The 54,826-nt window shown below is 70.0% G+C and carries 59 protein-coding genes and 8 pseudogenes (1 of these 67 cut by a window edge); 30 read left to right on the forward strand and 37 right to left on the reverse strand.

Annotated elements, in window-relative coordinates; genetic code table 11:
* Positions 1-396: 396 nt before the first annotated feature.
* From K7854_RS25620 to K7854_RS25630, 3 genes are all read left to right on the forward strand, one after another.
* On the forward strand, positions 397-579 hold the full coding sequence (locus tag K7854_RS25620; RefSeq protein WP_226028901.1) for a hypothetical protein: 183 nt from the start codon (positions 397-399) through the stop codon (positions 577-579).
* Positions 580-581: 2 nt separating this feature from the next.
* Complete coding sequence (locus K7854_RS25625) at positions 582-881, forward strand: hypothetical protein (RefSeq protein WP_226028902.1); 300 nt, start codon at positions 582-584, stop codon at positions 879-881.
* 416 nt (positions 882-1,297) lie between these two features.
* On the forward strand, positions 1,298-2,149 hold the full coding sequence (locus K7854_RS25630) for a patatin-like phospholipase family protein (RefSeq protein ID WP_226028903.1): 852 nt from the start codon (positions 1,298-1,300) through the stop codon (positions 2,147-2,149).
* Between the two features lie 28 nt (positions 2,150-2,177).
* Here the strand turns inward: K7854_RS25630 and K7854_RS37840 are convergent.
* Positions 2,178-3,164: pseudogene (locus K7854_RS37840) on the reverse strand (IS5 family transposase).
* A gap of 42 nt (positions 3,165-3,206) precedes the next feature.
* Positions 3,207-4,310, reverse strand: a complete 1,104-nt coding sequence (locus K7854_RS25645) for a hypothetical protein (protein ID WP_226028904.1) — start codon at positions 4,308-4,310, stop codon at positions 3,207-3,209.
* A gap of 448 nt (positions 4,311-4,758) precedes the next feature.
* Between K7854_RS25645 and K7854_RS25650 the strand changes: the two are divergent.
* Positions 4,759-4,848: pseudogene (locus K7854_RS25650) on the forward strand (IS5 family transposase); the annotation flags it as partial.
* An 82-nt stretch (positions 4,849-4,930) separates the two neighbouring features.
* Here K7854_RS25650 and K7854_RS25655 read toward each other — a convergent pair.
* Entirely contained in the window at positions 4,931-5,419 is a 489-nt protein-coding gene (locus K7854_RS25655) for a MarR family winged helix-turn-helix transcriptional regulator (protein WP_226028905.1), read from the reverse strand.
* Positions 5,420-5,483: 64 nt separating this feature from the next.
* On the opposite strand from K7854_RS25655, the gene K7854_RS25660 reads away from it, so the two are divergent.
* From K7854_RS25660 to K7854_RS25680, 5 genes are all read left to right on the forward strand, one after another.
* Entirely contained in the window at positions 5,484-5,864 is a 381-nt protein-coding gene (locus K7854_RS25660; protein ID WP_226028906.1) for a tautomerase family protein, read from the forward strand.
* A gap of 1,336 nt (positions 5,865-7,200) precedes the next feature.
* Positions 7,201-7,524 (forward strand): lysine transporter LysE, encoded by a 324-nt coding sequence (locus tag K7854_RS25665; RefSeq protein ID WP_226028907.1) that lies wholly within the window; start codon positions 7,201-7,203, stop codon positions 7,522-7,524.
* Positions 7,525-7,687: 163 nt separating this feature from the next.
* On the forward strand, positions 7,688-8,107 hold the full coding sequence (locus K7854_RS25670; RefSeq protein WP_226028908.1) for a MarR family winged helix-turn-helix transcriptional regulator: 420 nt from the start codon (positions 7,688-7,690) through the stop codon (positions 8,105-8,107).
* Between the two features lie 9 nt (positions 8,108-8,116).
* A complete protein-coding gene (locus K7854_RS25675) occupies positions 8,117-8,725 on the forward strand; it encodes an isochorismatase family protein (protein WP_226028909.1) in 609 nt (202 codons plus the stop codon).
* Between the two features lie 51 nt (positions 8,726-8,776).
* The gene (locus K7854_RS25680; RefSeq protein WP_226028910.1) at positions 8,777-10,195 is read left to right on the forward strand and encodes an MFS transporter; all 1,419 of its coding nucleotides are present in this window, start codon (positions 8,777-8,779) and stop codon (positions 10,193-10,195) included.
* Positions 10,196-10,286: 91 nt separating this feature from the next.
* On the opposite strand, the gene K7854_RS25685 is transcribed toward K7854_RS25680, so the two are convergent.
* Complete coding sequence (locus K7854_RS25685; RefSeq protein WP_226028911.1) at positions 10,287-10,619, reverse strand: DUF6300 family protein; 333 nt, start codon at positions 10,617-10,619, stop codon at positions 10,287-10,289.
* Entirely contained in the window at positions 10,616-11,077 is a 462-nt protein-coding gene (locus tag K7854_RS25690) for a hypothetical protein (protein WP_226028912.1), read from the reverse strand. The genes K7854_RS25685 and K7854_RS25690 overlap by 4 nt, the downstream gene beginning before the upstream one ends.
* Positions 11,078-12,066: 989 nt before the next feature.
* Between K7854_RS25690 and K7854_RS25695 the strand changes: the two genes are divergently transcribed.
* A complete protein-coding gene (locus K7854_RS25695) occupies positions 12,067-12,840 on the forward strand; it encodes a class I SAM-dependent methyltransferase (protein WP_226028913.1) in 774 nt (257 codons plus the stop codon).
* Between the two features lie 40 nt (positions 12,841-12,880).
* Positions 12,881-13,066, forward strand: a pseudogene (locus K7854_RS37845) (barstar family protein); the annotation flags it as partial.
* A gap of 95 nt (positions 13,067-13,161) precedes the next feature.
* Here the strand turns inward: K7854_RS37845 and K7854_RS25705 are convergent.
* The 6 genes and pseudogenes from K7854_RS25705 to K7854_RS25725 all read right to left on the reverse strand — a co-directional run.
* A pseudogene (locus K7854_RS25705) lies at positions 13,162-13,888 on the reverse strand (site-specific integrase); the annotation flags it as partial.
* On the reverse strand, positions 13,888-14,109 hold the full coding sequence (locus K7854_RS25710; protein ID WP_226028914.1) for a helix-turn-helix domain-containing protein: 222 nt from the start codon (positions 14,107-14,109) through the stop codon (positions 13,888-13,890). The gene K7854_RS25710 and the pseudogene K7854_RS25705, both read right to left, overlap by 1 nt.
* A complete protein-coding gene (locus K7854_RS37850; RefSeq protein ID WP_372481068.1) occupies positions 14,109-14,546 on the reverse strand; it encodes a replication initiator in 438 nt (145 codons plus the stop codon). Before K7854_RS37850 ends, K7854_RS25710 begins: the two co-directional genes overlap by 1 nt.
* Before the next feature lie 212 nt (positions 14,547-14,758).
* A pseudogene (locus K7854_RS37855) lies at positions 14,759-15,139 on the reverse strand (replication initiator); the annotation flags it as partial.
* A gap of 125 nt (positions 15,140-15,264) precedes the next feature.
* On the reverse strand, positions 15,265-15,510 hold the full coding sequence (locus tag K7854_RS25720) for a DUF7848 domain-containing protein (RefSeq protein ID WP_308112560.1): 246 nt from the start codon (positions 15,508-15,510) through the stop codon (positions 15,265-15,267).
* On the reverse strand, positions 15,498-15,749 hold the full coding sequence (locus tag K7854_RS25725; RefSeq protein WP_226028916.1) for a hypothetical protein: 252 nt from the start codon (positions 15,747-15,749) through the stop codon (positions 15,498-15,500). Before K7854_RS25725 ends, K7854_RS25720 begins: the two co-directional genes overlap by 13 nt.
* A 273-nt stretch (positions 15,750-16,022) precedes the next feature.
* Between K7854_RS25725 and K7854_RS25730 the strand changes: the two are divergent.
* The 4 genes and pseudogenes from K7854_RS25730 to K7854_RS25745 all read left to right on the forward strand — a co-directional run bounded on the left by K7854_RS25730 (position 16,023) and on the right by K7854_RS25745 (position 17,902).
* A pseudogene (locus K7854_RS25730) lies at positions 16,023-16,743 on the forward strand (XRE family transcriptional regulator).
* Between the two features lie 2 nt (positions 16,744-16,745).
* The gene (locus K7854_RS25735) at positions 16,746-17,216 is read left to right on the forward strand and encodes an NUDIX domain-containing protein (RefSeq protein ID WP_226028917.1); all 471 of its coding nucleotides are present in this window, start codon (positions 16,746-16,748) and stop codon (positions 17,214-17,216) included.
* 287 nt (positions 17,217-17,503) lie between these two features.
* A complete protein-coding gene (locus K7854_RS37860) occupies positions 17,504-17,671 on the forward strand; it encodes an HNH/ENDO VII family nuclease (protein WP_226028918.1) in 168 nt (55 codons plus the stop codon).
* Positions 17,672-17,674: 3 nt separating this feature from the next.
* The gene (locus tag K7854_RS25745) at positions 17,675-17,902 is read left to right on the forward strand and encodes an SMI1/KNR4 family protein (RefSeq protein ID WP_226028919.1); all 228 of its coding nucleotides are present in this window, start codon (positions 17,675-17,677) and stop codon (positions 17,900-17,902) included.
* 404 nt (positions 17,903-18,306) lie between these two features.
* Here K7854_RS25745 and K7854_RS25750 read toward each other — a convergent pair whose 3' ends face one another.
* Complete coding sequence (locus K7854_RS25750; RefSeq protein WP_226028970.1) at positions 18,307-18,744, reverse strand: winged helix-turn-helix transcriptional regulator; 438 nt, start codon at positions 18,742-18,744, stop codon at positions 18,307-18,309.
* A gap of 140 nt (positions 18,745-18,884) precedes the next feature.
* Between K7854_RS25750 and K7854_RS25755 the strand changes: the two genes are divergently transcribed.
* The gene (locus tag K7854_RS25755) at positions 18,885-19,757 is read left to right on the forward strand and encodes an aldo/keto reductase family oxidoreductase (RefSeq protein WP_226028920.1); all 873 of its coding nucleotides are present in this window, start codon (positions 18,885-18,887) and stop codon (positions 19,755-19,757) included.
* 62 nt (positions 19,758-19,819) lie between these two features.
* Here K7854_RS25755 and K7854_RS25760 read toward each other — a convergent pair whose 3' ends face one another.
* The 9 genes from K7854_RS25760 to K7854_RS25800 all read right to left on the reverse strand — a co-directional run bounded on the left by K7854_RS25760 (position 19,820) and on the right by K7854_RS25800 (position 28,834).
* The gene (locus K7854_RS25760; protein WP_226028921.1) at positions 19,820-21,052 is read right to left on the reverse strand and encodes a multidrug effflux MFS transporter; all 1,233 of its coding nucleotides are present in this window, start codon (positions 21,050-21,052) and stop codon (positions 19,820-19,822) included.
* A complete protein-coding gene (locus K7854_RS25765; protein WP_226028922.1) occupies positions 21,049-21,576 on the reverse strand; it encodes a MarR family winged helix-turn-helix transcriptional regulator in 528 nt (175 codons plus the stop codon). Before K7854_RS25765 ends, K7854_RS25760 begins: the two co-directional genes overlap by 4 nt.
* 610 nt (positions 21,577-22,186) lie before the next feature.
* Complete coding sequence (locus tag K7854_RS25770; protein ID WP_226028923.1) at positions 22,187-23,437, reverse strand: RNA polymerase sigma factor; 1,251 nt, start codon at positions 23,435-23,437, stop codon at positions 22,187-22,189.
* Positions 23,434-23,781, reverse strand: coding sequence for a YciI family protein (locus K7854_RS25775; RefSeq protein WP_226028924.1), 348 nt, complete (start codon positions 23,779-23,781; stop codon positions 23,434-23,436). The genes K7854_RS25770 and K7854_RS25775 overlap by 4 nt, the downstream gene beginning before the upstream one ends.
* A 100-nt stretch (positions 23,782-23,881) precedes the next feature.
* Positions 23,882-24,373 (reverse strand): DinB family protein, encoded by a 492-nt coding sequence (locus K7854_RS25780; protein ID WP_226028925.1) that lies wholly within the window; start codon positions 24,371-24,373, stop codon positions 23,882-23,884.
* Between the two features lie 110 nt (positions 24,374-24,483).
* Entirely contained in the window at positions 24,484-24,780 is a 297-nt protein-coding gene (locus tag K7854_RS25785) for a hypothetical protein (protein WP_226028926.1), read from the reverse strand.
* A 184-nt stretch (positions 24,781-24,964) separates the two neighbouring features.
* Positions 24,965-25,381 (reverse strand): Tn3 family transposase, encoded by a 417-nt coding sequence (locus K7854_RS25790; protein ID WP_308112561.1) that lies wholly within the window; start codon positions 25,379-25,381, stop codon positions 24,965-24,967.
* A gap of 55 nt (positions 25,382-25,436) precedes the next feature.
* Entirely contained in the window at positions 25,437-26,846 is a 1,410-nt protein-coding gene (locus K7854_RS25795; protein ID WP_226028928.1) for a CoA transferase, read from the reverse strand.
* An 887-nt stretch (positions 26,847-27,733) separates the two neighbouring features.
* Positions 27,734-28,834: an alpha/beta hydrolase family protein gene (locus K7854_RS25800; RefSeq protein WP_226028929.1), complete on the reverse strand. Its 1,101-nt coding sequence runs from the start codon at positions 28,832-28,834 to the stop codon at positions 27,734-27,736.
* An 81-nt stretch (positions 28,835-28,915) separates the two neighbouring features.
* Between K7854_RS25800 and K7854_RS25805 the strand changes: the two genes are divergently transcribed.
* On the forward strand, positions 28,916-29,500 hold the full coding sequence (locus K7854_RS25805) for a TetR/AcrR family transcriptional regulator (protein WP_226028930.1): 585 nt from the start codon (positions 28,916-28,918) through the stop codon (positions 29,498-29,500).
* A 188-nt stretch (positions 29,501-29,688) separates the two neighbouring features.
* Here the strand turns inward: K7854_RS25805 and K7854_RS25810 are convergent, their stop codons facing one another.
* Entirely contained in the window at positions 29,689-30,735 is a 1,047-nt protein-coding gene (locus tag K7854_RS25810) for an NADPH:quinone reductase (protein WP_226028931.1), read from the reverse strand.
* A gap of 82 nt (positions 30,736-30,817) precedes the next feature.
* Positions 30,818-31,207, reverse strand: a complete 390-nt coding sequence (locus K7854_RS25815; RefSeq protein WP_226028932.1) for a Dabb family protein — start codon at positions 31,205-31,207, stop codon at positions 30,818-30,820.
* Positions 31,208-31,301: 94 nt separating this feature from the next.
* On the opposite strand from K7854_RS25815, the gene K7854_RS25820 reads away from it, so the two are divergent.
* Both K7854_RS25820 and K7854_RS25825 read left to right on the forward strand, forming a co-directional pair.
* Entirely contained in the window at positions 31,302-31,706 is a 405-nt protein-coding gene (locus tag K7854_RS25820; RefSeq protein ID WP_226028933.1) for a Dabb family protein, read from the forward strand.
* 84 nt (positions 31,707-31,790) lie between these two features.
* Complete coding sequence (locus K7854_RS25825) at positions 31,791-32,732, forward strand: SDR family oxidoreductase (protein WP_226028934.1); 942 nt, start codon at positions 31,791-31,793, stop codon at positions 32,730-32,732.
* Here the strand turns inward: K7854_RS25825 and K7854_RS25830 are convergent.
* Positions 32,707-33,279 (reverse strand): TetR/AcrR family transcriptional regulator, encoded by a 573-nt coding sequence (locus K7854_RS25830; protein WP_226028935.1) that lies wholly within the window; start codon positions 33,277-33,279, stop codon positions 32,707-32,709. The two genes, K7854_RS25825 and K7854_RS25830, sit on opposite strands and share 26 nt — an antisense overlap.
* A 235-nt stretch (positions 33,280-33,514) precedes the next feature.
* On the opposite strand from K7854_RS25830, the gene K7854_RS25835 reads away from it, so the two are divergent.
* Positions 33,515-34,150 (forward strand): TetR/AcrR family transcriptional regulator, encoded by a 636-nt coding sequence (locus K7854_RS25835; protein ID WP_226028936.1) that lies wholly within the window; start codon positions 33,515-33,517, stop codon positions 34,148-34,150.
* Positions 34,151-34,287: 137 nt separating this feature from the next.
* Here K7854_RS25835 and K7854_RS25840 read toward each other — a convergent pair whose 3' ends face one another.
* Together K7854_RS25840 and K7854_RS25845 are read right to left on the reverse strand one after the other, a co-directional pair.
* Positions 34,288-35,517, reverse strand: a complete 1,230-nt coding sequence (locus K7854_RS25840) for an alpha/beta hydrolase family protein (RefSeq protein ID WP_226028937.1) — start codon at positions 35,515-35,517, stop codon at positions 34,288-34,290.
* A 421-nt stretch (positions 35,518-35,938) separates the two neighbouring features.
* Positions 35,939-36,865: a LysR family transcriptional regulator gene (locus tag K7854_RS25845; protein ID WP_226028938.1), complete on the reverse strand. Its 927-nt coding sequence runs from the start codon at positions 36,863-36,865 to the stop codon at positions 35,939-35,941.
* Between the two features lie 134 nt (positions 36,866-36,999).
* On the opposite strand from K7854_RS25845, the gene K7854_RS25850 reads away from it, so the two are divergent.
* From K7854_RS25850 to K7854_RS25865, 4 genes are all read left to right on the forward strand, one after another.
* Positions 37,000-37,761, forward strand: coding sequence for an SDR family oxidoreductase (locus tag K7854_RS25850; RefSeq protein WP_226028939.1), 762 nt, complete (start codon positions 37,000-37,002; stop codon positions 37,759-37,761).
* 74 nt (positions 37,762-37,835) lie between these two features.
* On the forward strand, positions 37,836-38,729 hold the full coding sequence (locus K7854_RS25855; RefSeq protein ID WP_226028940.1) for an SDR family NAD(P)-dependent oxidoreductase: 894 nt from the start codon (positions 37,836-37,838) through the stop codon (positions 38,727-38,729).
* A 58-nt stretch (positions 38,730-38,787) separates the two neighbouring features.
* Entirely contained in the window at positions 38,788-39,696 is a 909-nt protein-coding gene (locus tag K7854_RS25860) for an alpha/beta hydrolase (RefSeq protein WP_226028941.1), read from the forward strand.
* A complete protein-coding gene (locus K7854_RS25865; protein ID WP_226028942.1) occupies positions 39,693-40,655 on the forward strand; it encodes an NADP-dependent oxidoreductase in 963 nt (320 codons plus the stop codon). Before K7854_RS25860 ends, K7854_RS25865 begins: the two co-directional genes overlap by 4 nt.
* A gap of 100 nt (positions 40,656-40,755) precedes the next feature.
* On the opposite strand, the pseudogene K7854_RS25870 reads toward K7854_RS25865, so the two are convergent.
* The 7 genes and pseudogenes from K7854_RS25870 to K7854_RS25895 form a co-directional block, all read right to left on the reverse strand.
* Positions 40,756-41,300, reverse strand: a pseudogene (locus K7854_RS25870) (SDR family NAD(P)-dependent oxidoreductase); the annotation flags it as partial.
* A 939-nt stretch (positions 41,301-42,239) separates the two neighbouring features.
* Entirely contained in the window at positions 42,240-43,079 is an 840-nt protein-coding gene (locus K7854_RS25875; RefSeq protein WP_226028943.1) for an ABC transporter permease, read from the reverse strand.
* Positions 43,076-44,077, reverse strand: a complete 1,002-nt coding sequence (locus tag K7854_RS25880) for an ABC transporter ATP-binding protein (RefSeq protein ID WP_226028944.1) — start codon at positions 44,075-44,077, stop codon at positions 43,076-43,078. The genes K7854_RS25875 and K7854_RS25880 overlap by 4 nt, the downstream gene beginning before the upstream one ends.
* A gap of 18 nt (positions 44,078-44,095) precedes the next feature.
* On the reverse strand, positions 44,096-44,554 hold the full coding sequence (locus K7854_RS25885) for a MarR family winged helix-turn-helix transcriptional regulator (RefSeq protein WP_226028945.1): 459 nt from the start codon (positions 44,552-44,554) through the stop codon (positions 44,096-44,098).
* Positions 44,555-44,792: 238 nt separating this feature from the next.
* A pseudogene (locus K7854_RS37925) lies at positions 44,793-44,897 on the reverse strand (DUF6204 family protein); the annotation flags it as partial.
* 57 nt (positions 44,898-44,954) lie between these two features.
* Positions 44,955-45,326 carry a VOC family protein gene (locus K7854_RS25890; protein WP_226028946.1) on the reverse strand — a complete coding sequence of 124 codons (372 nt, stop codon included), beginning with the start codon at positions 45,324-45,326 and terminating at the stop codon, positions 44,955-44,957.
* Positions 45,327-45,357: 31 nt separating this feature from the next.
* Positions 45,358-46,131 carry an oxidoreductase gene (locus tag K7854_RS25895; protein WP_226028947.1) on the reverse strand — a complete coding sequence of 258 codons (774 nt, stop codon included), beginning with the start codon at positions 46,129-46,131 and terminating at the stop codon, positions 45,358-45,360.
* Between the two features lie 81 nt (positions 46,132-46,212).
* Here K7854_RS25895 and K7854_RS25900 point away from each other — a divergent pair, with 81 nt between their 5' ends.
* On the forward strand, positions 46,213-46,791 hold the full coding sequence (locus tag K7854_RS25900; RefSeq protein WP_226028948.1) for a TetR/AcrR family transcriptional regulator: 579 nt from the start codon (positions 46,213-46,215) through the stop codon (positions 46,789-46,791).
* 320 nt (positions 46,792-47,111) lie between these two features.
* Positions 47,112-47,714 carry a hypothetical protein gene (locus K7854_RS25905; protein ID WP_226028949.1) on the forward strand — a complete coding sequence of 201 codons (603 nt, stop codon included), beginning with the start codon at positions 47,112-47,114 and terminating at the stop codon, positions 47,712-47,714.
* A gap of 108 nt (positions 47,715-47,822) precedes the next feature.
* Here the strand turns inward: K7854_RS25905 and K7854_RS25910 are convergent, their stop codons facing one another.
* Positions 47,823-48,074 (reverse strand): hypothetical protein, encoded by a 252-nt coding sequence (locus tag K7854_RS25910; protein ID WP_308112562.1) that lies wholly within the window; start codon positions 48,072-48,074, stop codon positions 47,823-47,825.
* A 192-nt stretch (positions 48,075-48,266) separates the two neighbouring features.
* On the opposite strand from K7854_RS25910, the gene K7854_RS25915 reads away from it, so the two are divergent.
* The gene (locus K7854_RS25915; RefSeq protein WP_226028971.1) at positions 48,267-49,034 is read left to right on the forward strand and encodes a phosphotransferase; all 768 of its coding nucleotides are present in this window, start codon (positions 48,267-48,269) and stop codon (positions 49,032-49,034) included.
* Positions 49,035-49,120: 86 nt separating this feature from the next.
* On the opposite strand, the gene K7854_RS25920 is transcribed toward K7854_RS25915, so the two are convergent.
* Positions 49,121-49,816 carry an SDR family oxidoreductase gene (locus tag K7854_RS25920; RefSeq protein WP_226028951.1) on the reverse strand — a complete coding sequence of 232 codons (696 nt, stop codon included), beginning with the start codon at positions 49,814-49,816 and terminating at the stop codon, positions 49,121-49,123.
* A gap of 137 nt (positions 49,817-49,953) precedes the next feature.
* On the opposite strand from K7854_RS25920, the gene K7854_RS25925 reads away from it, so the two are divergent.
* Positions 49,954-50,811 (forward strand): helix-turn-helix transcriptional regulator, encoded by an 858-nt coding sequence (locus K7854_RS25925; RefSeq protein ID WP_226028972.1) that lies wholly within the window; start codon positions 49,954-49,956, stop codon positions 50,809-50,811.
* A gap of 119 nt (positions 50,812-50,930) precedes the next feature.
* Here K7854_RS25925 and K7854_RS25930 read toward each other — a convergent pair whose 3' ends face one another.
* Positions 50,931-51,788 carry an NmrA family NAD(P)-binding protein gene (locus K7854_RS25930; protein WP_226028952.1) on the reverse strand — a complete coding sequence of 286 codons (858 nt, stop codon included), beginning with the start codon at positions 51,786-51,788 and terminating at the stop codon, positions 50,931-50,933.
* Between the two features lie 49 nt (positions 51,789-51,837).
* The gene (locus tag K7854_RS25935; protein WP_226028953.1) at positions 51,838-52,461 is read right to left on the reverse strand and encodes a TetR/AcrR family transcriptional regulator; all 624 of its coding nucleotides are present in this window, start codon (positions 52,459-52,461) and stop codon (positions 51,838-51,840) included.
* Positions 52,462-52,734: 273 nt separating this feature from the next.
* On the opposite strand from K7854_RS25935, the gene K7854_RS25940 reads away from it, so the two are divergent.
* The gene (locus K7854_RS25940; protein ID WP_226028954.1) at positions 52,735-53,097 is read left to right on the forward strand and encodes an ArsR/SmtB family transcription factor; all 363 of its coding nucleotides are present in this window, start codon (positions 52,735-52,737) and stop codon (positions 53,095-53,097) included.
* A protein-coding gene (gene mgtA / locus K7854_RS25945) for a magnesium-translocating P-type ATPase (RefSeq protein WP_372481072.1) crosses the window boundary here: on the forward strand, positions 53,090-54,826 show its 5' portion. It continues 984 nt past the right edge of the window; the window shows 1,737 of its 2,721 coding nt (coding positions 1-1,737); its start codon is at positions 53,090-53,092; its stop codon lies beyond the right edge, outside the window. The genes K7854_RS25940 and mgtA overlap by 8 nt, the downstream gene beginning before the upstream one ends.

Consider the following 54,826-nt stretch of genomic DNA (forward strand, 5'->3'; position numbering starts at 1 on the left):
TCGATGATCAACACCCCGGGCTGACGGGCGACCGACCGCCTGGCCGGCCCGCCCCTCCACCGCCACGACCAGGGAGATCTACGGACTGGAGCCAGAGATGACCGACCACCGCATCATCGCTGTAGAGGAACATTTCACCACCCCCGAATTCCTCAGGTGCGGGTTCGTTCCGTTGAACGGAGAGTGCGCAGCCGCCGCAGGGCTTTGACCTGCGGAAACGCATGCTCAATTGGTGCCTGAGGATGTCTAAATAGGCATCCTAGGATGCCGATACATGGCGCCAGTGGTCATGTCGTCAGTGGTTGTCGTCAGTGGTCATCGAAGGAACCAGCCGGTTCTCTCGACGACCCGTGGCGACATGACGCAGTAGGTCAGCGACATGATGGTGCGAGGAGGATGGCGAAGAAGCTCGCCGAGCACAAGATGCTGCTGGTGGCCGACGTGATCGGCCGGACCGTCAAGTACCGGGTGACTCCGCACATCGTCTCCAGCCTCTCTGGACGGGAACAGTCCGAAGAGGCAGCCGCCTACCACCTGCCGACCCTGCCGGGCCGTCCGGCGCAGCGACGAGGGGCCTGACCATGGCACGCAACAGTTCATATTCAGAGCTCGAAGCCCTGCAGGCGCGTATAAGCGATCTCTCGCATCTCCAGCAGAACGTGCTGATGACCTATGCGATCCTGGGCGGCCTGGACAACAGCGTCGAGCGTATCGCGGCCGAGCTGGCTGAGCTGATCGGCGTGCCCGCACCGCACTTCTCCCGGGCACGCCGCGAACTCGAGGCAGCGGGCTACCCGGAGTGCACGCACACGATGGGTCAGGTGAAGTTCTTCAGCTTGGGCGAGGCGGCGACCGCGCGTCAGGTCGTGGTCCCCTGCTGAACCGACCGACCGGCTGAGCAAGCACCGCAGTCGCGAGAGGTGCGAGAGACCCAAGGGTCTCTCGCACCTCTCTCGACATTGGGACTGTGCTGCGTCTTGAGCACAGCAGCCCAAGCAGCCTCACCAGCGGGCAAAGGCGTGAAACGATCCGATTCTGGAGTCGGGTCGCTTCTCCGCAAGCCAATCAGTAGGAGCATCACTGGTCTGCCGCGGCAGGCAAGTGTCACGGCGTGATAATCCCGGCCAGCTGCCGAGGGCCGCCGAGGCCCGGCGGCGGAGCGGGAGACCGCTAGACCATGTGAGGGAAGTAGCTCGTCGTATGCGGAGCGCGCCGTCGCCCTCATCGTGCGATGGACTCCTCAAGAGAGGGATCATGGATGGGTTCTGAGTAGCTCGATCAAGCGAGGAGCCGTCCCATGGCACATCCCACCCAGCCCCTTTCGCGAGCCCTCGTACTCGGCGGGGGAGGTGTGACAGGCATCGCCTGGGAAGTCGGCGTCCTTGCAGGACTCAGTTCCCGGGGCATCGACTGGAGCAGGGCCGCCTCGGTGATCGGAACCTCGGCGGGCTCGTTCGTCGGAACCGCCGTCGCCAGCGGCTACGACCTGGAGCGCCTCTTCGCCTCCCAGCTGGTCCCGGACGAGAACGAGGTCGACGCCAAGGCGTCAGAGGCCACCATGAACGCCTGGTGGGCGGCCCTCGCCGAAGGCGGCGACGATCCGCGCAAGGTCGGCGCGGCGATGGGACGCATCTCCAAGGCGAACCCCGAGCCCGTGCCCGCAGCCACCCGACGCCAAGTCGTCGCCTCACGCCTGGTCACCACCGACTGGCCCGCCAGCTTGAGGGTCACCGCGATCGACGCCGATACGGGTGAGCTGCATCTGTTCGACGAGCACGCGGGCGTCTCGCTGACCGACGCTGTCTCCGCGAGCGGTGCGGTCCCCGGCGTCTGGCCTCTCGAACACTTCCTGGGCCGTTCCTGGGTGGACGGCGGCATGGTCTCCACCACCAACGCACGCCTGGCCGCCGGCCACGACAGGATCGTCATCCTGGCACCGATGCCGGACGGCTACGGACAGATTCCCGGTGCGGCCGCGGATGCCGAAGCCTTGGCGGAGCAGGCCGAGGTATGTCTCATCGCGCCGGACGAACAGAGCGTCGAGGCCATCGGCCCCAACCCCTACGATCCCCAGCGCCGTAAGGCCGCAGCACAAGCTGGCCGAGCCCAGGGCGAGGCCCTGGCCAACAAGGTCGCGCTGCTGTGGTGAAAAGCCGCGCCACCCGCGGAGGGAACGGCTATAGCCACTCGCCGATCGCGGCGATCAGGACGGTGGCTTCGAAGCGGACCGCGAGTTGTCCAACCGGGTGGCGACCGCCCGGTTGCGCTTGAGCCGGTTGATCCTGCCCTCGACCCCGGGCCGGGCTTTGTAGTCCTCGTGGTCGAAGGCAGGAGGCCGCCCGCCGGCCTTCCCGTGCCGTTTGCGGTTGGCGGCCTGGTCGGCAGGCTCCGGGATCGTGCAGCCGATTCTGCGCTTTCGAAGGTAGGCCCGGTTGGCGCGGGACGGATGGGCCTTGTCGCCCCGCACCCGCAGCGGACGGACACGGGGACGGCCCGGTCCGGTGCGGGGCACCCGGACGGCATCCAGGACGGTGGCGAACTGAGAACTGTCACCATGCTGACCAGCGGTGACCAGCAAGGACAGCGGCCTTTGCCCTTGCTCGCAGGCCAGGTGGATCTTCGTGGTGAAGCTTCCCCCGGACCGGCCCAGGCCATGGTTCTCGGGTTCGGCGCTGGCCCCGACCGGTGGCTCGTTCGGGGCATCGCCGTCACGGCGGGCGCCCGCAGCGTGCTGATGTGCCCGACAGATCGTGGAATCGACGTTGACCTCCCACGTGATCAACCCGGCCGCGGCCGCCCGGACCTGCAGTCCGGTCAGCAGCTCGTGCCAGGTGCCATCCCGCTGCCAGTGGCGGAAGAGTCCGTAGACCGTCGCAGCCGGCGGCGGCCGGCCTGCTTGCGATGTCCGCGGGACTCGGCACCAGCGTCCTCGTCGGTCAGCGCAGTCCCGAGTCCGCCGCCGCAATCCTGGACGACCAGCTCAACCGCGTCTTCCGCGCGGTCGATGCGGCCGGTTGACGCAACCGTTCGAGCCCCTTGAGGGCGTAACGGCGGAAGCGGGTGTACACGGTCTTCCTCGGCCCGTAGCGTTCCGTCGCGGCACGGGGTATCAGTGGAGCGAGTAACTCCCACTCCTGGTCAGTGAGTTCATGACGACGTACCACGACACCATGATCCACCACCCGGCTGATCTTTGAAGACGGACCCTAGTTCCTGCGGCGCCTGTTGGTGATGAAGAGCGTCGCGCCTCCCGTCGCAGCGGCCCCTGCGGCGGCGAGGAGGAGGGACTGGGTGCCGGCCGCGCCCGTCGCGGCGAGTCCCGGCCTGGACGCGGCATGGGTCGGATGTGCCGTCGGGGTGCCGCTGGGCTCCGCCTTGTCCGCGACCTGGAGGGTGAGTGTCGCCGTATTGTCGTCCAGGTTCGCTTCTGTCCCCGGATGCTCGGACAGCACTCTGGCGGAAAGGCGCAGGGTGCTCCCGCGTGCCTCGGGAGCGACTGCGTAGCGGAGCGTCAGGGTGAAGGTGCCGCCCGGGGCCACGGTGTCCTGTACGTCGCACCACTCGCCTACATCGTCCCCTGGCAAGCAGTTGGCGAGCTCGTTGTCTCCGTCGCGCCGTAGCCACTGGTCATGGCCAGGTGAGCTGGTGAGGAAGACCCTCATCGTGTCGGGTTCTCGGCCGTGATTGGTCACCGAGAGCCGCGTGGTGACCTGCCCTCCGGGCTGGACGGATGTGGTGGGCTTGGACCACTGCGGGGTCCAGTCGGCGCCCGATTTCACGAGTACGGTCAGGCTGGCGGTGTTGTCCTGCGGGTGTGCGTCCACTGCGTCACCGATGTCGGCTGTCTCCGTGATCGTCAGACGGGTCCCCTCAGGCACACCGGCCGCGGCTCTGACCCGTACCCCCGCCTCCCCGAACTTGTAGTCGGGCTGGGCGGCATGGCATTTGACCTCACGCAAGTCGGCGGACGCCGCCGTGCAGAGCGGCGGGCCACCACCGACCGTCTCCGGCTCTTCCGGCACGAACGTCAAGCCCTTGGGCAGGTGCACCAGGAAGAAGAGCGGTTTGACCGAGCCCGTCTTCATCCACACGCGCGCCACGACGTCGATGGTGTTGCCAGGCGCTACCTGCGGGCGGTCGAATTCCAGCGCCACGGCGGCGTCCACCGGGCCTGTGTCGGCCCGCGCCGTCACCGGCCCGACCGCCATCAGAGCGCCGGCAAGACCGCAAACCACCGCGACCCTTTGAATGAGTCCCCGTCTCCGGTCCACCGCGGCGTCCTCCTCGCACTGTTGCTGATCAGCATTCACGAGGAAGACTCCCGGAAGGCGCCGGAAGTTGTGTGCAGCTGCCGGTGAGATGGCCCTCGCAGGCGGGACCGCGAGTCCGCCGACCTGGCCCTCACCGGTCCCGCACACCCGCGGCCCTGCATCGCCGACTCAAGTGCCTGAAGAATCTCTCCCCCCCCGCATATCGATTTCCAGACCTGACCGACTCCGAGATCGCCGCAGTGGCCATCGCGTATAACGAACGTGTCAATCTCGGTCAGCTCCTGTCCCCGACCTGCTTCCCGACTGCAGTCGTGAACGTGGACGTCGGTCATGTCACTTGTCCTACCCGCGACGTCGGACGACTGATCGCCTACACCACGGCAAGGGACATGCCGTGCCGAGTTCGGGCAGCCGGAGATCGGGGCGGTAGTGGGCACCGGAGTCCAGGGTGATCGCCTCGGGTTCGTACTGCCACTGGATGCCATAGCACATCCAGGCCCACGCCGACGCGGCCGACGACATCGACTGGCTGGTCCAGATCGACTCCACCATCGTCCGCGCCCACCAGCACGCCGCCGCCACCGGCTGAAAAGGGGGCGGCATCAGCAGGCCTGACCGGCGATCCGCACGCAAGCCAAGACAGCGAGCCGACAGTGTCACTAGCGCGGCTGCGTGTTCCGCTGCTGGGCGCCGGCCTGCTCCAGCGCGGTCTCGTAGGCGTGCAGGGCGGTGATGACGGTGGCGCGTTCCGCGGGGGCGAGGCCCCGCATGACGTGTTCCCAGGCGGAGGCGCTGCCGGAGAGCCATTCGCCGATCGGGGCGGCGTAGGCGGGGGCGATGGCGACGATGCGGCGGCGGCGGTCGGCGGGATCGGCGGTGCGTTGCAGGACGCCCGGCCGTGACAGCTCGCTGACCATGAGGCTGACGGTCGTCGGTGCCACCTCCAGCCGCGCGGCCAGCTCGTTGACGCTGGTGGGGCCGTCGTACTCCAGGTGGGCCAGGAGTGCGAGGTGCCGCGGTGCCAGGTCGAGAGCCTGGAGCGCCGGGGGGATGGGCAGGCGCTTGGCGCGGCCCACGAGGCGCGGCATGAGCAACAGCAGGGTGCGGACGGCCTCATTGACGGCTGGACCGTCCGATTCCGTGGACATCGGCTATCTCTCCCATATATCTTTGAAATCAAAGGCTTTGGATTCAAAGGGAATGAGGTTCACTATGCCCCATCTGACGGTCCACCTTCCAGAGAACAGGCTGATCGGGAACGAGCCCGGGCTGATCGCCGCCCTGACCGACGCTGTCGTCGACGTCTATGGCGACTGGGCCCGCGACCTCGTCGGCATCCGCCTGGCCGGTGTCCCCGCAGGCCGCTTCGCGCAGGGCGGCAAGGCCGTGGACACCAGCGCCTCGGTGATCCTGGGCGTCCGCGCCGGCCTCTTCGACCTCCCCGACGCCGACCAGATCACCGCACGCCTCGGCGCCGCGCTCACCGACGCGATCGTGCGCGTCCTCGGCGATGACATCCGCGCCGGCACCATGGTCGAACTCGTGGCGTCACCGCCGGAACGCACCTTCGTCGGCGGCGCCCTCGCCGCGTGACCTTCCGCCGGGCCACCTCACGACCCGGCGGTGCTCAGGCCCGGGAGCGGAGCGATAGTACGGGTGGGAGGCGGGGACCGGGCTGCCTACGACGTTCAACTCGCGGGCCAGCGGAAAGCGCCTGATCCCCTTCAACGGGACCGCTCTCACTTCCCCGCCGCCTTCAACGGAACCGACGCGTTCCATCCCTCTCGACGGAGCCGAGAATTATCACGGCGTGATGATCCGGGCCGGACGTGACCCGTCTCGCTCAAGCTGAACCTCTGGGCTGTGACCAGCGGTGGTTCAGATTGAGCGAGACGGAGGCGCGGCTGGCGTACGCTCAATCTGTCATCTGAGCGCCAGGTGGACAGGGTCAGCGGACTGATCACTGACGCCGACCCTCACGACACAGTCGTCGAACCGACCGGCTCGGCACGCATCCAGAGCGCCGACCCACCTTCACGATGGCCTAGTCACCCACAGGAATTGACCATTGCGAGCGGGACTTCCGGTCACGGATGAAAGTGAACCTCGACAGCGCGCGCTGTAGGTCGGATGGATGATGCTGAAGCACGCCGTCTCGCCCTGAGCTATTGCATCGGCCTGTGGGCAGCAGGTGTCAACAACGTCGTCGAGAGTGACGCTCGCCAACTGCCCTACCACGTTGCGCTTTCCGTACGAAGCCCGCATCGGTTCGAGAGCGTCAACAAACGGGCGGCGTTGATAGCGGACACGCTCGTCCTCACCGACGCTCCCGGGCGTCAATCGCCCGGCTCCCCAGTCTGGCAGGGCGAGCACACAGCCGACTTTGCTCCGCTCCAGGTAGCCCGTACACGTGCTCGGCGCTCCCTGCTGTGCACTGACCCGCAACATCAGCAAGTGCTGGCGGAATGGCCAATGGCCCGCTGGTCGGGCGGCAGTTGCCGTCGTCCTCCAGGCCGGAGGTGCACACGGATACCTGCAGAGTGGAGAAACCAGGGAGGATTTGGTTTCCGTCAACGGCGCCGCCCGTACCCCGGCAGTTGCAATGCCGTGGTCAGGGCGTTGCCTTCGCGGCGCGGGTGGATCGGCCGCGGAGCTCCGCCATGTCGGTGACGTCGCTGGAGGACGGGTGGTCCTCCAGGGCGTCGGCCAGGCGCACGGCCTCTTCGTCCGTGGCGGTCAGGGCGCTCTTGTCGCGGTCGACAGGCGGAGGTGACCGAGCGTTTTGGATGGCCAGTGGAGCGGGTGGATCTCGCCGACCGGGCCATGGTGGGCCCAGCAACCATTCCGACCTTGCACGGGTCCTGTACTGCAGGCCCTGGGCGGGGTGAGTGGTGCTTGAGGACGGGGGAGTCCTGTGCGAGTCCGGCGGGTGGCGAAAGGGATCAGCGAGTTCCTGCTGGAGACGGTCGGGGAAGCCGTCGCCGAGGCGATTCTCACCCTGCTCGCCTGCGCCCTGCTCGTCGGCCTGGCTCTGATCGTCTACCTGAGCTGGGCATTCAGCCCGCGCCTGACCATGGCGGGCGCCGGACTGCTCAGCCTGTTCCTCGCCCACGGCGCCTGGAAGATCTTCCGCGATCCGGCGAAGGGCCGCGGCCGTCGGGGCCTTGCCGCCGCGACCACGGCAGGGTTCACCCTGACCGCCGCGACCGCCGTGTTCCTGCTGTTCTACGGAACAGGATGCGGCTGCATGTGAAGGCAGTTCTTTGCCGCAGGCCTCGTCGCCTTGCAGCCTGACCTGCTCGAATGCCATTGCTCAGAGTGGCCGACCATCGCGCTCGCGTGTCCGGGTGCACGGCCGGCCGCTATGTATGAAGACAATCTTCGTAGGTAACCTTCATACCTGCTAGGCTGGACCCATGACCGAATCCGTTGACCTGGCGCAATCGCTGCGCGAGGTGTTCGGCCGAGCCCAACGCACGCTGCGCGAACAGGGCGGCCGGATGGGGCTGAGCGCCAGCCAGTCCGAAGCCCTGGGGTACGTCTCTCGCGAGGGCCCGCTGACGATCACCGCGCTCGCGAAGCGGCAGCGCGTCCGTTCCCAGTCCATGGGTGCGACGGTCGGTGTCCTTCTCGAGCAGGGACTGGTCACTGTCACTCCAGACCCCAATGACGGCCGTCAAAAGGTTGTCGCCGTCACGGACGAGGCGCGGGCCTTGATCGCCGAGGGCCGCGCTGCGCGCACCGACTGGCTCACGCAGCAACTCCAGGACCTCTCACCGGCCGAGCGGCAGACCCTCGCCAAGGCTCACAAGATCCTCGACCGCTTGTTCCCTTAGGGAGTCCCTATGCCCGTCACCACCCTCGATTCCCGGACCGCTCTGGTCGTCATCGACCTCCAGGCCGGAAGCATCGGCGTCGACATGGCGCCTCACACCGCTGCCGACGTCGTCGCCCGATCCGCCCGGCTCGCCGTCGCGTTCCGCGACCACGGCCTGCCGGTGGTTCTCGTCAACGTCGCGGCTGCCCCAGGCGTGCGCACCGACCACAACCCGGAGGGCGCGCCGTTCGTGATGCCCGAGCAGGCGTTGCCGGTCGTGCCCGAGCTGGGCCAGGCCGGCAAGCGGATCACCAAGCGCACCCCGGGTGCCTTCACCGGCACCGGCCTTGAGGACTACCTCCGCAGCCAGGTCGTCACCCAGGTGGTCATCACCGGTGTCGCCGCCACGGTCCAGCAGGCGTTCGAACTCGGCTTCCACGTGACCACCCCGACCGATGCGATGAGCGACCCCGACCCGGCCCGGCACGAGTTCTCGGTGACCCACCACTTTCCCCAGCGTGCGGAGACCGGCAGTACCGAAGACGTCATCGCGCTGCTCGCCGCGCGCCCGGTGACGCGCACAGCCTCCGCGCTCCACCGCTTGGCGAAGGCGCCCGACCGGCAGCCCGAACGCTGAGCGGGGATCCACCGGTGCACGCCCCCGAGGGGTGCGGGAAGGGAGTTCAGCATGCCGTCACAGACGGCTTCCACCACGCCGGCCCGCACGGCACAGGAGCGCGCGTTCTCATGGCGGTTCCTTACGCCTCTGTACGTCGGCTCGGCACTCAACCCGGTCAACAGCTCGCTGATCGCTACCGCCCTGGTCCCGATCGCGCACGGCATCGGCGTGCCGATCGGGCAGACCGCCGTCTTGGTGACGGCCCTGTACCTGGCCAGCGCGGTGGCGCAGCCCACGGCCGGGAAGGCCGCAGAGGTCTTCGGGCCGCGCCGCGTCCTGCTCGCCGGGATCGCGGCTGTAGGAGTGGGCGGGTTGACCGGCGGCGTCGCCCCAGACCTGCTCACCCTGCTGATCAGCCGCGTTCTGATCGGCATAGGCACCTCGTGCGCCTACCCGACGGCCATGCTGCTGATCCGCAGCCGTGCCCGCGAAGCAGGCTTGGAACAGCCGCCGGGCGGGGTGCTCGGCGGTCTCCAGATCGCCGGCGTCGCCACCGCGTCACTGGGCCTGCCGGTGGGCGGTCTCCTGGTCAGCGGCTTGGGGTGGCGGGCCGTCTTCCTCGTCAACGTCCCCGTCGCCGTGCTCGCTCTCGCCACCGCTCTGGCCTGGGTCGCGGCCGACGGGCCGCTGAAAGGACTCCGACTCCGCGAGGTCGCCTCGCGCCTGGACGTGACGGGAATCGTCTGCTTCGCCGCCGCGATGCTGACCCTGCTGGTCTTCCTCTTCGAACTCCCCACCCCGCACTGGTGGATCCTGGCGCTGTCGATCGTGCTGTGGGCCGCCGACACCCTGTGGGAACTGCGAGCAGCCAGTCCCTTCATCGACGTACGCCTGCTGGCCACTCGCCCAGCGCTGACCAACACCTACGTGCTCTTCGGGCTGGTCATGCTCTGCCAGTACGTCGTGCTCTACGGCGTCACCCAGTGGGTCGAAGCGGTACGCGGCTACAGCGAGTCGGCCTCCGGACTGCTCCTGTTGCCCATGACGCTCGTCTCGGGGGTCGTGATCGCGCTGATCTCGCGCCGGAACATGGTGCGCGGCCCCGTCATCGCCGCCGCCCTGACCGCCCTGATCGGCTCCGCCGGTCTGCTCCTGCTCGACTCCGGCGTCTGGATCGGCGTCGTCGCCGTCCTCACCCTCGTGTTCGGCGCCTCGACGGGATTCGCCGTCGCCGGCTACCAGACCGCGCTCTACAGCCACGCGCCGCAGGAGCACCTCGGCACCGCCGCCGGTCTGCTGCGCACCTTCGGGTACGTCGGCTCGATCGCCTCCTCCGCCATCACCGGCATCGTCTTCCACCACCAGGTCAGCGACCACGGCATCCATCTCATCGCCTGGATCATGATCGGCATCAGCCTGGGACTCACCACCCTCACCCTGGCCGACCGAACCCTGCGAAGCCGCCCGGACCAGCCGACGGAGACCTGAAGCCGTACGCCCGCCTCGCCGAAGGCCACGTCAACCGGTCAAGATGCTCAAGTGCCAGATACTCGGCCCTGCCGGCTCGCACTCCCCGCCCTCAGTGAGCGTCCTCCTCACCTCGCAGACGAACCAGGTCGGCCCTTGGCCGCCGGACCGACTCGACCCAGGCGACCACAAGGCAGCCGAATTCGGCGAGGTGCGTGAGAGGGATCGTCTCGGCGACGGCGAAGAGTGCCAGCAGGTCGTCCGCAGGCCTTGCACCGCTGTCGCAGGCCGGGCACAGATCCGCCTCCCGGAAGCCCTCGACGAGGTGCCCGGTGGTGTTCGTCCACGAATGACCGAACCGGACACGGAGCAGGGCCTCGCCTCCGCAACGGGCGCAGGGCGGCACCTGGTCGAAGCGGAGGGTGATCTCCTCGCTGTCGGTCATGCCACACCGTGCCAGGTGTCCTGACCGAAGGAGCCCTTGGTGTCGGAGGCGATCGTGGCCGCGTTCACCTTCGACCGGAGCAGGTAGACCGTGGTCTTCTGCGGACCGCGTACGAAGAGGTGGACGGGGCTCTCGCCGGGGTGGGCGCCCATGATCCGCCTGAGCTTCCTGACCATCGGCTCGTTGACGCGGGGGTACGGGAACGCCAGCTGGACCGGTGCTGCTCCGTTGCGCTCGAGGGCCTCGATCGTGCCGTCACGGTCGGCGAGGTTCACGATCGCCCAGGCGTTGCCCTGCTTGGTCACCTTGTTCTGGACGCTGGTGATGAGCCCGGCCAGCCGCACCGTTCCCTCGGCCCGCCCGGAGGCGAGCAGGTCGCTGATGGTGGTGTTCCGGTGGGCGGCGAGGATGTGCTCGGTGCCGTCCAGGGGGTGGGCGGCGACGTACATGCCGAGCATCTCCCGCTCGGTGGACAGGAGTTGCTTGCGCGACCACTGGTCGTTCGTGGGGTGTTGGGGTGCTGGGGACGCCGGGGGTGTGGGGGAGGGGGCAGAGGCAGGGCTGGGGATCCGAGGCGTGGGGGGGGCGTCGCAGGTATGCCTGACGTCCCAGCGAAGGTCGCTGCCGAGTACGAAGTTCGCCGCCGAGTACGGCGCCGCCTGCGCCCGGGTGGTGGGGCCCGGGCTCGGAGCCAGGCTCGTTACGGGGGGGCAGCTCCAGGACTTCGGTGCGTGGTCTTGGGCTGGCATACCGGGTGGCCGGTCGAAGCACGGGAGTCGTTCGGTCGGCGCTGCTGCTCTCGTGCGAGCAGATTGGGCGTGGCGATTGGCCTCCACACGTGGAAGCCGCCGGTTGGCGTGTGTGCCGTTTGCCGGAATCTGTGAAAGTCGCCTAAACCGTGCCTCAGCGGCTGTAAAGATGCAGGTCAAAGAGCCTGCTCCCCGCACCCGCGGGGATGGTCCCGACAGGTGGGTCCTGGTCGAGCGAACCTACGTCTGCTCCCCGCACCCGAGGGGGGCCTTATTCACGAGTAGTGGTTCTGCCCCACTTTCGCGTTGATCACGCCGGAGCTCGGCCGGGTCGCGCCCGAGTCGGTCATCGGCCTCCATGTGAACGCCGCCTCCGTCGGCTTCCCGGCAGGACGGTTGCTGTGGGCCTCGGCCGAGCTGCGCTGGATCCCGGAAGTGGGTGAACTTGGTCCTGGCGCTGGAACGGACGCTTTCCAGCTGGATGTAGCTAGAGCGTGTCTCTTTGATTGGTGGGAGTGAGGACTTGCGTCGGTGCGGTGTGTCGCGGTTTCCCACGAAATCCTGTGGAGTCTCGGCCGCCGGAAGTGGTTGGGTCCTGCTCAATGCTTCGCTGACACGGTCCGGCACAGTGCGAGGCGCAAGGTCCGACTCGCAGGCGCGCTCTAGCCCGCGTGTCGTCGAGTGATGGAGGTATCGCGGTGGCTGGTTATGGGGCGCTTTCCGACGTGTACGAGTGGCTGATCGGGGACGACAAGTTGACCCCCGCCAAGGCAGCCGCGGTTTACTACAGCGATGCCGTGGGCTCTCTGCCGCCCAACGCGCGCGTCCTCGACTGCTCGTGTGGAACCGGCGAGCTCGCCATCGGCCTCGCGAGTCTTGGCCTTGACGTGGTCGCCGCAGACGCCAGCAGCGGGATGGTTCGCCGGACCGAGAAGGCCGCCGACGAGCAGGGTGTCTCGCTTCGAGCACTCCGCGCGAGCTGGGACGAGCTGCCCGACCACCTGGAGGACTCCACGTTCGATCTGGTGTTCTGCGTCGGCAACTCGCTCGGGCACGCCGAGGGCGCAGCCGGGCGCCTGAGCGCACTGGAAGCGATGTCGCGGCTGCTGAATCCGGGCGGACGACTGGTGCTCCATTCACGCAACTGGGAGCTCGTGCGCTCCGCCGGCTCACGGGTAGACGTCCGCGATCGACTCATCCGCCGCAATGACCGCGATGCAGTCGTGAGCTACTACTGGCAGATCGCGCAGCGCTGGGAGGAGGAACACTTCCTCGAGATCGTGGTCGCCCAGCTCGAGCCGGATGGGGCAGTGCGAACCTGCTCGGAGCGGTTGTCCATCTGGCCCTACCGGTACGAGGACATCGTGGCGCAGTTGCGGAGCGTCGGGCTCACGGTGCAGTCCACCACCTTCGACCCTGAGAGTGATGAGTACATGGTGGTCGCCAGCCGCGAGCAGGGACTGTCTCGATGAACCGTTCTCGGCAGGTTGAGGGGGTGGTTACTCTGCTGTGGTGCCGAAGAAGACGGAAACGGAGCTGGAGGTAGACCTACGAGGTCGGTCGATCGAGACCCTCGATGACTTCTGGGACGCCGTCGCCGAGCCCTGCGGGCTGCCGGAGTGGTTCGGCCGGAACACCGAAGCTTGGCGCGACACCATCCAGACACGGGGCATCTCCGATGTCATCGACAGCTACGACGTCTTGGTCGTCCACGTGGACAAGCGCGGAGTCTTCGCTGCCCGGAATCGTGAAGCTCGCGCCCTGCGGAGCGCATTCGCGGGGCGGCAGTCGCGGCCGCTGCTGAGGTCAAGGTCTTCCCAGTGGACGCCCAGAAGTTCTCCCTTGCGAAGTCCAGTACGTAGTGCGAGTTCGTACAGGGTGTGGAATCGGTCGGCGCAGGTCGCGTCGAGGAACTGGCGAGCCTCGCTGGCGCTGAGGGGCTGGAAGCGTCTGGGCCGGGGCGTGGTGGTCTGACGTTGCGGGGCAGTTCGTCCTCCCGGACGGCGTGCTCCAGGGCGGACTTGAGGACCGAGTGGACGTAGGCCACGGTTGCGGGGGAGAGCCGCTTTTCGCAGCAGTCGCCGATCGCGCAGCAGCGGCGGGTGGTATCGAGGCTCTGGGCGCAGCACCGGCAGATGCTGCGGAGCCGGTCAAGGTGGATCCGTACGTCCTTGGACGTGAGCCGCGCGAGCTTCTTCTTGCCGAGGCATGGGATGAGATGGAGGCGGATGCGGGCCGCATAGCGTGTGTGGGTGTTCTCGCGGAGCTGGTGGACGGCGACGCTGTTGAGCTAGTACGTGAGGTAGTCGCCGACGGTGCTGTCGGCTGCCGCGGTGGGGAGGCCGCGGTTGCTGTCGGCGATCTTCTCGGTGAGCTTGGCCAGGGCTTCCTTGCGGGTGTTGCCGGGGGGAGGAGGACGTATCCGGCAGCTTCCCAGCGGCCGTCCTTGCGCTGGTAGACGGTTCCGTCGCCGTTGGCGCGCACGCGGCGGGAGGCGGGGTTGTCGCGGGGTGTGGTCATCAGGCAGCGTCCTGTTCGAGCCGGGTGCGGATGAAGTCGGTGAGGGCATGGACGGGGATGCGGCGGGAGCGGCCAAGGGTGATCGAGGCGAGTTGCCGGGTGCGGAGCAGGTCGTAGACGGCGGAGCGGCCGAGTTGGAGTCGGGCCATCACCTGCGGAACCGTCAGCAGCTCCTCGGGCGTGCTCGGCCTTTGGTGCGCGGTGGGTGCCTGCATGGTCATCAGTAGCCCCCCTCGGCGATGAACTGCCGTGCGAGTTCTCTGCGGTGCCAGACGGCGGTGCCGAGGAGCGTGGCGCCGGGGCTGTAGCCGGTGCCGAGGTAGGCCCAGTGGCCGACGACGAGGGTGGTGGAGTAGCGGCGGGACTTGGTGGAGAGGTGGCCGCGGAAGCCGAGCATGTGCGCCCACTTCCAGAGCTTGAGGTTGGCGAACTCAGGCAGCTTGCCTAGCTCCCAGCAGGTGCGGATCATCTGCCGCCCGTGGCGTGCCACCGCGAGGCGAGGCAGTGGCCGGGCCTGTCCGGTGCCGTCGCAGGCGGTGCAGGGGAGTGGGGTTCCATGGGGCAGGAGGGTGGCGCCGCGGCCCTGGCAGGGGCGGCAGAACAGGGCGCGGTCGAGGGCGCCGGAGGCGTCGGCGGACTTGGTGGCGTACTTGGCCACGGCCTGGTCGGTGAACTCGACGTCAATGCCGAAGGCTGTGATCTCGCGTACATCGAGCTGTTAGCCCCAAGCGAGTTCGCGTTCCCCAACCGCATCCGACTCGACCGTGACGCGGACCCGTGCAGCGGCGGCGCGTACGGCGTCGGCGAGCACGGCGGCGGGGGCTGGCTGGTGCCGTCCGGGCCATCGAGGCGGATGACGGCGTGGAAGTGGACCAGGCCGCGCTGCTGGTACTCGGCGACCTTGGCGAAGGAGATCCGCAGGACCGCGTGAGCGGCCTTCTGGGTCATGCCGAGCCGGGCGGCGAGCTCCCGGCGCAGGTAGGTGGTGAAGCGGGCCCGGGCGGAGGCGTGGGCGTTGAACAGGACCGCGCCCGCGTAGTCGTACGCCGCGGGGTTCAGCGGCGTCCCGATCAGGGGATCCGTGGAGTCGTGGAGCTTGCGGCAGCGGCAGGGCCCGGGGATGCCGTTCGCGTTGGTGGTGGGTTGTGGACGGGGCCGAAGGACGGCGGGGTGAGGGTGGCGAAGACGCGGGGGTGGGTGCGGACGGTGTCGGGGACGGTCTTGCCGCCGCAACCTCATGGCCATGGGCATGGCACGCACGTAAGGGCCCGCCCCTGCCAGGGCTGACGAGGAGGGGGAGCCTCGACCGGCCGTGCCCGGCAGGGACGGGAGTTGGGTAGGTCGGCGCGGTGCGGCTCCTGAGCGAGCGGGACAGGTCACGTCCGCCGCCAGGTCCGCCAGGGCCGGGTGATGATCTCCCGGTAGGTGTGGTGGGACGGGCTCTGGCCGCAGTGCCGCAGCACCCAGTTCTGCGGTTCCGCGAAGTCCTCGCTTGACGGTGAGGTCTCTCCGTCCCCGACGCACTGCCTCGCGTACAGGACCGCCTCCGCGTCCGGCTCGCGGTCGGGCTGGAGCGTCCAGGTCTCGTACCGCAGGACCGAGCGAGGGGTCACCGTCCCCACCTCGGATTGGCCACGGCTACCTTCGCGCTTAACTCCTCCGTCGGAGTCGGCGTACGTATGTCCTCGGGCGGCACGTCCCACTCCAGGCCACCGCCTGGCGGTCGAAGCTGCACGTACCGCCCCACATGTCCCATCACCACGCCCACCTTGCCGCTCCGCCGGTCGACCATCAGGGCGCCGGTACCGGGCGAGACGGTGTGCCCGTAGGCATCAGGGGTGGGGGCCGTCATCTTGACCACCCCGGCGAGGCGGGGCGCGACCGGGCCTCCAGTTGCTGGGCGGGAACACATGGGGTGGCGCTCATTCGCACGGTGACGCTCCTCGGCGGCGTTGATGCGTGCCCCTGGGCCTGTTGGTGCCGCAGGGTCGGCACCGATCCTCACGCCGGTCAGCGGGACGAAGGAACCTCCACCAAACCCCACTTCGGGACGTCCTGCACCGTGTAGAACGTCCCTGGTGCCGCCCTGAGACGAAGGGGGAGACTCGTGTCGAACGAGAGACTACGAGCCGTCATGGCGGCGGGAGGCTGGACGTACGCCGCACTCGCTCAGCAGGTCGAGGTCGACCCCAAGTCGGTCGAGCGCTGGGTGAACCTCGGGCGTATCCCACGTCGTGCCACCGCCCTCCAGGCGGCCCGAGCCCTGGGAGAATACGTGCACGCTCTCTGGCCGGCGCTTCGCCAGGCCCGCCCGCCCGCGCCATCAGCCCCGAACTGGTGGCGCTCTACGAACAGCGGGCCGATATCCCCGTCTCGAAGTTCACCCGACCTGATGGCCCAAGCCCGGGAACGGATCGACATCCTCGTCTACGCGGCCGTCTTCCTCCACGAGGCGTACCCGCGGCTGAACGAACTCCTCACCGAACGCGCCGCCGAAGGCTGCACCGTCCGCATCGCGATCGGGGACTCCCGACAGCGACACCGTCCAAGCCCGCGGCCAAGAGGAGCGATTCGGCCACGGCATCGAATCCCGCTGCCGCCTCGCACTCATGCACTACAGGCCGCTCGCCAGCACCCCGGGCATCGAAGTCCGTACCCACGCCACCACGCTCTACAACTCCCTCTACCGCTCCGACGACCAGCAACTCGTCAACGCCCATGTCGGGGGCGTCAACGCCTACGCCGCCCCCGTGTGGCATCTTCGCCGACACGAGACAGGTGGCATGTTCGACACCTATGCCGAGAGCTTCGACGCCGTGTGGACGACGGCAACCCCCGTAAGAGAGGCAGGCTGACCGTGGCCCGCACCGAGTACTACGACGACCCGAATGCGCCCAAGCCGAACAGCATGGTCGTCGCCGCCTCCGCCGTCGTCGCGGACGACCACGGGCGCATCCTCCTCCAGCGCCGCCGCGACAACGACCTATGGGCCCTGCCCGGAGGCGGCATGGACCTCACCGACTCCCTGCCAGGCACGGCCGTCCGCGAGGTCAAAGAGGAGACCGGCCTCGACGTGGAGATCACCGGCCTGGTCGGCACCTACACCGACCCGAAACACATCATCGCCTACGCCGACGGCGAGGTCCGGCGACAGTTCAACGTCTGCTTCACCGCCCGCATCACCGGCGGCCGGCCGGAGATTTCCGACGAGTCCACCGAGCTCCGGTTCGTGCCGCCGGACGAGATCGAGCAGTTGCCGATGCACCACACCCAACGACTCAGGCTCCAGCACTTCCTGGAACAGCGCGAGAAGCCGTACCTGGGCTGAACCGTCTGACGGCAGTAGCGACGGCAACAACCCCGCACAATCACGGAGGTCCACGCACTTCACCGGACCAGCAAACCGCACTTGACCTGCGAAAAAGCAGGTCGAAGGCTTCGTGCAGCACACGTACTATGTGCTGGCGGGCGAGACACCGGTACTCGTTCACAACTCAAACTGCCAGTTCTGGTCGCGGACCGACTACAACGGCCAGCGTATTTATCAGCGGGATGATCTGGTGAATCCGAGCTTTGTTGCCTGCGGACAAGTGCGGTCGGAGCAATCTCAAGAGAATGAAGCAGGGACTCGCCCCGATGGGCCCGGACGGCAAGCCGATGAACCTCCATCACATGCTCCAGACGCAGGACGGGCCGATTGCCGAGGTGACCACTCGATGCACTTCGGGAACCCTTCAACGCCTGGAATTCACAGTACTGGAAGGACCGAGCGGCAGGATTTGATGAATGATGAACGCTGTCGAGGCGAGTGAGCGACTGATCGAGCTGATTTGCGGGAATGATGACATCGCGAACCACGCCGACGGCTGTGACGCAGGTAGGATGGCCGCCGCCGAGAATGATCTGGGTTTGGCTTTCCCTCCCTCGTACCGCCGTCTGATCGAAGAGTTCGGAACCTGGGATATCGCTGGTGAAGAATTTCTTGGCGTATATCAGACGCCCGCCATGGGGTAGAAACTATTGGGCTCCGTAGCGGAAATCCTTGATGCTCGCAGTCTGTACGGAATACCATCCGATCTGATTGTTGCGATGTTTGACGGAATGGGTGGACTTGTTGTTCTCGATTCTTCTAAAGTGAATCAGGAAGGTGAGTATCCCGTCCTCGTTTGGAACCCCGGAGTTGTGGACCGCGAGAGCATGGGGAGGCTTGGGGATGATTTCGGGTCCTTCGTGTTCGCGCTGTGCCAGCGCGCTGTAACGCGCTGGCGAGAGTCCGACTGAAGCTGGGATTTCTTGTACCCCAACTACTCACACCCGTGAACAGCCTTGAGACCTGTGCTGGCCAGGCGGGAGCGGTTGAGGCCAGGTGTTGCGCTGACCGCTTGAGCTCACCAGAGCCATTGGACGGTTGGACGTCGTCATGGGGTGCGAGCGTCGTGGTTCTCGCGGTTTGCGAGGACCTCGGTCATGTGTGTCTGCGCCCAGTTTCTGAGCCCGCGGGTCATGTGGTGGAGCGAGAGGCCGAGGTCGGTCAGCTCGTAGGAGACGGTGACAGGGACGGTCGGCGTCACGGTACGGGTGAGCAGACCATCGCGCTCCAGCGACCGTAGCGTCTGGGTCAGCATCTTCTGGCTGACCCCGGCCAAAAGACGAGCGATCTCGGAGTAACGCATCGCCTTCGGAGCGTCTGCGTGTGCTGCACCGGACTGGCCGGGGCTGCTGTCGCCGCCCAGCGCACACAGGATCAGGACGACCCACTTGTTCGAGATTCGGTCGAGCAGCTGCCGGCTGGGGCACCCTGCCAGGAACGCGTTGTACTCCACCTTGGCCTGAGCCCTCTTCTGGTCCGCCTTCATCGTCGTCACTGATCGCACCTCTCACCAATGGGTGGGTTACGCACTTCCAAGTGCCTACTTCCCGACAGGAAGTTTCTCTCCAATGCTGATGCAGGGGGCCAGCAGGCGCCACCCCCAAGTGCACGACGAAAGGCAACAAGATGAGCACACCCTCCCTCTCTCTTCCCGGCGGCACCTGGACTCTGGGTGACCTGACCGTCACCCGGTTCGGCTACGGCGCCATGCAACTGGCCGGCCCGTGGGTCATGGGGCCGCCCGCCGATCGCGAGGGTGCCCTGGCCGTGCTGCGTGAAGCGGTCGCCCTCGGTATCACGCACATCGACACCAGCGACGCCTACGGGCCGCGCGTCACCAACGAGTTGATCCGCGAGGCACTGCACCCCTATCCCGAGTCGCTGCACATCGTGACCAAGGTGGGTGCGACCCGCGACGAACAGGGCGGCTGGCCCACAGCCCGCCGACCCGAAGATCTGCGCCGCCAGGTCCACGACAACCTCAAGTCCCTGCGCCTCGACGTACTCGACCTGGTCAACCTCCGACTCGGCGACGCCGAAGGCCCCCGGCCCGGCTCGCTCGCCGAGGCGTTCGAGACGCTCGTCGAACTCCAGCAGCAGGGCCTGATCCGCCACCTCGGGATCAGCAACGCCACCGAGGAGCAGGCCACCGAGGCACAGAGCATCGCGCCGATCGTGTGCGTGCAGAACATGTACAACCTCGCCCACCGCCACGACGACAAGCTCATCGACCGGCTCGCCACCGAGGGCGTGGCGTACGTGCCCTTCTTCCCCCTCGGGGGCTTCACCCCGCTTCAGTCCTCGGCGCTCTCGGCGGTCGCCGCCCGACTGGAGGCGACACAGATGTCCGTCGCACTGGCCTGGCTGCTGCAGCGATCACCGAACATCCTGCTCATCCCCGGTACGTCGTCGACGGCACACCTGCGCCAGAACATCGCCGGCGCGGGACTCTCCCTCGCTCATGAGGACTTGACCGAGCTGGACGACATCAGCCGCTGAATGCCCCAGGGCTGACCGCCACTGGCGCTGTTCCCCCCCCGCACCTGCTCGGGGTTCTGGCGTCAGTGGCCGTATGTCCGTTTCGTTGCGATCGCTGCCAGGGTGCCCAGGGTGAGGGAGACAGCCATCACGGCTGCCATGGGCGCGGGGCTCTGGGTGCCGAACAGCCCGACCACGGGCGAGGCGGCTGCACCGAGAAGGAACTGGCCGCCTCCGAGAAGTGCGGATGTGGCTCCGGGGGCGGCCCGGCCGCGACTTTGAGCGATGGTGATGACGGCGGGAAAGAAGAGGCCGAACGCGCTGATGGTGATCAGAAGGCACAGCCAGGTCAGAGGCATATTGCTGCCCGTAGTTGTCTGGAGGAGAAGCAGCGCCACTGCTCCCGCCGTAGCCAGGGCGCCGCTGATGACGAGGAGGGCTTCGGGAGACCGGTGCCTGGTCAGGTGCCCGTAGGCAAGGCTTCCGGCCATGTTGCCGAGGGCGTTCACGCCGTAGACCAGGCTGGAGAGGGCTGGGGAGAGGCGGTAGATGTCCTGGAAGACGAAGGTGGTGCCGGCGATGTAGGCGAAGACGGCGGCTCCGCCGCAGGCGAGGGCCAGCACCGGGGCGAGGACGGCGGGCTGCGCGGCCGTCCCCCCGATGGCGCGAAGGCTGGGCGCCAGGCCGCCGGTGAGGCGGGCCTCGGGTGGGTGGGACTCCGGGATCCAGCGCCATACGCCCGCAGCCAGGAGTACGCCCATCAGGGCGAGGACGACGAAGACGTAACGCCAGGGAACGAGGAGGAGCAGGGCGCCGCCGGCCAGCGGAGCCAGTACCGGGGCCATGGCGCCGATCGCTCCCAGGCGGGAGAACACCGTGGGGAGTTCGCGGTCGTCGAAGAGATCGGTGACGACAGCTCGGGAGACCACGATCCCGGCGGCCCCCGCGACGCCCTGTCCCACCCTCGCCGAGTTCAGCACAGCCACCGTGGGCGCCAGAGCGCACACGAGGGAGAAGCCGGCGAACACGACAGACCCGCCGATGAGGACGGGGCGGCGGCCGACCGCGTCACTGAGCGGGCCGAGGGCGAGTTGCCCGGCGATGATGCCGACCAGGAAGCTGGTCAGGGACAGTTGCGCGCCGGAGGCGTCGGTTGCCAAGGAGCGTGCCAGGTCGGGCATCGCGGGTACGTACATGTCCGTGGCCAGGGGGCTTACGCCGCTCAGTCCGGCCAGCACCAGAAGCAGGCGAAGACGCTTCGGTGCGATGGCGTACGGGCTGGCTGCGTCGGGCGCGGCCGCGGAGCGGGTGGTCACAGTGCGGCGGCCGCCCCTTCTTCCGGACCAGGCGTTTGTGCTCGCCCGGTGGGCCTGTCCAAGGCCGTTTCTGCTGCGGCCACCTGTTCCAGCAGGCCCGCCGCGATCTGCAGTACGGCGCGCTCAGCGGGGGACAGGTGCTGGCGGAGTGCCGATGCCAGCCAGTGGTTGCCGTCCCTCACGTGCTCTCGCAGGGCCTCACGTCCTGCTTCGGTGATGGTGACGTTCTGGCGGCGGGCGTCGACGTCGCTGCGCGAGCGACGGATGCGGCCCTGCTCCTCCAGTTCGTTGAGCACGCGGGTCAGCGACTGTGTCTGCAGTCCTTCGATGGCGGCGAGTTCCGAGGGGGTCAGCGCCTCACCGTGCCGCAGGTTGGCCAGCACCGAGGCGGCCAAGCGTGACAGGGCACGGCTGCTTCCGGGCTGCTCGGCACGCAGTCGAGTCGCGAGCCTCGACACGCCCCACCGCAGTGCTTCGGCCAGATTCAGGTCGGCCTGTCGCTGCAGCTCAACATCGTCTTCCATGGATACGAAGCTACAGCTTTGCTACTCGACGTAGAAGTCGCACTTCCAGCCAAACATTGATAAGCATCAGCTTGGCATCTCGTGTTGCGGCGGGCCCTGTGCTGAGTTCGATGCCCTCGGCGTCCGGCCGCGCTCCTGCGACCGGGCGCAGCCACTCGGCGGGGCCGTGTCCGCCGCGCGCGGCCGCCGTGGCGATGCGCTCTGCCCGTCGGCGTCGGTGAACCGCTCCGTCATGGCCCGGGAGTCCCGGCTCGGACACCGGGGAGCAAGCAACTCGCCGGGTCGACGCGCTGCTGCAGCAGGTCCTGGCGGAGCCCGCCCGGGCAGCTTGGCGGAGCCCGTCTGCGCGGCGTGGCTGAGCGAGGAGGACCGGCACGGGCTGACCGCTGTGTCCTGGTCCAACGTCAACCCGTACGGCACCTTCCGTCTGGGCAAGGACAAGCGCCTCGACCTGGTGCCGGCCGCTGTCGTGCCCCGCCCGCGCACCACCTCTCGATCCACCACAGAGCGCATCGCTGACCTCGCAGCCCCTCGGATGCAGGGGTTGCGCACCCTCCACCGGCAGCCGCCCCACCCGGCCCCACCCGCCGCAGCACGGCTGGCCAGTCGCTCAGCTGAGGCGAACTGCTCCACTGCTGACCGGCAGCGACGCGAGCCGCCGGCGCAGGAAGCGGGCCTCGGGTGTGTCCTCGCCCACCAGCTGCAGCGCATCCTCGTACGCGGCCCTGGCCGCGTCGGTGCGGCCGACCCGGCGCAGGAAGTCCGCGCGGGCCGCCGGAAGCAGGTGGTAGCCGGCCAGCACGTCGGCGTCCAGCGCATCGAGCGCGTCGAGCCCGGCCGCGAAGCCGTCGCGGAAGCCCACCGCCACCGCCCGGTTGAGCGCCGCCACCGGGGAGGGCTGGGCGGCGAGCAGCGCGTCGTACAGCGGCACGATCGCATGCCAGGGCGTCGCCTGCGCGGACGGCGCGGACGCGTGGCAGGCCGCGATCCGCGCCTGCAGCCAGTACGGGCCCGGGGGACGGCCGGAGCGGGTCGCCCGGCGCAGTTCGCGGTGCGCCTCGGCGGTCAGCACCGGATCCCAACGGGCCCGGTCCTGCTCCTCCATGGACACCAGATCACCCGCCGCGTCGAACCGAGTGGCGCGTCGGGCCTGCTGGAACAGGATCAGCGCCAGCAGGCCGCGTGCCTCGTCGGCAGACGGCATCAGGTCGACCAGCAGCCGCACCAGGCGCAGCGCCTCGTCCGCGAGGAGGCGTTCGAGCTGCCCGTAGCCGGCATTGAAGACGAGGTAGAGGACGGCCAGTACCCCGTCGGTGCGCTCGGCCAGCAACTCGGCCGGCGGCACCCGGTAGGGGATCGCGGCATGGCTGATCTTGCGCTTGGTGCGCAGCAGCCGCTGGGACATGGTGCTCTCGGAGACCAGGAAGGCGTCCGCGACCTGCGCGGTGCTGAGCCCGGCCACGGTCTTCAAGGTCAGCGCCACCCGGCCGTCCAGCGGCAGCGCCGGATGGCAGCAGGTGAAGATCAGGCTCAGCCGGTCGTCGTAGTCCGCAGCGGTCTGCGCCGTCTCGTCCAGCAACGCCCGCTCGGCCAGCTTGGCCTGCTCCGTGCGGCGACGGCGCAGCACGTCGAGCGCCCGATTGCGGGCCGTGGTGGTCAGCCAGGCCGCGGGGGAGCGCGGCAGGCCGGCCTCGGGCCAGTGCCGCAGCGCCTTCTCCACCGCGTCCTGCACACAGTCCTCGGCCAGCTCCCAGTCGCCCGTCAGGCGGATGAGCGTCGCGACCATGCTGGCTCGCTCCGCGGCGACGGCCGAGGCCGCCGCCGCAGCCACCTTGGCCGTCGCCGCCGTCGCCGCCGTCACGCCTGCTCGCCCGGCCAGAACGGCCGCAGTTCGAGCTTGCCGTCGCGGGCCATCGGGTGCCGCGCCGCGATCGCGATGGCCTCGTCCAGATCCTCACACTCCAGGATGTCGAACCCGCAGATCCACTCCTTGGACTCGGTGAACGGGCCGTCAGTGACAAGCACCTGGCCGCGGCTGACGCGTACCCTCGTGGCGTCGCTGAGCGGCTGCAGCCGCTCCCCGACGATCCGCTTGCCGCGGCCGTCGACGTCGGCCACCCACTCCTCGATGGTCAGGCCGCCGGTCTCGGTCTCGGTCTCGGCCTCGGCATCCGGATCGGCGACGACGAACATCATGTACCTCATGCGCGGGGTTCCTCCCTGCTCAACGGTGTGCACGACCATACGACGAACGGGGCGGCCCCGGATCCGACACTGCACCGGGCGCAATTCCAAGATCGTTGCCTCACTGCACCACCCACTGCCGGCCGTCCAGCAGCTCGCGCACCGCGTCGAGGTGCCCGGCGTGCACGGAGGTCTCCACCAGGACGTGCGCCACGACGGAGCGCACGTCGGGGAAGTCCGTCCCCCAGCGGGCCCAGACGGGGTCCGGCTGCTCGGGCGGCGCGTCCAGGTCCGTCGCCGCGAGGACGGCATCGGCACGGCGGATCTCCTCGCGGTAGCACGCGAAGACCTCCTCGGCGCTCTCGTCCGCGCCGACGCGCCAGTCGCCGCCCTGCTCGGCCGGCAGGATGTCCCGCGGCTCGCCGCCCACCACACAGCGGAACCAGTACCGCTCGTCGGACAGCGTCAGATGCCTGACCAGCGCCAGGCAATTCCAGCCGGAAGGCAGCACCGGGCGGCGCAACTGCTCCTCCGTCAGCCCCTCCAGGACCCCCAGCACATGCCCGCGCTGCCCCGCCAGCAGCCCGAGCAGTACCTCGGCTTCCCGCCCCATCCAGGACCCCTTCTGTCGCAACCCTCGATCTTTCTGCCTCCAACTGTCCCTACGACGAACGGGACAGCGCGGAATCCGACAGCCGACGTTTCCCTGCCGTCGGAAAACGTTCACCTATCGATGCGGCCTGGAGTCCGCCCGCGCCCGCGGCCGCTCTCGCGTCGGCGGCCGCCGTCCCGTCGTGGACGACGACCAACGCCGGGATCTCCATGGTGCCTGGGCCAGGACTCCGGCCTCGGGGAACGGCTCGCCTCGACGGCGGCGACGGTCCCGGGGGACAGGTGCCGGTCCCGGCCCGTGGGGACGACGACGGAGGCGCCGGCCGTCTCGTCGTCCACCAGCTCCGCCTCCACGACGTCGGCGGCCGCCGTGACGACGGCGAGTCGGCCGGCCGACCTGCCGCTCACGCGCGCACCCCGACCTGCTGCATGGCGGACTCGGCCATCTCGCACGGCCAGCGCGTCCCGCAGCCCTGGCACGCCGGCTCGGGCCCCTCTGCGGGCGGATGCTCCTTGAGGATCTTCCCGGTGACGTCCCAGAAGACGGCGTGCCCGGCGGTGGACGGCTCCCGGCTCGCGCCGGGGAGCGCGGTCAGGGCCCGCTGGTAGCGGTGTTCGCCGAGTTCCAGTTCTCCCCGACCTGGAGCCCACCGTGGATATCCCGGCGCAGGTCCGGGCTGGCCAGGTAGTCACACGCGGAGATCGTGCGGACCGCACGCCCCGGCTCTTCGAGGGCGGTAGGTGGGGTGCTGGGGCCGCCGCGGGTGAAGCGCCGCAGCACCTGCTCGGCTTCCGCGGTGCCCAGGCGCAGCGCGGTGGCGTACTTGACCATCTGGTCGTACTGCTGGGCGACCAGGTCCCACTTGATGGCCCGGGTCGACAGCGAGCCGCCGAGCGCCGACCAGCCGGGCGGGGAGTCGTCCGGGCGGTACAGGCGGATGCTGCCGATGTTCTTCAGCCGGGGCAGCAGCCGGAAGTTGAGCAGCTCGGTGAAGGCGAACCCGACCACGGAGCACCGTGCATGTCGACGTGGTTCGACTCGATCTCGGCGTCCGTGCAGTGCGTCAGGCGCCGCCCCAGACCGGGGCATCCGTTCCCCACAGACCCGGCGGACGTGCCCAGTTCACCGGGCCCCCGTCGTACGACACCGGCGGCAGCGCGTGCCGCAGTCGGCCCATGGGACTGTCGGTCTCGGTCAGCCAGTGTTCGGCGTCGAAGCCCTCTTCCTCGCCCGGAGCGGGTGCCAGATCGTGGACCAACCAGTGCGCGGTCTGCGTCAGCGCCAGGCGGACCAGCCGTGTGCCGCCCGTGCGGTGCTGCTCGGTGAGCGCGCGCAGGACACCAGCCGCGAGCAGATAGCCGGTGCCGTGGTCGAGCGCCTGAGCGGGCAGCGCACCGGGCGAGTCCGGCGAACCCTCCAGCTCGGCGATGCCGGTGGCCACCTGGACCAGGCTGTCGAAGCCGCGCCGCTCGCGCCACGGTCCGTAACGTCCCCACGCGGAGAGCTGGGCGATGACGAGACCCGGGCGGCGCTCGGCGAGCGCCTCGGGCGTCAGTCCGAACCGTTCCAGCGCGCCCGGCCGGTAACCGGTGACCACCACGTCTGCCGCATCGAGCAGTTCCTCGAAGAGCCTGCGGTCGGTGTCCTCTCCCAGGTCCAGGGTGGCCGAGCGTTTCCCCATCCCCGTGTCGTTGTGGGCCTCCTGACTCTCCGGCAGCTGCGGGGCGTCGATCCGCAGCACGTCAGCGCCGAGCAACGCGAGCGTTCGGGTGGCGACCGGTCCGGCCAGTACGCGGGTCAGGTCCAGGACGCGCAGCCCCGCGCACGGTAGTGCGGCACCACCGAGCATTCGATCGAGCATTCGATCCGGGGCATCATCGATGCGCGCCGTCGTCAGCAGCGGCTGCCCCGCGACCATGACCCCCTGCTCGCTCCTGGCCCAGTCCTCGGGGCCGCGTGCCGCGACGGCCAAACCGCCCGCCGCGTACACGGTCTCCTCCACTTCCAGCGCGGTAAGCCCCGCGATGGCCTGGGCCACCGCGTCCACCGCGTCCACCGCCTCCTCGCCGGCGTTCCCCGGCACCCCGAGAGCAGCGAGCAATCGGGCCCGGTTGTGCGGGTAGTTGGCGTGCGTACGAACCCATCCGTCGGCCGCCCGCCAGAACCGGGACAGCGGAGCGAAGGCCGACCACGCTCTCCCGTCGGCCCGCATCAGCCGGTCGCTGAGGAACGCCGTCGCGACCGCCTCGTCATCGACCCGCACACGGGGCACGGGGCGCCCCGTGCGTACGGAAGTGAGCTCGGCGGCCGCGAGCGAACACACCGCGACGGTGGCTCGCGCCAGCTCCATGACGGGCAGCCGCGCCGGCAGCCCTCCGGACGGACCGCCGTAGGAGACCCGGTCGAGCAGCGAAGAATCGGCACCCAGTGCCGACCAAGCCTGCGAGGCTCCCGAGTTGATTGGAGAATCCATCCCCACACTGTGGCACTGAGTGTCATCTATGGGAAGGATTGCATCCTGGACCCAGGCCCTCGCCGACGTACTACTGGGATTCGGCCGGAGACGCCGCCCGCGCCCGCGGAGCCCTCCGCGGACGGCCGCTCGTCGACGATGACGAAGGAGCAGCTACGGCACGCCCGCCACCTGCTCGCCCGCCGGGAGAAACCGGCATGTCGATTGCGAAGCTCCTCGGCGTCTGCAGGAGCCCGAAGTACAAAACCCTCCAGGGCGCCCCCGCCTAAACGCGGCGAAGGCTGTGTCCACTGTTTCCGGGGTCTCGCTCCCGCAGGGCCGCTGACGCGTTGGGTGATGGCGCCCCGGCTCACCAGACTGGCCCGGACTGCCCAGCGGTATCAGGGGTATCTGAGCCAGCCTGGCCGCGCCGTACAATCACGCCCTAATGGAGCGCCGCCCGCTCGATCTCGTCCACTCGCGGTACAGAGGAAGTCGGCGACCTTGCCCCGGTCGTGCACGTCCGGGCGGGCCATAGCTGGCCGTCACCCGACTCGTTGGCCGGTTATGAGTACGCATGCGCAGGTGTCGAGGTGCCCGTTGTCCCTTCGCCCCCCTTCCGGTGAGCAAGTTCCTTCGAGCGAGCCCGGCCAGGCCGAGCGAACACGGCCGGGCAGCAAGCACAACTCCACTGCCGCAGCTTGACCGTTTGACCCCATAGGACGTCGCATCAGGGACATCCAGAGCATCCCGCTCGCGGTGTCGCTGACCGGCGGAAGCCCCGGGCGACGAGATTCCTGCCATCGCGGGCCAGGTCGGCAGAACCCGCCGACGCCCCGACGCCCCGACGCCCTGCCGGCTGACCGCGGCGGCGCGAGCCTGAGGTCCTGCGGCAACACTGAAGCAGCTCACCGGGACTGCCCTGTCGCAGCGCCGTCCACCGCGGCCCCGTCGAGGGCGCGCGGCAGCCATGCGGAGATGATCTGGAGGACTTCGGGGAGCTTGGTGATCGCGCAGTGCCCGGTGTCGGGCAGGAGGTGGACCTCGGTGTCGCGGCGGCCTTGGAAGATCAGGGTGTCGGCCTGCGGGACGTGGACGTCGTCGGCGCCGTTGATGACGAGCATCGGCGTCTGACGGTCCAGATCGAGCAGCGGACGCAGGGAGAACGCCTCCAGCGCCGAGGCCAGTTCTTCCAGCGACGGGTGTCGGTCGTAGCCCAGGGCGTTGCCGATGATGCCGTCCATGCCGAACCGGACCTGGCGGGCCGCGAACGCCTCCTCGACGGGTGCGCCGAGCACGATGGCCGCGTCGGGATCACCGGCCAGGCCGGTGCGGGCCGAGTAGTGGCCGCCCATCGAGACGCCCATGTGCACCACTACGCCGTTGCCCAGTGTCCGGGCGTGAGCGATCAGGCCACGGACGATCTCGGAGCCGTCCGGACTCATCGGTACCCGGGACTCGCCGGTCCCCGGGATGTCGAAGGCCATCAACGGCATGTGGAGGTGGTGAATGAGCCCCGTCATCAACGAGTGCAGGTCCATCTTCCAGCCGTCGACACCTCCGCTGAACAGCAGCACCGGCCCTCGCCGGACACCGGGCGGCGTCAGGACGTGCACGGGCAGCGTCGTCGTGCCGCCGCGGTAGGGCAGATCCAGCATCTTCCGCTGGAAGTCCACCCCGAATCCGGGAGCCGCGAGCTGGTACTGCCGGATCTGGTGGGACAGCGCGGTCCGCTTGGCCCCATCCGCGAGGGTCGGGAACTTCGCCCACCCGTAGGCCAGGGCTGCAAGGCCGTGCGACCCGGCGGCGGCGTAGCGCTCCGCTAGCCGTGACCACTCGTACACCCACCCGCCGGGCGCATCCGCCCACATCTCGGTGATCGCCGAGCGGACCACATCCACGTCCTCGGCCGGCAGCCCGGTGTTGACCATCTGCGGGTACCGCTCGGTGAACAGCCCCTCCACTTCCAGTGGCCACTGGTACGACATGACGCCCTCCGGAGCACTCATTCTTAACGCAGGGATTCTGCGTTAGCGACACGGTAACCAGGCGGCATCCTTAACGCAAGATGCATGCGTTAAGGTGGGTTCATGGGTGAGGGACACGTGCGCCGCAGGACCGGCGGCCGATCCGCGCGGGTCCGACAGGCGGTCCTGGACGCGACGTTGCAGGCCGTGGCCGAGCATGGGGCCGACGCGGTCAGCATCCCCGAAATCGCCCGGCAGGCCGGCGTCCACGAAACCTCGGTCTACCGGCGGTGGGGCGGCCGCGAGCAGCTCGTCACCGACGCGCTCCTGGCCCACAGTCAAGAGCTGCTGCCCGTCCCCGACACCGGAACCCTGCGCGGTGACCTCATCGCCTTCGCCGACTCGCTGGCCGCCTATCTGGCCACCCCTCTGGGCACAGCGCTCACCCGCGCCATGTCGGCCACCCACGACGACGCCGCCCTCGCCGAGAACCGGCAGCGGTTCTGGGACACCCGCATCGATCTCGCCCAGGTCATGATCGACCGAGCGGTCGCCCGGGGGGAACTCCCCGAAGACACCGATCCCGCGCTCGCCGTTGAACTCCTCGGCGCGCCCCTGCACTTCCGGTCGCTGCTCACCCGTCAGCCCGTCGACTCCGCCTTCACGGCCAAAGTCGTCGACGTCCTCCTCACCGGCCTCCGAGGCTGACCGGGACACCGGAGAAGCTGCCCATCCAGGCGTCGAGAGCCCCGGTCGAGTGCGTCCTGCACGCATGTGGGGTCCGGCCGGGAGCCTCGGTACATGCCTGGCGCATGGGAACGCCCTGACACTCAGGATGCCTCCTCACCGCGCACCCGAGGCCAGAGGGTTCAGCCCCGCGCGGCACAGGAGGGTGTTCATGACGCGGGGGCCTCCCGGTGGTCGGCTGCGTCGGTGGTCAGGTCGACCAGGACCTTTCCGGTGACGCCGTCCTCCACGGCCTGGTGCGCTTCGGCCGTGCGGTCGAGTGGGTAGAGGTGCAGCGGCAGGCCCGCTTCGGCGCCGACCGGGAGGGCACCGGCGTCGAGTGCGTCGAAGACTGCGGCGAGTCCGTTGCGGCGGGCCGCGGCCGGGATGCCGTAGAGGAAGACGCCGTGCCAGCGGCGGTTGGCCGAGGTGGACTCCAGGACGGGCACCGTGACCGCGTCGGCGGGCGTGCCGCCGTAGAAGGCGATGACGCCGTTGTCCGCGAGCACTGCCCGGTCCAGGTCCGCGTTGGCCGCCACGGCCACCTCCACGACGGTGTCGACGCCTGAGGGGGCGAGGTCCCGGACGGCGTCGGCGAGGTGCGTAGTGGTGCGGTAGTCCAGTACGTGGTGGGCCCCCGCGGCCGTGGCCAGTTCGGCCTTGGTGCTGCTGCTGACGGTGGCGACGACGGTGGCGCCGGACCAGACGGCGAGCTGAATGGCGGCATGTCCGACGGCGCCGGCCCCGCCGGCGACCAGAACGGTGCGGCCGGACAGGGCGCCGGGCCCCAGCCTGCGCGGTCCGTCTTCGTGCAGGGTGAGCGTGCGGTGCGCGGTGAGGGCGGGGATGCCCAGGCTGGCACCGTGGGCGAAACCGGCGGAGTCGGGCAGCGCAACGGCCAGCTCGGCGGGGATGACGAGCTGCTCCTGCGCGGTACCGTCCGCCCGTTGCCAAGCGGCGCCCCACAGCCACACCCGCTGCCCCACGCGGTCGGTGGCGACGTCCTCGCCGACCGCGTCGATCACCCCGGCGCCGTCGTAGTGCGGTACTTGGACCGTCTCCGGGTCGACGGACGCCCGGCGCTTGACGTCGATGGGGTTCACCCCGGAGACGCGGACGTCGACACGCACCTCACCGGGCCCTGGTCGCGGAACCGGGCGCTCGATCATCCGGAGGGTGTCGGGCGGACCGGAGCGGGTGTACGCGATGGCTCTCACGGGGTGTCCTCGGGTCGCTGGACTGTGACCCGCCGTGCAACAGGCGGGAGGGGGCGAAGTGGCTGGTCGGGCCGTGGAGGTGTCAGCCGTTGGGCCGGCCCGCGTCGGAGATCACGTCGGTGAGTTCGGGGTTCTCGTCGAGGCGTCGCTGGTGCAGGGCGGCGATCCTGGGGCCCATCTCCGGATCCGGGTCGTCGACGACGTCGAACATGGCGAAGGTCTCCAGTAGCGGCCAGCCGAGACGGTCGGTGCACAGGTGAGCCGGGTGGGTGAGGTAGGCCCAGTAGGCGTCGAGGTCGGCGAGCACGACGGTGGCGGACCAGGTGTAGTCGCCGCCGTGTTCGCGTCCGACGAAGACGGACTCGACCGCCGGCACCTCCTGTGCGTGCTCACGCAGGCTGGTCAGGAGCTCGTCGAGTTGCTTCTCGGTGACATCGGGTTTGACGGTGAAACGGATGACGTGATGGATCACGGTCCACTCCTTGCGGTTCTGTGCTGGCGGAGGGGTTACCCTCGAGGTTAATGCATCGAAGAGTTGCGTCAACCGGCGTCCGGGAGGCTCCGCGGTGATCTACCACTCGATCCGGTTCAAACTGAAGCCGGATGCCGATCACGGCCAGATCGAGGACACTCTCGAGCACCTGCGCCGATTGGGGCGTGAGCTTTCCGTCGTGCGGTCCTTCGTGGTGGGACAGGACATCGGGGGCGAGTTCGACTACGGCGCCACCTACGTCCTCGAGGGCGTCGACGACTACCACGCGTACATGTATGCCCCGCTCCACCGCGCGACCGACGACGTGGGCATGCCCCTGATCGAACGGATGACTTCGTTCGACATCACCGACGACCCCGACCCCGCCGTGGGCGAGAGGATCCAGGAGATCCACCGGACCCGGTACGCGGGCGACCCCGCGCTCAAGAACATGATCGACCAGATCGGCTCCTACACAGGCAGCGGCGTCGAGAGCTGACCTGCGGGACGGCCGCGGGAACAGACCGCTCGGTCACAGATGCGCTCACCAGGACCAGCCCTTCAACTTCGAGCGAGTTCTTCCATGCATGTTTTCGTCACCGGGCCGACGGGCTCGATCGGTTCCGCCGTCGTCACCGAGTTGATCGCGTCCGGCCACCGGGTCAGCGGGCTGGCACGCTCCGACGCGTCGGCCGACGCCCTCGCCGCGGCCGGGGCCGAGGTCAGGCGCGGCACCCTCGACGACCGCGACCTCCTGCGAGCGGCTGCCGACGCCGCGGACGGCACCATCCACCTCGCGTTCGACCACGCGAAGGCGTTCGGCGGGGACTTCCGGACGGCCGCGGCCGAGGAGCGCAGCGCCGTCGAGGCGTTCGGTGAGGCGCTCGCGGGTTCCGGCCGGCCGCTCGTCGTCGCCGTCGGGACGGGCGGCATTGCACCGGAGGGCATAGTGGCGACCGAACGTGACGGACACGAGATCGGCCCGGCCGAGGTGGGCGCCAACAGCCCGGCGGCCCGACTGGCCACCGCCGAGCTGGCCTTGTCCTTCGCTTCCCGCGGGATTCGTTCCTCGATCGTGAGGCTGCCGCCGACTGCCCACGGCGAGGGAGACCCCGCCTTCATCGCGGAACTCGTCGGCATCGCCCGGCGGACGGGAGCCTCCGGCTACCTCGGGGACGGGTCGAACCGCTGGCCTGCGGTGCACCGGCTCGACGCCGCGCACCTGTTCCGCCTGGCGTTGGAAAGGGCCCCGGCGGGCACCACCCTGCACGCCGTCGCCGAGGAAGGGGTGCCGTTCCGCTCCGTCGCGGAGGTGATCGGAAGGCACCTGGGCGTCCCGGTGTCGCCGGTGGCCGCCGAAGACGCCGACCGGCACTTCGACTGGCTCGGGGGCCTGGTCGGGCTGGACATTCCGGTGTCCGGCGCACTGACCCGGGATGCACTCGGCTGGCAGCCCGTGCGGCCCGGCCTTCTCGACGACCTGGAACAGGGGCACTACTTCAGGAGTTCGGTGGCTCCGGGCTGAGTCGTTCCGGTATGCGCGCGCCGTTGATGACGAAGTCCGCGGTCTTCTCCAGGAAGTCGTCGTCGAGGTCGCGTCCGAGCATGAGCAGACGGAAGTACAGCGGGCCGGACGTCGCCTGCAGCAGGAAGTCGGGATCCGCGCCGGCCGGCAGTTCCCCTCGCTCGACGGCCCGGACGAAGATGGTCCGGGAGAGCTCCAGACGCACTGACCAGATCGTGTCGAGGACCTCGCGGACGTCGTCCTTCACGGCGGTGCGTTGCCCCACCTCCTGCATGAGCCGGGCGACGCCCGGCTGGTGCAGTACCTCGCGGATGTCCCGCAGGTGGGCGAGGAGGTCCTCGCGCAGGCTCCCGGTGTCCGGGGGCGGCGCGACCTCGCTCTGCCGTTCGATCAGCGCGGTGGACACCAGACCCGCCTTGTCCCTCCACCGCCGGTAGATCGTCGTCTTGTTCACCCCGGCGCGCTCGGCCACCGCCTCGATCCGCAGCGCGCGGTAACCGCACTCGCCCAACTCCGCGATGGTCGCGTCGATGACGGCCTGACCCACACGCGCGGTTCGACCCCCGGGCCGGACCGTCGCACTGTCAGCGCGCATGTGAGCGAACTGATGCTTCAGCGGCTCCGTGGTCATGCCCCCTACGATAAGTGAGGCACCAGCGCTGACCCGCCGCACCGACGCCTTGGGATCGTTTGCCCGCACCCGAGGCGGACGAGCCTCCGCGAGTGGGGCATCGACGGCGACCCCCCTCATAAGGGATGGAAGGCTTCCTTATAGTGGAAGGGTGAGTACACCTGCCGCCTCTCCGTCCCGCCGGCGTCGTCGTGGACCTGAACTCGAGGCCGCCCTGCTGGACACCGCCTGGGACGAACTGGTCGAGGCCGGCTACGCGAAGCTGACCATGGAATCGGTGGCTCAGCGGGCACGTACCGGTGTCGCGGTGCTGTACCGCCGCTGGCCCAACAAGGACGAGCTCACCCTCGCCGCGCTCGAGCACTACCGGCTGACCCATCCGGTCGGCCTGCCCGACACCGGCTCCCTGCGCGGCGACCTGCTCGACGCCCTGACCGGCATGGGCACGGCCCGCGCCGGGTACTTCGCGATCGCCACGGCCGCCGCCTTCTCCGGGCTGCTGGCCAGCACCGGGCTCACCACCACCCAGGTGCGCGACCGGATCCTCGGCCCACAGCGCCCCGAGCGGGTGCGGACCCTCTATCAGCGCGCCCACGACCGCGGCGAAATCGACCTGCCACGGATCCCCGCCGCGGTGCTCGCCCTCCCGTTCGACCTGGTGCGCCACGACCTGCTCATGGACCTCGAGGCGCTGAGCGCCGACCGCATCCAGTCCGTCGTCGACGAGATCTTCCTGCCTCTGGCCCGTCACCACAGCACGGGAACGGACTCGCCGGAACCCTCCTGACCCCGCGCCCGGCGCAGGCTGCCGGGCGCGGCGGCGGCCCCCCTCGTTGTGACGGAGAGGCCGTCGTGCCGGGTGTTCGAACGCCGGTTCCGGTGGCGTCTTGTCCTCGTTCGCGCCCACGGGACCGGGTGCATGCTTCAGTGGGCGGCGGTGAGGCCGACGTGGTCGTCCAGGAAGTCGAAGAACCGCTGGGCGGCCAGGGACCGGGCCATCGGCTCGCAGTGCCCGGCGGCGCCCTCGGCCTCGGTGAAGCGCACGTGCTCCTTCTTGCCGGGGATCATGTCGAACAGGCGCTTGGGCTGGCCGGCGAAGTAGCCCTCCTGGTCGGGATCGGCGATGAGCACCGGCGTCGTGATCCGTGCGGCGAGCTCCGCGGTGATCTCGTAGCGGGCGGCCTCGACAAAGGTGTCGTAGTAGGTCGCGCGGCCGTACGGGTTGGCCCGCCAGTCGAACATCCACCTGACCCGGGGCGGGAGCGCCTCGATCGCCGCGTTGAACGCGTCCCGCTCCCCGCTGTCGAGGAGTTCCTTCAGCTCGGGCGACAGCATCGCATGCCAGGCTTCGGCCACCTTGACCACGCCGTCGTCGATGACCGCGGCCGCGAAACGGTGCTCGAACGCCAGGGCGCGCGGGGCCCAGTAGCCGCCCTGGCTGACGGCGTAGAGGGCGAGGCGTTCAGGGTCCACGCCGGGCAGTCCCAGGGTCGCGTCGACCACCGGGGTGACGACGTTCTCCCAGTCGGGCCGGAAGGGGACCCCTCGTTCGAACAGCATGCGCTGCTGGCCGGGCCCGTCGAAGATCACGACGTTGTAGCCGCGCAGGGTCGCCTCCGAGCCGTACCCGGGCCACAGGTAGCTCGCCGCGCCGTCGGCGCCGTTGACCATCACCAGCGTCGGCTTGACGCCCTCGCCCGGAGCGGCGAAGAACCAGCCGGGCATGGTCCCGCCGTCGTAGGGGATGTCGAGCGGCTCGGGCGGATTGTCGAGCAGCCCGAGGTACTGCTCCCAGCACCGGCGATACGCGGCGAACATGCGCGTGCGGAGGACCTCCGGCTCCTTGCACCCGTCGACCACCAGGACGCACGCCGCGTAGTACGTGGCCGCCCGCAACAGGGCAGCGCGGCCGCTGAACCGGTGGCCCCGGGCCACGCAGTCGTCGCCGATCGCGGCGACCCGGTCAGCGGTCGCCTCCCACTCGGCCGCCCATGACTCCAGATCGCCGTCGGCGATGCGGTCGACCGTCGTCAGCGTCTCGCCCGTATCCGCCGCACCGGTGTACACCCGGCCGAGCATCGCGCGCGTCATCCCGTTCATCCGCGCATCGGTGAAGAAGTCGGAACGCGTCCCGGTCTCCGTGCCCATGTTCATCGCCCCAGATCCGTCGTCAGTACCCTCGCCGACCGCCGAGCGTGGTTCGTGTGCCACCGCTCACCAGCAGCACGCCTTCTACGCGTCGCGCAGCGGCAGAACCGTCAAGGGGAGTCCGCCGCCGGCCAACTAAGAGATGGATTATTCTCTTACTGAGAGTAGGGCTCACTGCCACGGGGTGCAAATCTTCCGTATGGCACACAATGTGCGCCCGGAGCACTGCCTGCCGGCCCTGCACGACGCCGGGGCCTCATGGGCGCGCTGCTTGCGACTGGACCGAGTTCCTGAACCACTCCACGGGTGACGGCGCAGGAGAAGGCCACCAGGAGCGCGGCACCGAGGAGATCCACGATTCCGGTGTCACTGCTGTGATGCAGCAGACCGGGCCCGAGGCCGACAGGGGTCACGCCCGGTGCGGCACTCAGGACAACGGGTCTTCCTGCTGCGTCAGTTCGGAGATGACGGCGCGCACGGCATTCCGCAGCCAGCGTTGCCCCGGGTCGCCGTCGAGCCGGGGATGCCAGGCCATGTGATACCCCAGCGGGCGGATTTCCTCGGGGGCGGGCAGGATCCGGATGCCGGGGTCTGGGACCTGCTCCTCGAGCAGCCGCGCGGGCAGGGTGAGTATCAGCCGGGTGCCCAGGACCGAGCGCAGGGCCAGGGAATGGTAGGGGACGGTCAGTCCGGCCCGGCGGCGCTCGCCGAGGTCTTCAAGGCGTTGCTCGATCGCGGTCTGGCGCTCGCCGATGGTGCCGACGACGACATGGGTGGCGTCCAGGTACTCCTTCAGGGCGATCGCCGGGCGTTCGGCGAGCGGGTGGTCCACGGAGAGCACGCAGACGAACCGGTCATCGAAGAGATGTTCGGTGTGCAGGGCGGTGAGTGGCGTTGACCTGGCGAAGAACACCAGGTCGACGACGCCGCGGTCGACGTCCTCGTAAATGGCGTCGTGCCAGGTCCGGAAGTGCAGTGTGGAGCGCGGTGACTCCCGGAACACGCGCTGGAAGACCGCGGGCGCGAAGACCTGGGTGAAGTCGGTACCCGCGATCCGGAACACCTCGGCGGCCTCGGCGGGGTCGAAGTCCTCCGGGGCGAACAGGCTCTCCAGCCGCGGCAGGACTGCCCGCAGCTGACGCTGGACGCGCTCGGCCCGCGGGGTGAGCCGGTACCCGCCCGGCGTGCGCACCAGCAGCTCGTCGCCGAGCGTGGCCCGCAGCCGCTGGAATGCCCGGCTCATGGCCGGCTGGCTCATTCCGGCAACTTCGGCGGCACGCGAGACATGCCGCTCCTCCAGCAGTGCGGCGAGCGGAGCCAGCAGGTTGAGGTCGACCCGTTCAATATGCACCATCCGAATAATGTACATCACAATCATGCATTGGACAGATGATTGCAGGCGGCGGAGGGTTGATCTCGTCGCCGGGCGGGACCGTCCGCGACTCGCACAGTGCCGGGCGTCCGCCGGACGTCGGATCAGGAGCAGAGATGAACGACGCGGTATCGAGGGACGGATCCAGCCGGCCAAGGGTGGCCGTGGTGACAGGTGGCTCTGGCGGAATCGGAGGTGCGGTCGCGCGACGGCTGGCCGCGGACGGCATGGCTGTCGTCGTCCACTACGCGGGCAGCGCTACGAAGGCCGAGGCGGTCGTCAAGTCGGTCACCGCAGCCGGCCGCACGGCGGTGGCCCTGCCCGGCGACGTCGCCGAGCCGACGGAGATGGCCGGGCTCTTCGACGCCGTGGAGGAACGTTTCGGGGGTGTCGACGTGGTCGTCAACACCGCGGGGATCATGTTGCTGGCCCCGCTCGCCGAGATGGAGCTGGAAGCCTTCGACCGTATGCACCGGGTCAACGTCCGCGGGACCTTCGTGGTCTCCCAGCTCGCAGCCCGCAGGCTGCGTCCCGGCGGCGCGCTGATCAACTTCTCCACCTCGGTGACCCGGCTCCGGCAGCCCGGCTACGGCGCCTACGCGGCAGCCAAGGGCGCGGTCGAGGCCATGACGCTGATCCTGGCACGCGAGCTGCGCGGCCGGGATGTCACCGTCAACGCGGTGGCCCCCGGGCCCACTGCGACACCGCTGTTCGTCGAGGGCAAGAGCGAGGAGCTCATCGCCAAGATCGCGGCAGCCGCGCCCCTGGAGAGGCTCGGTACCCCCGAGGACATCGCCGAGGCCGTCTCCTTCCTGGCCGGCCCCGCCGGACGCTGGGTCAACGGGCAAGTGCTGTTCAGCAACGGCGGCATCGTCTGATCCTCTCCGCCACTTCCGCCTCCCTGCACTCTCTCCCTTCCTTCCCTTCACTCCTCCGATATAGGAGACCCGTCATGTCGACTGTGCTCATCACGGGTGCCGCCACCGGCATCGGCAACCTGACCGCGCGAGCACTGGCCCGGGCCGGTCACCGCGTCTACGCCTCGATGCGCGCCCCCGAAACCCGCAACTCCGCCCCCGCTGGGGAGCTGCAGCGCCTGGCCGAGGTCGAGCGGCTCGACCTGCACGTGGTCGAACTCGACGTCGCCTCGCAGGAGTCCGCCGACCGTGCGGTGGCGGCCGTGCTCGAGAACGCGGGGGCGCTCGACGTCGTCGTTCACAATGCCGGGCACCTCGTCACCGGCTACGTCGAGGCGTTCACCGCCGAGGAGATCGCCCACCTGGTCGACGTCAACACCCTCGGCGTCCAACGGCTCAACCGCGCCGCGCTGCCCAACCTGCGCGCACAGGGCAGCGGCACGCTCCTCTACGTGGGCAGCACCATCCCGGTGACCACACCGCCGTTCCTCGGCCCGTACGTGGTGTCGAAGGCGGCGATGGACGCGCTGGCCCTGGTGACCTCCTACGAGGTGGCTCCGCTCGGCATCGAGACGGTGATCGTCATGCCCGGGGCCTTCACCCAGGGCACCGATCACTTCCCCAAAGCGGGACGGCCCGCGGACGACACCGGGGTCACCGCCGGATACCGGACTCTGGACTCGCTGGTCGCCCGCAACGAGCAGGCCACGGAAAGTCTGTTCACCCCGGGCACGCAGGCCGACCCTGTGGTGGTCGCCGAGGAGATCACCAGGATCCTGTCCCTGCCCTTCGGCGAGCGCCCCTTCCGCAGCGTGGTGGACCTGACCAACTCCCTGGTCGAGCAGGCCAACTCCGCAGTGCTGGAGGCGCGCTCGGACTTCGTGCGACGCATGGGCTTCGAGGAGGTCCTGCACGTCGCCCAGATGTAGGCCCCCGCGCCCGCTCCGCCACCGACCACACCACCTCCTCTCGCAGGGAAACGACGACATGACCCGCAGCCAACTGGACTCCGTCTCCGACCTCTTGCTGAACTCGCCGCTGGACCTGGGCGGCGACCTGGCGAAGATGCGCCGCGTCTTCGACGAGATACTCGGCTCCGCGCCGGTGCCCGACGACGTCCGCACCCGGACCACCGACCTGGGCGGGGTACCCGCCGTCGAGGTGCGCGCCGGCGCCACCGGGCCGACGGGCGGCACCGTGCTGTACTTCCACGGCGGCGCCTACGCGATCGGCTCCGCCGCCGCCAGCGTCGGCCTGGTCTCGGAGATCGCCCGGCGCACCGCCGCGACCGTCCTCTCCGTCGACTACCGGCTCGCCCCCGAGTCTCCCTTCCCGGCCGCCGTCGACGACGCCCTCGCCGCCTACCGAACGCTGCTCGACCGAGGCACTCCAGCCGGCTCGATCGCGGTGACCGGCGAGTCGGCCGGCGGAGGCCTCGCCCTCGCGCTGTTGCTGTCGATCCGCGACGCGGGGCTGCCGCAGCCCTCGTCCGCGAGCGTCCTGTCCCCGTGGACGGACCTCACCCAGTCCGGCGGCACCATGACGACCCGGGCCGCCGCGGATCCGGCACTCACCCGCCGGGCCCTTCAGACCCGGGCCGCCGACTACCTCGCCGGGGCGGATCCACGCACCCCGCTGGCCAGCCCGCTGCACGCCGATCTGCGCGGTCTGCCGCCGCTGCTGATCCAGGCCGGCGGCCGGGAGATCCTGCTCGACGACGCCCTGCGCCTGGCCGCCCGGGCCGCCCACGCCGACGTCCCGGTCACTCTGCGGACATTCCCCGGAGCGCCGCACGTCTTCCAGGGGTTCGCCCCGCTCGTCGACGAGGCGGCGCAGGCCCTCGACCAAGTCGCCGCCTTCATCGGCAGCCATGTCCGTCCGGAGGGACGCCCGTGAAAGCCGTACGCTTCCACCGCTACGGAGACATCGACGTACTCGGCGTCGAAGACGTCGAACCGCGTCCGCTGGGCCCGCGCGACGTGCTGGTACACGTGCGTGCCGCCGGGATCAATCCGGGAGAGGCCAAGATCCGCACCGGGGCCCTGCACGAGCGGTTCCCCGCGACGTTCCCCTCCGGACAGGGCAGCGACCTCGCCGGCACCGTCACCGCGACCGGGTCGGCGGTGACCGACTGGGCGCCCGGGGACGCGGTCCTCGGCTGGTCCTGGGAGCGGTCCAGCCACGCCGAGTACGTCGTCGTCCCGCACGACCAGCTCGTCGGCAAGCCCGACGAGCTTCCCTGGACCGCCGCCGGCGCCCTCTACGTCGCGGGCAGTACCGCCTGGGCCGCAGTCACCGCCATCGACCCGAGGGCCGGCGAGACGGTCGTGGTCAGCGGGGCCACCGGCGGCGTCGGCACCATCGCCGTCCAACTCCTGCGCCTGCGCAGGGCACACGTGATCGCGATCGCCTCCCCGCGGCACCAGGACTGGCTGGCATCCCAGGGCGCCGCCCTCGTCCACTACGGCAGTGGAGTCACCGAACGCCTCCGCCGGGCGATCGAGGGCGACGGGGCAGGCACGGCGCACGCCTTCCTCGACTTCCACGGCGGCGACTACCCGCGAATCGCACTCTCCCTGGGAGTGCCGCCACGCAGGGCCAACACACTCGACTACGACGCCGCCGCCGCGCTCGGCACCCGGTCCCAGGGCAGTGCCGAGGGCACCAGCCGGGCGGTGCTGACCGAGCTGGCCGAGCTGGCGGCGGCCGGCCGGATCGAAGTGCCGATCAGCCGGACCCACCCGCTGCACGAGGTCCGGGCGGCCTTCACCCACCTGGAACACGACCACCCGCTGGGCAAGGTCGTCCTCCTCCCCGACTCCGTCCTCAACAGCGCCGAGGGCAACGACGCTTGAACCGAAGCATGACTCTGTCGAGGATCTTGAAGAGCCCGAGGTCAGCCGCCCGCCCCACGGTTCGCCAGGACTTCAGCCGGGCTGTCTCGCGCTGGTCGACGTTGATCCGGATACCCCTGGGCGCGTATTCGAGGGCAGCGCTTTTCGTCAGACCGATCACGCCGTGCTTGGACGCGGTGCAGGCGCCGAGGCCGGCAGTGCCCACGATGCTGCTCTGTGACGAGCGGTTCACGATCGCTCCGCTGCGCTGCTGGCGCATCTGGCGCAGCTCGTGCTTCATGCAGTTCCACACCGCGCAGGTTCACCGCGATGGCGAGGTCGAAGTCCTCCGCGAGGGCGTCCGCCGTCTCGGTGACCGGGACGTGCAGGCCGGCTCCGTTGAAGGCCATGTCCAGGCGTCCGAAGACGGACACCGTCCGCGTGACCATGGCGGCCACATCGGTCTCGTCGGATACGTCGCAGCGCACCGCGATGGCCTGGTGGCCCTGAGAGGTCAGTTCATGCGGCGGCTTGTGCCGCGGCTTCGTCGAGGTCCGCCAGGACCACCGAGGCACCGGCCCTCGCGTATGCCTGGGCCGTTGCCCGGCCGATGCCGGAGCCTGCGCCGGTGACCGGCGCGGTCTTTCCGTCGAAGGAGATGTTCATGAGGTGCCTGTGCTTTCGGTGTGGCCCGGTCCTCCCCTGCCTGGGCGAGGGCTATCGGGCCGGCCGAGGGCGTCGTCTGCGGGCCCCGGGGCCTGACAGTGCCGACTGCTCCGCCGTGCGCGGGGCGGTTGCCGTGCGCACGGCGGACGCTGCTCGCCACCGAGATGGACTTCTTCCCCCGGTTCCTGCCCGAGGACGCAGGCGTCGGCCGGCCCGGCCTGGAGGCCCGCCTGCACGGCGCCACGAACACCCGGCCGCCCCCCCGAATGGACCGGCCGGCTCGAGGACGCCGGGTTCACGGTCGACAAGCGGGACTTCGAGATCCGTCTCAAGCACGCCCAGGCAGGACCGGCCCTGAACGACTACGCCCAGACCTGCCTGGACAAGCTGCGCTCCCACGCCGCCGACGCCCTCGATGCGGACGACCTCCTCGCCCTGGACGCCCTCCTCGACAAGACCCAGCCGCACGGCATCGCCCGCCGCAACGACCTGAGCGTCACCACCACCCGCACTGCCTGGATCGCCCGCCGCCCCTGACCCGCGGGAAGGCGCCGCCCCGTGGGCCCCGGGCGAGCCCTCGTGCCCACGGGCGAGCCACGCCCGTGCCCGGCTCGCCCCCTTCTCTCCTGCTGGTTCTCCCTCGATCCGGAGTGCGTCGTGAGTACCGCATCCGCCCCGACCCTCGAACCCGACGGCACGGGCGCGCCCGCGCCCCTCGTGGCCGCATCCTGGCCATGCTGGGCCTGGCTCAGCTGCTGGTGGTCCTGGACACCACCATCGTGTACGACGAGGGCGGGGCGGAAAACGGCACGACCCGGGCGCGCGGCAGCCGGAGCGCGCCCCCTGCTCCCGGGTTCGGTCACCGGTTCGATCGCCACGACCGCCCTGCCCTTCCGGGCGCTGCCGCAGTAAGTCCGGCATTTACTGCGGCAGGTGCCCTCAGGTCCGGACCCGCCGGGTGAAGCGGCGCAGGGCGAGGTAGCCGAGGGCAGCCGTGCCGAGGGTGAGGACGGTGAGGTAGGCCCAGGTCGGCATGTGACCGGTGGCGGGCGTCAGGTTCGCACGCAGGCCCTCGCTCATGTAGACGAGCGGGTTGGCGAGCGTGAGGACCTGGACCCAGCCGATCGAGTCCAGCGCGGTCCACGGGTAGTAGACGCAGCCCAGCATCGTGGCTGCGGCCAGGAGCAGGCCCAGCAGCGCCCCGAAGGCGGAGGCGTCGATCGCCGTACCGAGCAGCAGCCCGAGCGTGGACGCGAGCAGCGCGCTGAGGACCAGTGTGACGACGAGCAGGGGCCAGTTGCCGACCTGTACCTGGGGCGCGGCGCCCGGGGCGTGCACGAGCCACACGATCGGGACGACGACGAGGGATGAGACCAGGCCGAAGATCGCCGATGAGGTGATCTTCTGGAGGCCCAGAGCCCAGATGGGCAGCGGGGCCAGAGCGCGGTCGGTGATCTCGCGGCCGGGACCGAGTTCGGCGGCCAGCGGCCCGGTGACGGACATGATGCTCTGCAGCGTCAGGGTGCTGGCTATCAGGCCGGGCAGCAGGATCGTGGAGAACGATGTCGCTCCGCCGAGTCCACTGCCGATGCTGGGCATCACGTACGCGAAGGCGAAGGTGAAGAGCAGCGGCTGGAGACCCACCTGCAGGAGCAGGACCGGGAGGTTGCGGCCGAGGACGTACAGGTCGCGGGCGGTCAGTGCCCGGTAGGCGCGCCAGGCCGCCCCGCGGGACGACTGCAGGCGGGGGGCGGTTGGGTCGAGGGTCGAGGTGGTCATGGCTGGTAGTCACGTCCGGTCAGGGTGAGGAAGGCGGTCTGGAGGCTGGGGGGTGTGGTGGCGGCGTCGCGGACGGTCAGACCCGCGGCTCCTCCTTCGCGCAACAAGTGACCCAGCACACCGTCGGGGCGCGTGGTGCGCACCTGTATGTTCGGGCCGTCCACGATGACGACGTGCGGGCCGCCGGGGATGCGGCGTACCGCGTCTGCGACCGGTTCGGCAGCGGCGTCGTAGCGGACCGTGATGACGGTCTGCGCGCCGCTTGTCGCCTTGATCGCCTCGGGGGTGTCGCAGGCGAGGAGATGCCCGTGGTCGATGACGGCGAGGCGCTGGCACAGAGCTTCGGCCTCGTCGAGGTAGTGCGTGGTCAGCACCACGGTCTGGCCGCCCTCGTGCAGGCTCCCGATGATCTGCCAGAGGTCCTCGCGCGCCTGGGGGTCGACGCCGGCGGTCGGCTCGTCCAGGAAGAGCACCTCAGGCAGGTGCATCAGGGCCCGGCCGATCATGACCCGGCGGGCCTGGCCACCGGAGAGATGGTGGGCCTTCGCACTGGCCTTGTCGGCGAGAGCGAGCTGCTCCAGGAGCTCCAGCGCCCGACGACGGGCGGCCGATGCGGACATGCCGAAGTAGCGTCCGCGGAAGGCGAGGTTGTCCAGCACGGTGAGCGCGCGGTCCAGGGTGTTGGCCTGGGAGACGACGCCGATGCGGGACTTCACACCGACTGGATCGGCGCTGACCTCGTGGCCCGCAACCCAAGCGCTTCCGGCGGTGGGTGTGACCAGGGTGGTGAGCATGCCGATCGTGGTGGACTTGCCCGCTCCGTTGGTGCCGAGCAGGCCGAAGAACTCGCCCTTGTCGACCGTGAGATCCAGCCCTTCGAGGGCGACGAGGCTGTCCTGCCCTCGCTGGTAGACCTTGCGCAGGCCCTCCGTACGGATGGCTGTCGCGGTGTCGGTCAGGGTGACTGGCTGGTGGTGGAGGGCAGGTGCGGTCTTCATGGGGGTACTCCTACGGGGTTACGGGGGCGGGGCTCCGTGGCCGGGAAGCCCGGTGCCGCCGAGGCGGGTCAGCAGGGCGGACAGGTGGCCGATGTCCTCCTTGCTCCACAGAGGGGCGGCGAAGGTCTCGGCGGCGATCTGCTCGGCGGTGGCGAGCATGTCCGTCAGGCGTTCGCGGCCGGTGTCGGTCAGTGCGGCATAGGCCACACGTCCGTCGCGGGCGTCCGTTTCGCGCATGACCAGTCCGATCCGCTCCAGCGGAGCCAGCCCCCGGGTCACCCCGGAGGCGGTCAGCCCCAATTTCTCGGCCAGGTCCACGCGGCGCATCCGTCCGCCGGGCGCTTCTCCCAGGCGCAGCAGCATCGTGAAGTCGGCCAGGCTCACGCCGTGCAGCCCTGACAGGCTTGTGTCGAATCGCTTCACCAGGGCCACCTGGGCCCGGACGAGACGCAGCGACGCATCCAGTGCATCACTCATTGCCACCTCCTTGACTGCTCAAGCATATCACTATGCTTGAGCAGTCAAGGATTCGTTAAGTTCATGGTTGCAAAAGAGCCCTCGCGCTGGATGCTCAGAACCAGTTCGCGCGGCCAAGGACGTCGGCCTGCGCGAAAGCTGCCGGACCTGCTGGTACTCAGCGGTGCGGGCACCCCGTCAGAGACGGATCGCGGGGAGACGTCCCCGACGGGCGGGCGAAGAGAGTGCCGCTGCAGGGTCAGACGTTCTTCTGGGCCGCGGCGTGGCGCTGCCGTTTGCCCAACGGTGCCTGGGAGAGGTCCTCGGCATTGCTCCTGAGGTTCTTGTAGCCGTAGCCGCGCTCGGCCGGATCCGCCCGGACCCGGGGCCCGCCGGCGCGGCCCCGCGGGCGGCGGCGGGCTCAGCCGGAGCGCAGGCAGAAGGGGTGTCCGGCAGGGCTGGCGTAGACGCGGCTGCCGGTGCGGGTCTGCGGGGTGCCCCCGTCGGCGGGCCGCAGTCGGGTGGCGCCGGCGTCGATGGCCGCGCGGTCGGCGGTGGCGAGGTCGTCGACACCGAAGTCGAGGTGCATCTGCTGAAGGCCGCCGTCCGGCCAGTCGGGGGCGGTGTGGCCGGGGGCCGACTGGACGACGATCACCGGGAGGCCCGGGGCCTGGACGAAGTGGTGGGTCGGGGTGGGGGTGGTGAGGGAGCCGCCGAGCAGCCGGTGCCAGAAGGAGCTCTCCTTTTCGATGTCGGCGGCGTCGACGACCACGGAGGTCAGGGTGATGGCCATGGAGTGTCCTGTTCGTGCTGTCGGTGGCTGCTCAGACGGTCGGGATGATGCCGCCGTCGACGCGGAACTGCGCTCCGGTGAGCCACTTCGCGCGGCCGGAGGCGAGGAAGACGATCATCTCGGCAACGTCCTCGGGATCCCCTGGACGCCCCATGGGGACCTTCAGGCGGTCCACGATCTGCTGCGTGACCTCGTCGGTGGTGACGCCCTGCTCGTCCGCCATGTGCTTCAGGTGGGCGGTGGCTCCGTCGGTGACGACGAAGCCGGGCAGGACGCAGACCACGCGCACCCCGTGCTCGCCGACCTCGGTGGCCAGTTCGCGGCTGTAGGTGTTGAGCGCGGCCTTGGCGGCGGCGTAGGACGCCTCGGTGCGCTGGGGCAGTCGGCTTGCGATCGAGGAGACGTGCACGACGACGCCGGAACCCCGCTCGACCATGCCCGGCACCAGGGCCCGGTCCAGGCGCACGGCGCTCAGGAGGTTCATCTCCAGGTCCGCCTGCCAGGATTCGTCCGACCGGCTCAGGGTCGGCGCGGGGGCGCTCGCCGCGCCCGCGTTGTTCACGAGTACGTCCACACCGCCCGCCAGCTCGACGACGCGGCGGCCGAGGTCGGCCGCACCCTGCCGCGTGGAGAGGTCCGCCGCCAGGAACGTGGCGCCGCTGTCCTCCTCGGGTCGGCTGCGGGAGGCCGTCAGCACTCTCGCGCCCGCGGCGACGAAGCGGCGGGCGGTCGCCGCGCCCAGGCCCCGGCTGCCGCCCGTGATCAGTACCCGAAGGCCGTCGAGGCTGTTGTCCGTGACGGGCATGGGGGCTCCCCTCCGTAAGATGAACCTGACTCCGGAAACAGTACACCTAAACGGAACCGGACTCACCTTATGGAGGTTCCCTTGCCGGCATCCCGCCCGCTGCGCGCCGACGCGCAACGCAACCGCGAGGCACTGCTGTCCGCGGCCCGACAGGCCTTCCTCGCCGGTGACACCGACGCGCACGTGAAGGACATCGCCCGCAGCGCCGGCGTCGCCATCGGAACGCTCTACCGCCACTTCGAAACCCGCGAGGCGCTGATCGAGGAGGTCTACCGCACCGAGGTCGACGTCCTGTGCGCCGCGCCCGGCGAACTGCTGGACCAGCACCCCCCGGAGGAGGCGCTGCGGCGCTTCCTGCTGCTGCTCGTGGACCACGCGGCGGTGGGCAAGGGGATGTCCAGTGTCCTGGAGGCCATCATGGCGACGGACTCGCCGGTCTTCGACGACGCACGCACGCGCATGGCCGACGCCCTCTCCCTGCTGCTCCACGCAGGCAGCGCGGCCGGCACCGTCCGGGACGACGTCACCGGCCCCACCCTGCTGCGCGCCCTGGGCGGCATCTGCGGGATGCGGGCCACGGAGGGCTGGCTGGCCGAGGCCCGGCAGATCACCGCCCTCCTCTTCGACGGCCTGCGCCACGGCGCCCCGCAGGCGGCCTGAACCGGGGCCTCGCGACGCCGCGGTTGCCGTGCCGGGGGCCCGGCACCGGGCACCGTCGGACGCCGGCGCACCGGTCGGCCGAGGACAGGTCCGCCGTGCGGCACGTCGCGCCGCACGGCGGATCCGAATTGCGCCGCGGGGACAGTGCGCCGCGGGGACAGCGTGGTGCCCCTCGGCCCGGGCGGTCAGCGGCTGATGGCCTTCCTGGCCCTGCAGAGCCGGCCGGTTCCGCGCGGACCGGCGAGCGGCGTCCGGCCTCCACGGCGGAGGAGATCTCCTCCGGCCACTGCGGGAGCGGCGGCCCCGGTTACGGTTGCCGGGTGAACGGATCGACAACGCCGGCAAGCCCCGGTCTCGGTGCCCGCACCGATGCGTTGCTGCCTCTCCTGGGCGCCGATGAGGAGGTCGTCGCGTACTTCGCCGGGGTCGCGGACCTCGACGCGACAGATCCGGCCGATCACGAGTTGGAGGACGGGATTCGCCTCGCCTCCGGCGCCCGGCTGGAACAGTTCGCGCGGGCGGGCTCAGGGGACGCGTTCTGCTTCGTCGGCGAAGGCGGAGAGGAACGCCCGGTGGTGTACGTCGGCCTCGACGGCGAAGCCGGGCCGCTGGCTCTCGGACTGCCGGAATTGGTCAGGTTGTGTCTCGTGGCACCGTGGTGGCGGGATGCCCCCGGCCGCACGGCCGAAGAACTCCAGCTGATCGCTGACGAGTACCGAGCCCACGTGCCGGACCTCGACCAGCGGCGCGACCGTGCAGCCCGCGCGCTCGGCCTCGATCCGGCCGAGCTGCCGTCCGAGGCGGCTGCCCTCGCCCGGCTCGTCGCCCTCTCCCGGGGGCCGGTCGCCGCAGCCTGCCTCGTCGTGGGGTACGAGGGCGATCCGCTCGACCCCCTGTTCGGCACCGCCGTCGGCGGGTCCTGACCGAAGGGCCACGGAGCTGGGCTTCGGACCCGGCGACCGGCTGGGCGGGGGCGCTCGGGCATGAGCTGGGGAAAGCCGTACTGGCCGTCCGCTGTCGGTGTTCGGCGGCTACTCCTCGGGCTCCCAGGCGATCAGCTGCTCGAAGATCCGCGGATCGCCCTCGATCTTCAGGTCGTTGAGCGTGAGGCGGCCCCAGACGAAGAGAAGCAGCTGCTCGGCCGTGCCCGTGGCCGAAGCGGAGGCGGGTGCGGCGTCGTCCGTGAGGGGTGCGGGCCAGGCGCCGGTGCCGTCCAGCGCGAGGAGCCAGGAGCGGCCCTCGGTGGCGGATAGTGGACGGTGGCGGCCTCCGGCACCGCCCACGGCACGTCCGTGAGGTCTCCCCGACCCATGAAACATGAACCATGATCATTCACAGCCCGGGATCCGCTTTCGGCCCAGGGCCTGGTTCGAAGCGTGTTTCGGGACCGTCCCACAGACAGCCGGCCTGACGGTAGCGTGATCGACGTGACGGCTGAGGGCGGGACTGCAGAGGGCGAAGCCCTGGTCGGCGGCATGGTGAACGCGGGCGCGGTCTTCCGCCGCGGTGCCCTGGTGGAACGCCCGGCGCCGCCCACCGCGCGCGCCCTCCATGCTCATCTCCGCGCGCTCGAAGGGCATGGGTTCGACGCGGCTCCCAGGCCGGTCAGTCTCACCGCGAACGGCCGCGAGCAGCTGACCTTCATTCCCGGCGACGTCGCTCTACCGCCGTTTCCGCGCTGGGTGATGACCGAGACCGCGCTGAGATCGGTGGGAACCCTGCTGCGGCGCCTGCACGACGCCAGCTCGGCCATCGCGGTCGACGCATCCGTCGAGTGGCCCCGATCCCTGGCCGACCCGGTGGGAGGCACGATGCTGTGCCACAACGATGTGTGCCCGGACAACGTCGTCTTCCGCGATGGCCGTGCCGCAGCGCTGATCGATTTCGACATGGCGGCCCCCGGCCGAGCAGTGTGGGACGTCGCCATGACCGCCCGGTACTGGGTACCCATGCTCGATCCCGCGTCTGCGGCGGCTCTCTATCCCACGGGACTGGACGCCCCGACGCGACTGCGGATCCTCGCCGACAGCTACGGCCTCTCCCCACAGGACCGCGCTGAACTGCCCGGCGTCATCGAACAGGCCACCGCATCCTGCCGGGCCTTCGTCGCCGACCGAGTGGCCGCCGACGACCTCGTCTACACCCGGGCGCTGTCCGAGCGCGGTGGTTGGCAACGTTGGGACCGCATCCAGGGGTGGCTGGCGGCCCACCACGAGGTATTCACGGCTGCCCTGTCGAACTGACGGGCTCAGAGGTCCAAGATGAGCGGCCGGCTTACGTCCCGACCCATCCGCTGGGCGCCATCGCCCACGCATCAGCGACCGGATCATTACCAGATGACCGGGCCGGTCCTGTCGAAGAAGCCGCCGGTCGGACCGTCGGCGCCGATCGAGGCCATGCGGACGATGATCTCCGCGCCCTCCTCGATGGTCTGGGTGCCCCGGTGGCCGTTGAGGTCGGTGGCGGTGTAGCCGGGGTCGACGGCGTTGAACCGGATGGCGGGGAACGCCTTGGCGTACTGCGAGGTGACCATGACCAGCGCGGTCTTGGAGGAGTTGTAGTCCAGCACTGTCACCTGGAACTCCACCCGGCTGGGGTCGGCGCACGCCGCCAGCGAGCCCAGACCGCTGCTGACGTTGACGACGACCGGGGCGTCGCTTGCTTCCAGCAGGGGCAGGAAGGCGTGCGTGACGCGCACGACGCCGAAGACGTTCGTGTCGTACGTGGTCATCATGTCGGCCCCGGTGACCTCGCCGACCGGCTTGCGCGCGCCCACGATCCCGGCGTTGTTGACCAGGATGTCGAGGTGGCCGGCGTCCGCGCGGACGAATTCGGCGGCGGCTTTGGCGGAGTCCTCGTCGGTGACGTCGAGCTGAACGAAGCGGGCGCCGAGCCTCTCAGCCGCCGTTCGGCCGCGGTGGGCATCGCGTGCCCCGACATAGACGGTGTGCCCGGCCTCGATCAAGCGGCGAGCCGTCTCGAAACCGAGGCCCTTGTTCGCTCCGGTGATCAACGTGGTGGTCATGTGCTCACTCCGGTGGTGATCGGTGGGTCGGTGATGTCTCCACCGTCGTCGCACCGCAGACGAACAGGTAGTGCCCGCCTCAGCCAGTGGACCAGCAGTACCAGGCTGTCCAGGCGCGGCGGCGCGATACTGGGACGGTGAGCGAATCCAGAGAACTGGGCAGAGCCTTGCATGGCTGGCGGGACCGGATCGCCCCTGCCACGGTCGGACTGTCCGCGGGCGGGGTACGTCGGGCCGCCGGACTGCGCCGCGAGGAACTGGCCCAGCTCGCCGGCCTGTCGGTGGACTACATCACCCGCCTGGAACAGGGCCGGGCCACTTCCCCGTCGGCGCAGGTCCTGTCCGCGCTGGCCCGTGCCCTGCGGCTGTCGGCAGCCGAGCGTGAATACCTGTTTCTCCTCGCGGGCCAGCCGGCGCCGGGTCCCGGGCAGCTGCCGGCGCACATTCCACCGGGGGTCCGAAGGCTGCTCGACCAGCTGGACGGCTCACCGCTGAGCGTGCATGACGCCGCCTGGAACCTGATTCTGTGGAACCCGTTGTGGGCGGCCCTGTTCGGAGACCCGTCCGCGCTGCGCGGACGCGAGCGCAACATCGCCTGGCGGCACTTCGCCGACCTGCCCAGCCGGGTCAGCCACACCCCCGAGCAGGAGGCCCGGTTCGAGGAGGCCGTGGTCGCCGATCTCCGGGCGGCGACCGCCCGCTACCCCGCCGATGCCGGCCTGCGCTCCCTGATCAAGGACCTGCGGGGTGTCAGCACCGGCTTCGCACGGCTGTGGGACACGGGCATCGTGGGGGTCCATGAGTCGGACACCAAGACCGTCCATCACCCCGATGCCGGCGCAATCACCTTCGACTGTGACGTGCTGACGGCTCCCGGCAGCGATCTGCGCATTGTCGCCTATACCGCCGCTCCTGGCAGCGACGCCGCCGACCGACTCCGGCTCCTCGACGTCATCGGCACCCAGACCATGACCGAAGACAGCACCCCGGGATAGCAGTCGGCGGGCGCACTCGACCCCCAGGCCCGCAGCCGGCGCACCGACCACCGACCACCAACCACCGACCACCAACCACCGATCACCGATCACCGACCACCGACCACCGACGACAGCTTTCAGGCGGCGTTCGGGTCCGCCAGCTGGTCGGTGACGCCGCGGGGCTCGCGGCCCAGCAGCTCGGCGAGCAGCGGATCGACTCCCGCGAAGCGGCCTTCGCGGGCGGCCTGGAAGGTGGTGAGCGTCATGCGCGCCATCGCCTCCGGAGCAGCGGCGGCGACCTTGTCCGCGACCCACGCCTCGTCGTCCAGCGTCACGCGCGTGACCTCACGGCCACTGGCCGCCGATGCCATCGCGGCGATGTCGTCGAATGTCACGGCCTGGCCGGCCGTGAGCGTGACCGGGCCGTCGAAGGTGCGGTCTCCGGCCAGGATGACCGCTGCCGCTTCGGCGGCATCGGCGCGGTCGGTCCACGAGACCGGTCCGTCGGCCGGAGCGGCGATGGTGCCGGTCTGCCGCCAAGGGCCCAGCAGCCAGGCGAGGCTGTGGGCATAGAAGCCGTTGCGCAGTGCCGTCCAGGCGACGCCCGAGTCGGCCAGGAGCTGCTCGGTGGCGGCGTGGTCACGGGCCGGGTGGAAGGGGCTGTCGGCACCGGCGCCCTGGTGGCTGGTGTAGAGGATGCGCCCGGCTCCGGCCGCGACAGCGGCCTCGATGCCGACACGGTGCAGGGCGACGGCATCGGCGTGCGGGTCGTTGGAGGAGACGAGCAGGACCTGCTCGGCGCCCTCGAAGGAGTGCCGGAGCGCGGCCGGGTCTTCGTAGGAGCCTTGCCGTACCCGCACGCCGCGGTCGGCGAAGTGCTGTGCCTTGGCGACATCGCGGACGCTGACGCCGATCCGCTCGGCGGGCAGGCGCTTGAGGAGGTGTTCGACGGTGGCGCCGTTGAGGGCGCCGGTCGCTCCGGTGACGACGATCATGAGGGCCTTCCTTTCGTTTCCGCGATGCGCCGGGGCAGGCGGGGTGGTGTCAGTGGCTGCGCAGGAGCGGCAGCAGGATGTCGTCGACGAGATGCTCGATGAACGCCTCGTCGCACGGCTCGCCCGCGATCACGATGCGGTGGACGATGATGGCCGGGGCGACCTCGGCGAACAGTTCGGCAGCCCGGGGGGCCAGATGTTCTCCGTGCCGGATGGCCTTGCGCAGGGGCTCGTCGGTCATCGCCGCCTCGTCCCGACGCAGAATGCGGCGCATCTCCTCCGCGAGACGCGCATCGCTGCGCATCCCGGTGAACAACGCCCCCAGCAGGCCGATCTCCTGCCCCGCGATCTGCTGGCTCAGCCAGGTGACCAGCCCGAGGAGGTCGCCTCTCAGGTCACCCGCGTCAGGCTCAGGAGGCGTGGCATGCGAACGGTGCTCGACCGCGGCCGTGACCAGCGCGGCCTTGTCACGATAGCGACGGTAGATCGTCGTCTTCGCTGCCCCGGAACGGCCCGCAACCGCTTCCATGGACAGCTGCTCGTAGCCCACCTCGGTCAACAGCGCCAGCGTTGCTTCAAGAATGGCCAGGTCACGGCTGGTGTCACGCGGCCGTCCCGGGACGGGCGGCCGAACCGTGCCAGTACTGCGCGAGCCACTCGATGCACTGGCCACGCCTACACCTACTTTCGATACGCTACGGTTGCGTATCGAAAGTAACTCGGAAGGCAGACCTGCGGCAACTCGGAAGCGCTGACGGCCACGACGATGACATCCGCATCGACCCGACCTCAGTCCCGTACGGGCCCGGCCCCTCGCCCACATCTGCCCCGCCGCCTTGAGCCGGTGCCGCCGCCTCCGGTGAGACCGCGGCCGACGAATGCGGGCACCTAGACTGGTCGGCGCAGAGCACAGAGCTGATGATCAAGGGTGAATGGGAGAGGGACTGTGGCGGCAGACGTCGGTGGTTCCGGGGATCCGCCCACCGAGGTGCTGACGGAGGCGGCCGCCGCGTTCGGGCTGCTGGCGTCGTCCGCCCGGCTGCACATCGTGTGGGCGTTGTCGCAGGGCGAGAGTGATGTGAGCCACCTCGCGGACCGGGTGGGCGGGGCGCTGCCCGCGGTCAGCCAGCACCTGGCGAAGCTCAAACTCGCCGGTCTGGTGCGCTCCCGCAGGGAAGGCCGACGGGTCGTCTACTTCGTCGACGACTCCGACGTGGTGACGGTGGTGCGCCTGATGGTCGGCCAGCTCACCGCCCGCGCCCAGGGCGCATCCGCCCCGGTGCGCCGGCTGCGCGGGTCCGGTGCGTGAGCCGGCCCCGGCGTCGCAGCCCGGCGGTGCAGGACTGGCTCACGGCGCCGCGTCGGCGCGGGGGGACCTCGCGGCCGCCGGCGCCCCGGTCGCCGGCCCCCAGGTTCCGACCGTGCTGCAGGTGCTGCGGCGACTCGACAGCAGCCCGCGCGGACTGACCGAGGCGCAGGCCCAGGAGCGGCTGGCACGGGTCGGGCCGAACACGCTTCCCGTACATCGCGGCGCCTCGTGGCCGCGGCTCTTCGTCCGTAGCCTGCGGGACCCGTTCACGGCGGTCCTGGGATGCCTCGGCCTGGTGTCGGCCGTCGTCGCCTCGTGGGGCACGGCCTGCGTGATCCTGCTGCTCGTCGGAGTCAGCTGCGTCCTGCGCGCGACCCCGGAGCATCGGGCCGACCGTTCCATGGCCACGCTGCGCAAGATGGTCGCCACCACCGCCGCGACCCAGCGCCGTACGGAGGACGACGCGGCTCCCGTGGCGCGTGAGATCCCGGTGGACGAACTGGTGCCCGGTGACGTGGTCCGCCTCGGTCCGGGGGATCCGGTCCCGGCCGACGTACGGCTGCTGCGCGCCCGCGGGCTGACGGTGTATCAGGCCGCGCTCACCGGGGAGTCGGTCCCCGTGGCCAAGGACGCCGGCGACGTGCCGGTCGCGGCCGGTTCCCGTACGGGGCCCCGCGCGCGAGGCGCGGATCCGGGAGTGGGGGGATTCGACGATCCCCGCCTCTGTTTCCAGGGCAGCAGCGTCGCCTCCGGCAGCGGCACGGCGGTCGTCGTGGCGACCGGTGCGCGGACCCGGTTCGCCGGGGCCCACGGCCGCCTCGCCGTGCAGCGGGAGACGAGCGCCTTCGACCGCTCCGTGCGCGGCATCGCCTGGACCCTGATCCGGTTCGTGCTGCTGACCCCGCCGCTGGTCCTGATGGCGAATGCCGCGCTGCGCGGGCGCGGCCTGGAAACGGTGCCGTTCGCCGTCGCGGTGGCGGTCGGGCTGACCCCGGAGATGCTGCCGGTCATCGTCTCCACCTGCATGGCCCGCGCGGCGGCGCTGCTGGCCCGTACGCACGGGGTGATCGTCAAACGGCTGACGGCGCTGCACGACCTCGGCGCCGTCGACGTGCTCTGCCTGGACAAGACCGGCACCCTCACCCAGGACCGTCCCGTCGTCCACCGCGCGCTCGGCCCGGACGGCACCGAAGACTTCGAACCGCTGCGCTGGGCCGCGGTGAACGCCTGGTCGACCCTCCATCTGGCCGATCTGCCCGCCCCGGACGCCCTCGACGAGGCAGTCCTGGACGCCGTGGACGAGGACGCCCTCGGGGCGCACGACGCGGTGGCGGTTCTGCCCTTCGACCCGGTGCGGCGCCTGGCCACCGCGGTCGTCCGCACGCCGGGCCGGCTGGGCACGCACACGCTGGTCGTCAAGGGAGCCGTCGAGGCCGTTCTGGAGCGCTGCGCGCTGGCGGAGGACGAGCGAGACGGCCTGTCCGCCCGCGCCACCGCGCTGGCGGAGGACGGTCTGCGCGTGCTGGCGGTCGCCACCGCCGAACGCCCCGCTCGCACCCGCGACTACACCCCGGCCGACGAACGCGGCCTGGTCTTCCGGGGCTTCGTCACCTTCCGGGACGCGCCGGCGCCCACCGCCGCCGACACGCTGGCCGCCCTCGCGGACCGAGGCGTCACGGTCAAGCTGTTGACCGGCGACCACCCGGGGACCGCTGTCCGGGCCTGCCGC

Source organism: Streptomyces hyderabadensis (genome assembly GCF_020404845.1).
GTDB lineage: Bacteria > Actinomycetota > Actinomycetes > Streptomycetales > Streptomycetaceae > Streptomyces > Streptomyces hyderabadensis.

Excerpts from the sequence above, each read along its gene's own strand:
- K7854_RS25620 (WP_226028901.1), top strand. The coding sequence starts at position 397 with ATGGCGAAGAAGCTCGCCGAGCACAAGATGCTGCTGGTGGCCGACGTG.
- K7854_RS25625 (WP_226028902.1), top strand. The coding sequence starts at position 582 with ATGGCACGCAACAGTTCATATTCAGAGCTCGAAGCCCTGCAGGCGCGT.
- K7854_RS25630 (WP_226028903.1), top strand. The coding sequence starts at position 1,298 with ATGGCACATCCCACCCAGCCCCTTTCGCGAGCCCTCGTACTCGGCGGG.
- K7854_RS25655 (WP_226028905.1), bottom strand. The coding sequence starts at position 5,419 with ATGTCCACGGAATCGGACGGTCCAGCCGTCAATGAGGCCGTCCGCACC.
- K7854_RS25660 (WP_226028906.1), top strand. The coding sequence starts at position 5,484 with ATGCCCCATCTGACGGTCCACCTTCCAGAGAACAGGCTGATCGGGAAC.
- K7854_RS25670 (WP_226028908.1), top strand. The coding sequence starts at position 7,688 with ATGACCGAATCCGTTGACCTGGCGCAATCGCTGCGCGAGGTGTTCGGC.
- K7854_RS25675 (WP_226028909.1), top strand. The coding sequence starts at position 8,117 with ATGCCCGTCACCACCCTCGATTCCCGGACCGCTCTGGTCGTCATCGAC.
- K7854_RS25680 (WP_226028910.1), top strand. The coding sequence starts at position 8,777 with ATGCCGTCACAGACGGCTTCCACCACGCCGGCCCGCACGGCACAGGAG.
- K7854_RS25685 (WP_226028911.1), bottom strand. The coding sequence starts at position 10,619 with ATGACCGACAGCGAGGAGATCACCCTCCGCTTCGACCAGGTGCCGCCC.
- K7854_RS25690 (WP_226028912.1), bottom strand. The coding sequence starts at position 11,077 with ATGCTCGGCATGTACGTCGCCGCCCACCCCCTGGACGGCACCGAGCAC.
- K7854_RS25710 (WP_226028914.1), bottom strand. The coding sequence starts at position 14,109 with ATGACCATGCAGGCACCCACCGCGCACCAAAGGCCGAGCACGCCCGAG.
- K7854_RS37860 (WP_226028918.1), top strand. The coding sequence starts at position 17,504 with ATGAAGCAGGGACTCGCCCCGATGGGCCCGGACGGCAAGCCGATGAAC.
- K7854_RS25745 (WP_226028919.1), top strand. The coding sequence starts at position 17,675 with ATGATGAACGCTGTCGAGGCGAGTGAGCGACTGATCGAGCTGATTTGC.
- K7854_RS25750 (WP_226028970.1), bottom strand. The coding sequence starts at position 18,744 with ATGAAGGCGGACCAGAAGAGGGCTCAGGCCAAGGTGGAGTACAACGCG.
- K7854_RS25755 (WP_226028920.1), top strand. The coding sequence starts at position 18,885 with ATGAGCACACCCTCCCTCTCTCTTCCCGGCGGCACCTGGACTCTGGGT.
- K7854_RS25765 (WP_226028922.1), bottom strand. The coding sequence starts at position 21,576 with ATGGAAGACGATGTTGAGCTGCAGCGACAGGCCGACCTGAATCTGGCC.
- K7854_RS25775 (WP_226028924.1), bottom strand. The coding sequence starts at position 23,781 with ATGAGGTACATGATGTTCGTCGTCGCCGATCCGGATGCCGAGGCCGAG.
- K7854_RS25780 (WP_226028925.1), bottom strand. The coding sequence starts at position 24,373 with ATGGGGCGGGAAGCCGAGGTACTGCTCGGGCTGCTGGCGGGGCAGCGC.
- K7854_RS25795 (WP_226028928.1), bottom strand. The coding sequence starts at position 26,846 with ATGGATTCTCCAATCAACTCGGGAGCCTCGCAGGCTTGGTCGGCACTG.
- K7854_RS25800 (WP_226028929.1), bottom strand. The coding sequence starts at position 28,834 with ATGAGTGCTCCGGAGGGCGTCATGTCGTACCAGTGGCCACTGGAAGTG.
- K7854_RS25805 (WP_226028930.1), top strand. The coding sequence starts at position 28,916 with ATGGGTGAGGGACACGTGCGCCGCAGGACCGGCGGCCGATCCGCGCGG.
- K7854_RS25825 (WP_226028934.1), top strand. The coding sequence starts at position 31,791 with ATGCATGTTTTCGTCACCGGGCCGACGGGCTCGATCGGTTCCGCCGTC.
- K7854_RS25840 (WP_226028937.1), bottom strand. The coding sequence starts at position 35,517 with ATGAACATGGGCACGGAGACCGGGACGCGTTCCGACTTCTTCACCGAT.
- K7854_RS25845 (WP_226028938.1), bottom strand. The coding sequence starts at position 36,865 with ATGGTGCATATTGAACGGGTCGACCTCAACCTGCTGGCTCCGCTCGCC.
- K7854_RS25850 (WP_226028939.1), top strand. The coding sequence starts at position 37,000 with ATGAACGACGCGGTATCGAGGGACGGATCCAGCCGGCCAAGGGTGGCC.
- K7854_RS25855 (WP_226028940.1), top strand. The coding sequence starts at position 37,836 with ATGTCGACTGTGCTCATCACGGGTGCCGCCACCGGCATCGGCAACCTG.
- K7854_RS25860 (WP_226028941.1), top strand. The coding sequence starts at position 38,788 with ATGACCCGCAGCCAACTGGACTCCGTCTCCGACCTCTTGCTGAACTCG.
- K7854_RS25875 (WP_226028943.1), bottom strand. The coding sequence starts at position 43,079 with ATGACCACCTCGACCCTCGACCCAACCGCCCCCCGCCTGCAGTCGTCC.
- K7854_RS25880 (WP_226028944.1), bottom strand. The coding sequence starts at position 44,077 with ATGAAGACCGCACCTGCCCTCCACCACCAGCCAGTCACCCTGACCGAC.
- K7854_RS25885 (WP_226028945.1), bottom strand. The coding sequence starts at position 44,554 with ATGAGTGATGCACTGGATGCGTCGCTGCGTCTCGTCCGGGCCCAGGTG.
- K7854_RS25890 (WP_226028946.1), bottom strand. The coding sequence starts at position 45,326 with ATGGCCATCACCCTGACCTCCGTGGTCGTCGACGCCGCCGACATCGAA.
- K7854_RS25895 (WP_226028947.1), bottom strand. The coding sequence starts at position 46,131 with ATGCCCGTCACGGACAACAGCCTCGACGGCCTTCGGGTACTGATCACG.
- K7854_RS25915 (WP_226028971.1), top strand. The coding sequence starts at position 48,267 with ATGGTGAACGCGGGCGCGGTCTTCCGCCGCGGTGCCCTGGTGGAACGC.
- K7854_RS25920 (WP_226028951.1), bottom strand. The coding sequence starts at position 49,816 with ATGACCACCACGTTGATCACCGGAGCGAACAAGGGCCTCGGTTTCGAG.
- K7854_RS25930 (WP_226028952.1), bottom strand. The coding sequence starts at position 51,788 with ATGATCGTCGTCACCGGAGCGACCGGCGCCCTCAACGGCGCCACCGTC.